A 56395-nucleotide genomic window follows, 5' to 3' on the forward strand; every position below is an offset into this window, starting at 1 on the left:
CGCTGGCCGAGGTGGCCGCGGACCTCGGCGACGCGGCGGCCGTGGCCTGCGCGGACATGTCCGACACCGTCCAGGCGCGGGCGGCGGTCGAGGCGTGCCTGGGCCGCTTCGGCGGGCTCGACGTGGTGGTGGCCAACGCGGGCGGCCACGGGGGCGGGCCGGTCGGCGAGACCGACGACGCGTCCTGGCGGCTCAGCCTCGACGCCAACCTCAACACCTGCTTCGTGACCTGCCGGGAGGCGCTGCCGGCGCTGGTGCGGTCGAAGGGGGCGATCGTGGTCGTTTCGTCGATCGCGGGCCTGGCCGCCGGCCCAGCCGTATCCGGATATGTCACTACGAAACACGCGCTCATCGGCCTGACCCGCTCGATCGCCCGCGACTACGGGCCCCAGGGCGTCCGGGCCAACTGCCTGTGTCCCGGCTGGGTGCGCACGCCGATGGCCGACGAGGAGATGGACGTGCTGGTCGGCCGGGACGGCATCACCCGCGACGCGGCGTACGAGCTGGTCACCAAGGACGTGCCGCTGCGCCGCCCGGCCACCGCCGACGAGATCGCCGCGATCTGCCTGTTCCTCGCCTCACCGGACAGCGCCGTCATGACCGGCAGCGTGGTCGTGGCCGACGGCGGCGCCACCGCCGTTGACCTGCCCACCCTCGCCTTCGACTGATCGGCGACGCCTAGGACCCCGTTTCCCGGGCAAAGGGGAGTTCTTCCGCAAACCCCCAGGAGGAACGGTGAGCACCGCACAGAGCGCGGGCCGCGAAGCCATGGACGCGGGCCGCGAGGCCAAGAACGCGGCCCGCAGAGCAGCGGACAGCCCGGCGATGACCACGCTGGCCCGCATCGGACTGGCCTGCCGCGGCGTGCTGTACGCGCTGATCGGAGTGCTGGCGTTGCAGATCGCCTTCGGCGACGGCTCCCGCCAGGCCGACAAGTCGGGAGCCATCACCACCATCGCCGGACTGCCCTTCGGCCAGGTGCTGCTGTGGATCATGACGGTCGGCTTCGCCGGGCTGGCGCTGTGGCAGGCGTCGGAGGCGCTGTTCAGCCACCGCAAGGCGAGTGACCGCGTGCAGTCGGCCTTCCGCACCGGCGTGTACGTCCTGATCTGCGTGACCCTGCTGAGCGTGCTGCTGGCCGGTCAGGCCAAGTCCGACGACAAGCAGTCGCAGAACCTGACGAGCAAGCTGCTCGACCTGCCCGGCGGCCAGGTCATCGTCGGCCTGATCGGGCTCGGCATCGTCGCCCTCGGCATCTACTGGATCCGCGAGGGCATCACCAAGAAGTTCGAGCGCGAGCTCGACCTCGGCCGCATGTCGCCCAAGGCCCGCAAGGTGATGGAACGGCTCGGCCAGGCCGGCTACATCGCCCGCGGCGTGATCACCGGCGGCGCCGGCGTCTTCGTCGGCTACGCGGCGGTCACCTTCGACCCCGACAAGGCGGGCGGTATCGACGCCACCCTGCGGCGCTTCGCCGACACGCCGGTGGGGCCGTGGCTGCTCGCGCTGGTGGCCCTCGGGCTGCTGCTGTTCGCGGGCTACTGCTTCGGCGAGTCCCGCTGGCGCCGTACCTGAGGCGTCCCGAGCGGCGCACACGCGGCGGGTCCCCGGCACGGGGGCCCGCCGTTTCGTGTGCGCGCCCCGGTCAGGAGGGGCGCCCGGTGACCACCGCGCGGCCCATCGCCGGGTCGTCGCAGAACGCGCCGTCGATGCCCAGCTCGACCAGCCTGCTCAGCCAGCCGGCCACGTCGCCGGTGGCCCGCCCGTAGGCCGGGCTGGACGGGTTGCCCCTGCGGTGGTCGGCGGGCAGCTGGGAGTTCTCGTTGCGGATCGTCCACACGTGCACCTCCAGCCGCCTGCGGTGGGCGTCCTGGACCAGGGTGGTCGGGGGCAGTGTCGCGCCCGAGGCGTCCACCGGGACCACGCGGCGGGTGTCCACGCCGATCCCGGCGGCGTACCGGGCCACCTCGCGCAGCCCGTCGGGGGTCACCATGTCGTCGTAGGTGCGCGTGCTGCCGGAGGCGACCCAGTCGTAGGGCGCGCCGCCCGAGGTGATGAGCTGGATGAGCGGCAGCCGCGTCCGTCCGCGCAGCTCGCGCAGGTTCGCCGTCTCGAAGGACTGGATGTACGCCTTGCGCACGTGGTACCGGTTCAGCACCTCCAGCAGCGGCTCCTCCAGCGACAGGCCGATCGAGTCGAAGTACGTCGGGTGCTTGGTCTCGGGATAGACCCCGACGCCGTGCCGCTGCGCGAGCCGGACGACCTCCTCGAACGTGGGGATCTCGGCCAGCCCGTCGAAGGCGGTGTTGTCCGGCCGCAGGTCGGGCACGCGTTCCTTGGCCCGCAGCGTCTTGAGCTCGGCCAGCGTGAAGTCCTCGGTGAACCAGCCGGTGACCGGCCGGCCGTCCACGGTCCTGGTGGCGCGCCGATCGGCGAACTCGGGGTGGGCGGCCACGTCGGTCGTGCCGGAGATCTCGTTCTCGTGCCGGGCGACCAGCACGTGGTCCTTGGTGGAGACGAGGTCGGGCTCGATGTAGTCGGCGCCCATGGCGATGGCCGCCTCGTAGGACAGCAGCGTGTGCTCGGGCCGGTGGGCGCCGGCGCCCCGGTGACCGATCACGACGGGTGCCTGGCCGCGGCGCTCGGCCGTGGCGGGTGGCGTCTGGGTCAGCACGACAGCGACCGTACCGCCGGCCAGGAGGGCGGCCAGCACGCTCGCGAACAACCTGCGCGTCGTCATGCGGGCACGGTAGACCGCCGAGGTGGCCCGGACGTTACGCCTGGGCGCACAGTGCAGGACGCGGCGGAACGGGTTCAGCCGAGGCCGAAGCGGGGGATCGGCAGGTCCTCGGTGGCGACGTGCACGATATGCGCCTCGGTGTAGACGTCGATGCTGTACCGGCCGCCCTCCCTGCCCAGGCCGCTGGCCTTCACGCCGCCGAAGGGCGTGCGCAGGTCGCGGATGTTCTGGGAGTTGATCCAGAGCATGCCGGCCTCGACGGACTGGGCCAGGCGGTGGGCGCGGCGCAGGTCGCTGGTCCACACGTAGGCGGCCAGGCCGTACCGGGTGGCGTTGGCCAGCTCCAGGGCCTCCTTCTCGGTGGCGAAGGGGGTGACGCAGACGACCGGGCCGAAGATCTCCTCCTGGAAGATGCGCATCGCGGGCGTCACGTCGGCGAAGACCGTGGCGGCCAGGAAGTTGCCCTCGGGCAGGCCGTCCGGGCGGCCGCCGCCGGCCACCAGGCGGGCGCCCTCCGCGACGCCGGCCCGCACGTACGACAGGACCCGCTCGTAGTGCTCGGGGTGGATGAGCGCGCCCAGCTCGGTCGCCAGGTCGTGCGGCGGCCCGACGCGCACCCGCGCGGCGCGCTCGGCGAGCCGGGCCACGAACTCCTCGTAGACGGTGTCCTGGACGAGCACCCGCGAGCTGGCCGTGCAGCGCTCGCCGTTGAGCGAGAAGACGCCGAACACGGCCGCGTCGAGCGCCCGGTCCAGGTCGGCGTCGTCGAAGACGAGCAGCGGGGACTTGCCGCCCAGCTCCATCGACAACGTCTTGAGACCGGTGGCGGCGTCGCGCATGATCGTCTGGCCGGTGGTGGTCTCGCCGGTGAAGGAGATCACCGGCACGTCGGGGTGGGCCACCAGCGCCGCCCCGGCCCGCTCGCCGATGCCGTGGACGAGGTTGAACACGCCGGTCGGCAGCCCGCCCTCCTCCATGATCTCCGGCAGCAGGCTGGCCGAGAGCGGTGACCACTCGGCCGGCTTGAGCACCACCGGGCAGCCGGCCGCCAGGGCGGGCGCGAGCTTCCAGGTCTCCAGCATGAACGGCGTGTTCCACGGCGTGATCAGCCCGGCCACGCCGACCGGCTTGCGTACGACGTAGTTGAGCTGGGCCGAGCCGACGCGGTAGACGTCCTCGCCCAGGCTGCTGATGACGTCGGCGAAGAAGCGGAAGTTGTGCGCCGCCCGCCGGGCCTGGCCCTTGGCCTGGGTGATCGGCAGCCCGGTGTCGCCGCACTCCAGCTCGGCGATGCGCTCGTCGCGCGCCTCGATGGCCGCCGCGATCCCGCGCAGCACCGCCGCCCGCTCCTCGCCCGGCATCCGCGGCCACGGCCCGTCGGTGAACGCCCTGTGCGCGGCGCGCACGGCCAGGTCGACGTCCTCGGCGTCCCCGGAGGCGACGGTCAGCGCTTGGCGGTTGGTCGCGGGTTCCAGCGAGGTGAACGTCTGGCCGGACACGCTGGGCACGTGGGCCCCGTCGATGTAGTGCTCCAGGTTCAACGGGCGATCTCCTTGCACTGGGACGGCGGCCCCCCGGCCACGGGCGCGATCGATCCCCTGTCGGACGTGCGGCCGGACCGCCATCTCATGGCACTCCTCCTCCGCCCCGCCACGATGATTTCCCAGGTGGAAGGCCCAGCGGCAGGCCCCTCGCAACCCCGTCAAATCGTATAGGACATCGTCGATGATACATGGGGAACCTATGGACAGAAATATCTGATGTCGTACATGATTTGTCCATCGGGGCAGGACGCACGGCGCTTCGAGGAGGATGCGTATGCGATGTCCACGACGCCTGGTGTGGTGGGCCGCGATCGCGCTGCTGGTCTCCGCCTGCGGGACGGGCCAGGACGGCGGCGCGGCCAGGACGGCCTGCGGCACGGGGAAGCCCGCCACCGGGACCCCGATCACCGTGGGCGCGATCGTCACCGCGAGCGGCGGCATCGACTTCAGCTCGGCCACCAAGGCGGCCAAGGCGTACTTCGACTGCGTCAACGCCGGCGGCGGCATCGGCGGCCGTCCGGTCGAGTACCTGGTCGAGGACGACGGACTCAACCCGCAGAAGGCCTCGGCCCTGGCCACCAAGCTGGCCGGCAACCGGGACCTGGTCGCCCTGGTCGGCGGCTCCAGCTTCGTCGCCTGCGGCGTCTCCGGCCCGATCTGGGAGCAGAACGGGCTGTTCGACGTGCTCGCGGTCGGCGTGCCCAGGGCGTGCTTCGAGTCGCCGCGCATCGCCCCGGTCAACGCCGGCCCCAGGGTCAGCGCCGTGGCCGCCGCCCAGTACGCCGTCGAGGTCAAGGGCGCCAGAAGGGTCGCCCAGATCAGCAACCGGGTGCCCGGCGTCGGCGACTGGACCCAGGACGGCGTGCGCGCCTACCTCAGGACCAAGGGCCTGACCTCGGCCGGCGACGTGCTGCACGACCCCGGCGTCAAGGACGCCACCGCCGTGCTGCTCGAGGCCATGCGGGGCCGCCCGGACGCGATCATCCTCCAGGACCCCGCCCCCGACGACGCCGCCATCCTCAAGGCCGCCCAGGCCCAGGGCCTCAAGGACAAGGTCACCTTCGTCTGCCTGACGCCCTGCTACGACACCACCTTCCCCGGCCAGGTCGGCAGCTACTGGGAGGGCTTCGTGTCCAACTCCGAGTTCACCATGCTCGACGCCGGCACCCCGGACAACAAGCTCTGGCGCCGCGTCATGGACGAGTACGCCGACGACAAGGCCCCCCGCGACTCCTTCTCCCAGGGCGGCTTCCTGGCCGCCAAGATCTTCGTCGACACCCTGACCAGGACCGGCGGGACGATCGACCGCGCCTCGGTGAGCCGGGCCCTGTCGCAGATCAAGGGCTTCCGCAGCGACCTGCTCTGCGCCCCCTGGTACTTCGGCCGCGCCGCCCGCCACAACGCCAACCACGACACCCGCTACGTCACGATGAAGGGCGGCGGCTGGACGAAGATCAAGGACTGCACGCCCACCCAGGACCCCGACCTCGCGCCGATACTGCGGGAGGAGAAGCAGTTGGGGCTGACCGGCTGATGCTGCCGTTCGTCATCAGCGGGCTCGCCCTCGGCGCCGTCTACGCGCTGTCGGGCGTGGGCATCGTCGTGCTCTACCGCGCCACGGGCGTGCTCAACCTGGCCTACGGCGCGATCGGCGCGATCGGCGCGCTGCTGTCCTGGCAGCTCCTGCAGGACGGCTGGCCGGTCGCGCCCGCGCTGGCGGCCGCGCCGCTGCTGTCGGCGCTGCTGTCCGGCCTGTACGGCGGCCTGGTCGGCCCGCTCGTCGCCGCCCGCGACCCGCTGGTCAAGGCGGTGTGCACGCTCGGCCTCGCGCTCGTGCTGCTCGGACTGTGCTACTGGACGTGGAGCGACGACCCGCGCACGCTCACCCTGCCGACCGACACGGCCGGGTTCGACGTGGGCGGCGCGCGGGTCACGCTCACCCAGGCGATCGCGCTGGCGCTGGCCGTGGCGCTGACCGCCGGCACCGCCGTGCTGCTGCGCCGGACCGGCTTCGGCACCGCCATGCGCGCGCTGGCCGACGACCGCGAGATCAGCGCGCTGCTCGGCGTGCCCATCCGGCGGGTCGAGACCGTCACCTGGGCCGCGGGCGGCGCGGTGGCCGGGCTGACCGGGCTGGTGCTCGGCTCGCTGACCCGGCTGGAGGCGGGCACCCTGACCTTCCTGGTGATCGCCTCGCTGGCGGCGGGCGTGGTCGGCCGCTTCCGGTCGCTGCCGGTCACGCTGGCGGCCGGGCTGGCGATCGGGCTGGCCGAGGCCCTGGGCGGGGCGTGGGAGCAGACCGCGCCGTACCGGTCGGTGGCGCCGTTCGCGGTGGCCGTCGCGGCGATCCTGTGGCTGCAGCGCACAGGGGCGCGGGCCAGGCGCGGCGGCACGGTCGAGGTGCGCCCCGCCGAGCCCGCGCTGTCGGCGCGGACCCGGCCGCTGCCGCCCGGCGACGCCCGCTCGGTCCTGCGCGTGGTGCTCGGGCTGGCCGCCGGGGCGGCGGCGCTGGCGGTGCTCGTGCCCCTGGCCGTGGACGGCTACTGGGTGCGGGTGCTCACCTCCGCGGTCATCTTCGTCATCCCCGCCGCGGGCATCGCCCTGCTGTACGCCCGGCTCGGGCTGGTCTCGCTCGGCCAGGTGGCGCTGCTCGGCGTCGGCGGCTGGGTGGCGCTGCGGCTGGCGTTCGCCACCGGGTGGCCGTTCCCGCTGGTCGTGCTGGCGGCCGGGGCGGTCACCTGCCTGGTCGGCATCGTGTACGGGCTGCCCGCGCTGCGCCTGTCCGGCGTGGACCTGGCCCTGGTGACGCTCATGGCCGGCGGGGCGTTCCAGGTGGCGTTCTCGGCGACCGGGTTCCCCGACGGCGGGCCCGGGTTCCTCGGCCGGGTGGCGGGCAGCGGGACGCAGCAGGCCATGCCGCGCCCCTCGATGGCGTCCTCCGACGCCGGGTTCTTCCGGTTCGCCGTCCTGTGCGCGGTGCTCGCGCTCGTCCTCGTCGTGCTGCACCAGCGCGGCCGGCCGGGCCGGGCGTGGGCGGCGATCAGGAGCGGCGAGGCCGGCGCGCTGGCCGTCGGCGTGGCCCTGACCAGGTACAAGGTGTGGGCGTTCGCGCTGGCGGCGTTCGTCACCGGGACCGCCGGGGCGCTGCTGGCCGCCAACACCGGGCGGCTGGACCCGATCTCGTTCCGGGCCTCGGACTCGGTGCTGCTGTTCGCCGTCGTCCTGGTCGGCGGCGCGTACGGGCTGACCGGCGTGGTGCTGTCCGGCGTGGTCGGCCAGGTCGTGCCGGCCGCCCTCGACGCCGCCGGGCTCGACGGCAACCTCATGCTCGTCGTCTTCGGCGCGGGCACCGTGCACGCCCTGGTCACCGCGCCCCGCGGCATCGGCGGGCAGCTAGAGGACCTGCGGCGGCCCGCATGAGGCTGGAGATCGAGGACCTGCGGGTGCGCTTCGGCGGCGTGCGCCCGCTGGACGGCGTCGCCCTGACCTTCGACGCCGGCCTGTGCGGGCTCATCGGGCCCAACGGCGCGGGCAAGACCACCCTGTTCAACGTGCTGTCCGGCTTCGTGCGGCCGGTCTCCGGGCGGGTCACGGCCGGGGGCGCCGACCTGCTGGCGCTCGCGCCGCACCGGCGGGCCAGGTGGGGGCTGCGCCGCACGTTCCAGCAGGAGCAGGTGGTCGCCGAGCTGAGCGCGGCCGGCAACCTGCGCCTGGCCGCCGACCACCTGGGCGGCCCGGACGAGGGCCTGCTCGCCTTCTGCGGCCTGAGCGACCCCGGACGCCCGGCGGGCGAGCTGACGCTGCCGGAACGGCGGCGGCTCGAACTGGCCCGCGCCCTGGTCGGCACGCCCAGGATCGTGCTGCTCGACGAGCCGGCCGCCGGGCTGTCGGAGGCGGAGTCGCGGTCGCTGGCCGAGGTGGTGACGGCCGTGCCGGACAAGTTCGGAGCGCTCGTGGTGCTCATCGAGCACGACGTGGCCCTGGTCGGCGCGGTCTGCGCGACCACGGCCGTGCTGGACTTCGGCCGCCTGGTCGCCGCCGGCCCGACCGCGGCGGTGCTGGCCGACGAGCGGGTGCGCGCCGCCTACCTGGGGGAGGCGCCGTGAGCCTGGAGGTGCGCGACCTGCGCGTGCGCAGGGGCGGGCGCGAGGTGCTGCACGACGTGCCGCTCGACGTGCCGCCCGGCGAGATCACCGCGCTGCTCGGCGCGAACGGCGCGGGCAAGAGCACGCTCGTGCTCGCCGTGGCCGGGCTGCTGCCGGTCGAGGCGGGCGCGGTCACCGCCGACGGCGACGAGCTGACCGGGCTGCGCCCCGAACGCGTCCGGGCGCTGGGCGTGGCCGCCGTCCCCGAGGGCCACCGGGTGCTGCGCTCGCTGAGCGTGGCCGACAACCTGCGCGTGGCCGGGCCCGACCCCGGACCGGCCCTGGCCGCCTTCCCGGAGCTGGCCGGGCTGCTCGACCGGCGGGCCGGCACGCTGTCCGGCGGCCAGCAGCAGATGCTCGCCCTGGCCCAGGCCGTCACCGGCGGGCCGCGCTACCTGCTGGTGGACGAGCTGTCCTTCGGCCTGGCCCCCGCCGTGGTGTCCAGGCTCGTCCCCGCCCTGGCCGCGCTGGCCGAGGCCGGCGCCGGGGTGCTGCTCATCGAGCAGTACACCCGGCTCGCCCTGGAGCTGGCCACCCGCGTGCACGTGCTGGACCGGGGCCGGATCGTCCTGCGCGGCACGCCGGACGAGCTGCGCGGCCGGCTGCGTTCGGCCTATCTGGGAGCGGGCGATGGAGACCTTTGACGTCGTCGTGGTCGGCGCGGGCTCGGCGGGCGCCGCGGTAGCCCGCCGGCTGGCCGACGACCAGGCGCTGCGCGTGCTGCTGCTGGAGGCGGGCGGCCCCGACGTCAACCCCGACATCCACGACCCCGGCGGGGTGTTCCGGCTGTGGGGCGGCCCCGAGGACTACGACTACCGGGTGGCGCCGCAGCGGCGGCTGGGCGGGCGGCGTCCGCACTGGCCGCGCGGGAAGGTGCTGGGCGGCTCGTCCTCGCTCAACGGCATGATCTTCGTCAGGGGCGCGCCGGCCGACTACGACGCCTGGGGGCCCGGCTGGTCGTACCCCGAGGTGTTGCCGTACTTCAAGCGGCTGGAGGACTTCGATCGCGGGCCCGGCGACTACCACGGCGTCGGCGGCCCCGTACGGGTGATCGCCGACTACGCGCCGCACCAGGTCAACGCGGCGATCGTGGCCGCCGCCGTGGAGCAGGGCCTGCCGTTCAACCCCGACTGCAACGGCGAGCGTCCCGACGGCGCCGGGTTCTGCCAGCTCACGATCCGGCACGGCCGCAGGCACAGCACGGCCGACGCCTACCTGCGCCCGCGCTGCGACCGGCCCGTCCTGGAGATCCGCACCGGGGCCCGCGCCCGCCGGCTGCTCCTGCGCGGGCGGCGGTGCGTGGGCGTGGAGTACCGCCAGGACGGCCGCCTGCACCGGGTCGGGGCCGCCCGCCAGGTCGTGGTCAGCGCCGGGACCGTCGAGTCGCCGCGCCTGCTCCTGCTGAGCGGCCTCGGCGACGCGGCCGAGCTGCGCCGGCACGGCATCAAAGCGGTGGAGGACCTGCCCGGTGTCGGACGCAACCTGCACGACCACGCGCTCGTCCCGGTGATCGTGGCCGCCCGCCGGCCCGTGCCGCCCGCGATGCCCGGCCTGCAGCCGATGCACAGCCAGCTCTTCTGGCGCAGCCGCCCCGGCCTGCCCGGCCCCGACGTGCAGCCGCTGTTCTTCCACGTCCCCCTGTACGACGAGGGCATGACCGGCCCGCCGGACGCCTTCACGCTCATGGCCGGGATCGTCCGGCCGGAGAGCAGGGGCCACCTGGCGCTGACCTCGGCCGACCCCGACGCCCCGCTGCACATCGACCCCGCCTACCTGGAGGCGGCCGCCGACCGCGCGTGCATGCGCGCGGCCGTCGAGCTGTGCCGGGAGCTGGCCCACGCCCCCGCCCTGCGGGAATGGGCGGGCGCGGAGCTCTACCCCGGCGACCGTGAACTGTCCGAGCACATAGAGAGGACCTTGGTGACCTACCACCATCAGGTCGGGACCTGCGCCATGGGAACCGTCGTGGACCAGCGGCTCAGAGTCCACGGCATCGACGGGCTGCGCGTCGCCGACGCCTCGGTGATGCCCGCCGTCACGTCAGGGAACACGAACGCGCCCGCCATCATGATCGGCGAGCGGTGCGCGGACATGGTGCGAGAGGAGATCGGCTCATGACCGGCCTGTACATCGGCGGCGCCTGGGGCCCGGCCGCGGACGGCGCGACGTTCGCCACGCTGGACCCGGCCGAGGCCACCGTGATCACCAAGTGCGCCGAGGCGGGCCCCGCCGACGTGGACCGGGCGGTGGCGGCGGCCCGGGCCGCGCTGGACGACCCGGCCTGGGCCGAGCTGCCCGCAGCCGCCCGCGCGAGGCTGCTGTGGAAGGTGGCCGACCTGGTGGAGGAGCACGCCGACGAGCTGGCCGAGCTGGAGACCAGGGACAACGGCCAGCCGCTGGCGGTGGCGCGGAACGTGACAGTCCCCGGCACCGCCGAGCATTTCCGATATTTCGCGGGATGGTGTACGAAAATCGAGGGCTCGGTGTTGCCCGTCTCGTACCCCGACACCCTGCACTACACCCGGCGCGAGCCGGTCGGCGTGTGCGCGCTCATCACCCCGTGGAACTTCCCGCTGATGATCGCCGCCTGGAAGCTCGCCCCCGCCCTGGCCTGCGGCAACACGGTGATCGTCAAGCCCGCCGAGCAGACCCCGCTGACCACGGCCCGGCTGGTGGAGCTGATGGCGCTGGCCGGTTTCCCGCCCGGCGTGGTGAACCTGCTGACCGGCGGCCCGGAGACCGGCGCGGCGCTGGCCGGGCACGCGGGCGTGGACAAGATCTCCTTCACCGGCTCGACGTCGGTCGGCCGCTCGCTCGTGCACGCCAGCGCGGGCAACCTCAAGCGCCTGACGCTGGAGCTCGGCGGCAAGACCCCGAGCATCATCGCGGCCGACGCCGACATCGACGCCGCGGTGGCGGGCAACGTCCAGGGCGCGCTGTTCAACAGCGGCCAGGTCTGCGCCGCGTACTCGCGCTTCTACGTCGACCGCAAGCGCGTCGACGAGTTCACCTCGAAGATGGCCGCCGCGGCCGACGCGCTCAAGGTCGGACCCGGCCTCGACCCGGCCACCGACCTCGGCCCGCTGATCAGCGAGGACCACCTGATGGCCGTGGACGCCCACGTCCGCAGCGCGCTGTACGATGGCGCCCAACTCGTCACCGGCGGCAGGCGCGCCGACGGCCCCGGCTTCTTCTACCGCCCGACCGTGTTCGCCGAGGTGACCGACACCATGGCCGTGGCCCGCGAGGAGGTGTTCGGGCCCGTCATCCCCGTGCTGGCCTACGACGACCCCGACGAGATCGTCGGCCGCGCCAACGGACTGGAGTACGGCCTGGCCGCCTCCATCTGGACCAACGACCTGTCGACCGCCCACCGCCTGGCCGCCCGGATCCGGGCGGGAGCCGTGTTCATCAACATGATCCATGTGCCCGACGCCGCCACCACGTGGGGCGGCTACAAGGCCAGCGGGTGGGGGAGGGAGATGGGCCCGTACGCCATCGACGCCTACACCGAGGTCAAGGGTGTCTGGACGCACCTGGGGAGGGTGTGATGGGAGAGCTCGTCCTGGCAGCCAAGATCACGCATGTGCCGTCGATCTGGCTGTCGATCCAGCCGGGCCGGCACTTCGGCATCCGCCGGCCCGCCGAGCTGGCCCTGACCGAGGTCGGCAGGCGGGCGCGGGAGCTGGGGGTGGACACGTACCTGATCGCCGACACCCACTGGATGAACAGCATCGGCTTCCACCTCAACGGCAAGGAGCGCCACCGCGACTCCTACGCCAGCCACGAGCTGCCGCACTTCATCCACGACCTGGACTACGACTACCCGGGCGACCCCGAGCTGGCCGAGCTGATCCGCGCCGAGATCGCCGCCGGCGGGCAGAAGGCGCTCGTGCACACCTACCGCGACCTGGGCCTGGAGTACGCGACGCTGGTGCCGATGCACTTCATGAACGAGGACTCCGCCGTGCGGGTGTTGCCGATCGGCTGCAACATCTACTCCTCGATCGACGAGAACCGGCGCATCGGCGAGGCGCTGCTGCGCGGCATCCAGCAGAGCGACCGCCGGGTCGCCTTCCTGGCCAGCGGCTCGCTCTCGCACGCCTTCCCCTCGAACGAGACCGCCGAGTCGCTGCTCAACGAGGTCAGCAGCCCGCTCAACCGGAAGATCGACATGGCCGTGCTGGACATGTGGGCCGAAGGGCGCATCGGCGAGTTCCTGGACATGTTGCCCGACTACAACGTGCGCTGCGCGGGGGAGGGCGCGATGGCGGACACGGCGATGTTGTTCGGGCTGCTGGGGTGGCGGTCGTACAAGGGGCGGGGTGAGCAGTTGTGCCCGTACTTCGGCTCGACGGGAACCGGGCAGGTGGTCGTGGACTTCCCCGTTCCCGCGTACGATAAGATCTGAAATCATATGTGAAATAGGACAGACGGAGGTTCTGGATGGCGGGGCTGTTCTCCCGGTGGCCCGGCCCTCGCCCCTCCGGAACCCCGCGCGGACCCGCCGTCCGCGCGGGGGACCAGGCGCCGCCCGTGCTCGTGGTCGGGCAAGATGAGGGGATGACAGCGGGCGTCCAGCGTATCGTCGAGGTGACTCCGGGGGCGGAGCCGGTGAGGGCTCCGGGCGGTCGCGTCGAAGCGCCGGCGGGCGCGGGCTTCCGCGACGCCATCATGAAGGTCCTGCAGAGGTGATGGTGAGCAGCACGAGAAAACCGGCCCAGGCCAAGCGGCCCAAGGGCTCCAAGGCCGAGATCAGCTACGACCTGCTGCGGGCCCGCATCCTCGACGGCACGTACGGCCCCGGCTACCGGCTGGTCATGGACCAGCTCGCCCGGGAGACCGGCGTCAGCACGATCCCGCTGCGCGAGGCCGTGCGCAGGCTGCAGTCCGACGGGCTGGTCGAGGTCGTGCGCAACATCGGCGCCCGGGTCGCCGTCTTCGACTCGGTGCAGGTCGAGCACACCCTCAACGTGCTGGCCCGGCTGGAGGGCTACGCCACGGCCATCTGCGCGCCGCACATGGACACGGCCAAGATCCAGGAGTCGCGCGAGATCAACGAGCGGATGAAGGAGGCGCTGGAGGAGTTCGACCCCACCTCCTTCACCGCGCTCAACCGCGAGTTCCACTTCTCGCTCTACCGCCACTGCCCTGACGAGCACCTCAACGCCCTGCTGGAGTCGGAGTGGGCGCGGCTCGACCACATGCGCCGCTCCAGCTTCACGTACGTGCCGGGGCGGGCGCGCAAGTCGGTGGAGGAGCACGACCACCTGCTGACCCTGATCGAGGGCGACGCCGAGGCCGAGGTGATCGAGCAGGCGGCCCGCAACCACAAGATCGCCACCGCGGACGCCCTGCACACCGCCCAGGTCTCCCGGCAGCACTGACCTCCGGGCAGCCCCGACGTCCTGCGGCGGGGCTCCTGGCCTCGGGACGGGGCAGGGCGGGGCGGGCAGGGCTTCGGGGCGGGGCTTCGGGTCAGGGCTTCGGGTCAGGGCTCCAGGCTGAAGAGCGTCCATTCCTCGCCCCGGGCCAGCCCCGCCAGCTCGCGCCCGCACTCCCGCAGCGCCTGCGGGCCCGAGGTGATGTGCTGGGCGCCGGCGTGCGCGTCCCGGAACAGGCGCTGGAGCACGCCGTCGCGCAGCGCCGTCGTGCCGCCCGAGGCGTAGGCGAACCCGGCCACCTCGGTGAGCGTCGAGGTGGCGTGGTTGAGCGCGAGCCGTACCATCGTCTCCTGGCGGGTGGACAGCGGGCCGCCCGCGTCCAGGGTGCGTTCGGCGTCCTCCCACGTCTCGCGGACCAGGGCGCGCGCCGCCCGCAGGGCCGCCTCGGCGCGGGCGAAGCCGGTGTGGAAGGCGTCGCTGACGGCGAGCTGACCCGGACGTCCGGCGCGGGCCGCGACGTGCCGGCCCAGCTCGTCCAGCAGGCGGCGGCCGAGGCCGAGCGCCCAGCCGGAGTGGCAGATCAGCGCCTGGTCCAGCAGGCCGAGCCGGTAGATCGCGCCCCCGCGCAGGGGCTCCCGCTGGGCGAACAGGTGCGTGCGCGACTCCGGCACGAAGGCGCCGTCGATGGCGTAGTCGACGCTGCCGGTGGCGCGCAGGCCCAGGACGTCCCAGTTGCCGAGCAGCTCGGCGTCCTCGACCGGGGTGATGAAGATGCGCTCCTCGCCGGTGCCCTCCACGACGCCCAGGCTGTGCACGTACTGGGCGTGCGGCATGGCCGAGGCGAAGCTCCATCGGCCGGTCAGCCGGAAGCCGCCGTCCTCGCGCACGGCGGTGCCCGGCCTGGTGCCCTGGCCCGCGAACAGCGGCGTGCGGGGGCCGCCGAAGATGTGCTCGACGGCGTCGTCGCCCAGGTAGGCGCCCGCCGTGCCGTTCTCCAGGGTGGTGGCCATGACCACCCAGCCGGTCGAGGCGTCGGCGTAGGTCAGCTCCTCGAAGAGGGCCAGCAGCTCCGACGGTGACAACTCCGAGCCGCCCAGCGCGGCGGGCAGCCAGATGCCGAACAGCCCGGCCTCGTGCAGGGCGGCCACGACGGGCTCGGTCAGCCTGCCCAGCGCCTCGGCCTCGGCCGCCTCGCCCTCGATCAGCGGGCGCAGGTCGCGGGCGCGGTCCAGGTGGGTGGGGCCGGCTGAGTGCAGTCGCGGCTTGTCGCTCATGTCCCGGTGCTCCTGTTCGTGATCGTCGGCGGTCCTTACTCCGTCAGATCACGTCCTCGCCCGGTTGTCCACCCTCCGCCGGGGATCCCGGCCCGCACCCGGATGAGGGGGTGGCTTTGCATGAACATGCGTTGCAATGCATAATCTTCTTCTATGTCCAAGGTTCTCACCTCCCTGCCCACCGGCGAGCGGGTCGGCATCGCCTTCTCCGGCGGTCTCGACACCTCGGTGGCCGTCGCGTGGATGCGCGACAAGGGCGCCGTCCCGTGCACCTACACCGCTGACATCGGCCAGTACGACGAGCCCGACATCGCCTCGGTGCCCAGCCGCGCGCTGGCCTACGGGGCCGAGCTCGCGCGCCTGGTCGACTGCCGCGCCGCGCTGGTCGAGGAGGGCCTGGCCGCGCTCACCTGCGGCGCGTTCCACATCCGCTCGGGCGGCCGGGCCTACTTCAACACCACGCCGCTCGGCCGCGCCGTCACCGGGACCCTGCTGGTGCGGGCCATGCTCGAGGACGAGGTGCAGATCTGGGGCGACGGCTCGACGTTCAAGGGCAACGACATCGAGCGGTTCTACCGTTACGGCCTGCTGGCCAACCCCCACCTGCGCATCTACAAGCCCTGGCTCGACGCCGACTTCGTCTCCGAGCTCGGCGGGCGCAAGGAGATGTCGGAGTGGCTGCTCGCCCACGGGCTGCCCTACCGCGACAGCACCGAGAAGGCGTACTCGACCGACGCCAACATCTGGGGCGCCACCCACGAGGCCAAGACCCTCGAACACCTCGACACCGGCATCGAGACCGTCGAGCCGATCATGGGCGTGCGCTTCTGGGACCCCGAGGTCGAGGTCCTGCCCGAGGACGTCGCCATCGGCTTCGACCAGGGCCGCCCGGTCACGATCAACGGCAAGGAGTTCGGCTCCCCGGTCGACCTGGTCATGGAGGCCAACGCGATCGGCGGCCGGCACGGCCTGGGCATGTCCGACCAGATCGAGAACCGCATCATCGAGGCCAAGAGCCGCGGCATCTACGAGGCCCCCGGCATGGCGCTGCTGCACGCCGCCTACGAGCGCCTGGTCAACGCCATCCACAACGAGGACACCCTGGCCACGTACCACAACGAGGGCCGGCGGCTCGGCCGGCTCATGTACGAGGGCCGCTGGCTCGACCCGCAGGCGCTCATGCTGCGCGAGTCGCTGCAGCGCTGGGTCGGCACGGCGATCACCGGCGAGGTCACCCTGAGGCTGCGTCGCGGCGAGGACTACTCGATCCTCGACACCACCGGCCCGGCCTTCAGCTACCACCCCGACAAGCTGTCGATGGAGCGCACGGAGGACTCCGCGTTCGGTCCGGTCGACCGCATCGGCCAGCTCACCATGCGCAACCTGGACATCGCCGACTCGCGCGCCAAGCTGGAGCAGTACGCCACGCTCGGCATGGTCGGCACCACCCACCCGGCGCTCATCGGCGCCGCCCAGGCGGCCTCGACCGGTCTCATCGGCGCGATGCCGCAGGGCGGCGCGGAGGCCATCGCCTCCCGCGGCGAGGTCGCCGAGGACGACGAGCTGCTCGACCGCGCCGCGATGGAGTTCGGCACCGACTGACCGCCCCCGGGACTCCCGGGGGCGCCCCCGGGCCGCCTCTGTGCGACCCGGGGCGTGGCGCGCGGACGCCACGGGTACGGACCGGAGATGATGATCGACGAGCGGGACGGCGCGGACGTCACGCCCGCCACCGACTGGCTGCTCGGCCCGGTGTCCCGCGAGGAGTTCCTGCGGGACCACCGGGGGCGGCGGCACCTCCTGCTGCGCAGGCGGTCGCCCGGCCACTACCGCGAGCTGTTCTCGCTGGCCCGCTTCGACGAGCTGCTGTCCGGCTCCGGCCTGCACGCCGGGGCCGTGCGCGTGGTCCGCGACGGCCACGCCGACGGCGGCGCGGCCGGGCTGGAGGACCTCTACGCCCGCTACCGCGACGGCTCGACCCTGATCATGCCCTCGGTCCACGAACGGTGGCCGCCGCTGCGGGAGCTGTGCCGGCGGCTGGCGGGCGAGTTCAGCGCGGAGTGCCGGGTCAACGCCTACCTCACACCGCCGCGGGCGCGCGGCTTCGGCGTCCACCGCGACTCCCACGACGTGTTCGTGCTGCAGGTGGCCGGGGCCAAAAGCTGGCGGATCCACCAGGACGCCTGCCACGAGTTCGACCTGTGCGAAGGGGACCTGCTCTACCTGCCGCGCGGCCTGCCGCACGAGGCCGCCTCGGCGCAGGACGCGTCCCTGCACCTGAGCGTCGGCGTCCATCCTGCGACCTGGGCCGACGTGCTGCTGGCCGGGTGTGAGGCGGCCGTCTCCGCCGACCCCGCCTTCCAGGAGCCGCTGCCCTTCGGCTTCGCCCGGACGACCGGCGGCCGGGCCGCCGCACGTGAGCGCATCCGGGAGCTGACCGCCCGCCTGGGAACCGCCCTCACCCCCGAGAGGCTGGCCGACGACGCGGTGGACATGGCGTTGCTCGCCGAGGGCGACCGGCTGGGCGGCCATCTGCTCGACCTCGCGGGCCTGGCCCGCCTCGACGCCGGCACCGCCGTCCGGCGCCGCCCCGGCCTGCGCTGGGAGAGCAGACGGGACGCCGGCACGCTGGTCCTCGCCTTCCACGGCAAACGGCTCAGCCTCCCGGCCCGGCACGAGGCGGCCTTCCTGAGCATGGCGGACGGCGAGCCCTTCACGGCGGCCGGTCTGCCTGGGGAGGACGGCCTCGCCCTGGTACGCCGCCTGGTCGAGGAGGGATTCCTGACCCTCGCGACGTCAGGCTGACCCGGCGGGCCGGCGGAAGACGCAGCGCACCACGTGCCAGTGTTTGGGCTCGTCCCTGGCGTCGATGCCGTCGTAGCGGTCCTCGCGCAGGACGACCGGCTCCAGGCGGGGGAACAGCGCGCCGGCCTCGGGAGCGCGCAGAAAGGTGCGCCCCGGCCGCCCCGCCCAGGCGTCCTCGGGACCGAAGAACGTGCAGCACAGCACGCCGCCCGCGGCCAGCCCGCCGGCCATCGCGGCCGCCACCCGGCGGACGTCGGCCCTGGGCAGGAAGGGCAGGACGTGGATCGCGACCATGAACGAGTAGGCCCCCGCCGCGACCGGCACGTCACGGACGTCGGCGTGCACGACCCGCAGCCGCGGGTGCCGCCATGCCGCCGCCAGCGCGAGGGTGCAGGGGTCGGTGTCCACGGCCTCGACCGAGAAGCCCAGCTCCAGCAGGAAGCGGGTGTCGTTGAGCGGGCCCGCGCCGACGTCCAGCGCACGCCCGCGCACGCCGCCGAGCACGCCCAGCGCCTCGACGACGAGCGCGTTGGGCCCCCGCCCCGCCCGCAGGGAGGCGTAGGTCACGCCGCCGTCAGCCGCTCACCTTGAGGATCCGCTGCTCGACCAGCGCCTCGGCCAGGGCGACACGTTCCTCCCCGGTCAGGCCGCCGGGCAGCTCCCGCACGTAGAAGGCGCCGGTGCGGGCCACGAACTCCAGCGCGGGCGAGGCGATCATGTCGGCGCCCACCAGCGGTTCGCCCGACGGGGACAGCAGCTCGACCTGGTTCCCGTCGCGGCGGGTGGTGAGCAGCCCGGCGCGCTCGTTCACCACGCGGCGGGCGAGCGTGACGGTGCGATGGTCGTACCAGACGTCGGGGAGCGGGCAGCCGAACAGCTCCTCGTAGCGGTCGCGGAACTCGGCGAACGTGGCCACCGGGGTCTCCGCGGCGGGCTCGTCCCGCACGCCGGGGTCGTTGCTCGGGCTGTGGTGGACGTACCGGCCGAAGTAGGTGCGGCAGAACTCGGTGTACAGGCCGGTGAAGAGGATGAAGTGATGCCAGGCGTCGTCGATGCGCGTCGAGTGCATCATCCAGATCCGCGACCGGTCGACCTGCGTGAGCACCAGGTACTTCTTCGCCTCGGCGAACAGCTCCCCGGCCTCCTCCTCCGTCGCGGCGACACGCTCCTTGACGAGCCGTTCGAGCAGGTAGGGCGCCTGGTGGTCGAGCGCGGCGAGCGGGGTGTCGGTGATCACGGCGGTTCCCCTACTCCGGCGCCGACTGCCTGCGGCAGGACGAGACGCACACGCTGCTGCAGTCCCGGCAGGTCATGCAGGGGCTGTGCGGGCCGGAGCGCTCGGCCTTGACCCGCAGGTGCAGCCGGCCCGTCCGGATCTCCCCGGCGTCCTCGGCGACCTCCGAGGTCAGCGACGCCTCCGCCGTGCCGGCCTGCCGGCGGACGACCTTGGCGTCCCGGCGTACCCACAACACCTTCGCGCCGAAGAGCAGGATGCTCTCGGGCACGTTCTCGATGTGCAGGACGTCGCCCAGCGGGATGTCGAGGGCCGAGCTCAGATCCTCCAGGCTGGGATACAGCGTGACGAATCCGTCCTGGTACGGCGGGCCCACGTAGCCCCAGAACGTCATGGTGTCCGGGTGACCCTCCTGGAGCAGCTTGACCAGGAGAGGATGCGCCTCGGGCCCTTGTACGGCTTTGCTCATGGCGGTACTCCTCGTTTCCGGTGAGCGTGACATCCCGCACCCGGGAGCGGCGGCGCGACGCGCCGCCGCTTTGCCGAACCCGGGGGCCGCGCCGGGCGGGGTCAGCCGAGGTCCGCCTGCGCCGCGCCCGGGGCGTTCGCCTCGGCGAAGACGCCCACCTGCTCGGACGCCGGTGACGGCGGCTGCTCCATGAGCGCCTGGATCGCGGACCTGCGCTTCTCCAGGCCCGCTTCGTCGATGCTGATCCGCCGCCGGTTCCGGCTCTTGTCTTCGGTCATGCTCGGCAACCGTAGTGAGCCGCACGTCAACGCGGGGCAACGGCACCGTCTTGTTTGGGCGCGGCCGCCCCGCCCGGCCGGCGCCGCGACCTGTCTGTTCCGGTTTTCCGCCATCGAGGTCGGCGGCCGGGCCCCATGGTGGCCCGCCCCCTGGCTGCCTAGCGTTGACCCTCGTGATCAGTCTGAAGGGTTTGACCAAGCGGTACGGCGACCGGACGGCGGTGGACGACCTGTCGCTGGAGCTGAGACCCGGCGCGGTGACCGGGTTCCTCGGGCCCAACGGCGCCGGGAAGTCCACCACGATGCGGCTCGTCCTCGGGCTCGACCGGCCCTCGGCGGGCACGGCGCTCGTCGGCGGCGTGCCGTACCACCGGATCAGGAACCCGCTGCGGACGGTCGGCGCGCTGCTCGACGCGCGGGCGCTGCACCCCGGGCGCAGCGGGCGGGCGCACCTGACCGCGCTGGCCCGCAGCAACGGCATCCCCGTGCGGCGGGTGGCCGAGGTGCTGGAGAGCGTCGGCATGGCCGGCGCGGCGAACCGCCGGGCCGGGGCGCTCTCGCTCGGCATGAGCCAGCGGCTCGGCATCGCCGCCGCGCTGCTCGGCGACCCGCAGGTGCTGCTGTTCGACGAGCCCGTCAACGGACTCGACCCCGACGGCGTGCGGTGGGTGCGCCGGCTCATGCGGGCGCTGGCCGCCGAGGGCCGCACGGTGTTCGTCTCCAGCCATCTGATGAGCGAGATGCAGCTCACGGCCGACCACCTGGTGGTGATCGGCAAGGGCCGGCTGATCGCCGACGCGCCCCTGGCCGAGGTCATCGGGCGCAGCTCGCTGACGGCCGTGCTGGCCCGCACGCCGCATGCCGGGGAGCTGGCCGGACGCCTGCGCGCCGCCGGGATCGCCGCCGAGCGCGTCGCCGAGAACGAGGTCGTCGCCACCGGCGCGCCCGTCGAGCGGGTGGGCGACCTGGCCTACGAGGCCGGGATCAGGCTGCACGGGCTGCGCACCCGGGAGGCGTCCCTGGAGCAGGCATATCAGGAGCTGACGGAGAGCAGCGTGGAGTACGGGACGACGGAGGCGGGAGCGTGACGGCGGCGTTGTGGCAGGCGGCACGGGCCGAGTGGGGGAAGTTGTGGTCGGTCCGGTCGACGTGGTGGTGCCTGGCCGGCGCGGCGGCGCTCATGGTGCTGACCGCCGTGGCCCTGGCCGCGGCGCAGGCCACCGACGCGGTCCGCGAGCAGGTGCCCGGCGCGCGGGTGACGGCGAGCGAGTCCGTGGTGTCGGCCACGTCGTTCGTGCAGTTCGCGCTCGTCGCCCTGGCCATGCTGGCGATCACGTCGGAGTACTCCTCGGGCGGCATCAGGGTCACGCTGCAGGCCACGCCGGTGCGCGGGCTCGTGCTGGCCGCCAAGGCGCTGGTGCTGGCGCCGGTGATGTTCGCCGCCGGGATGCTGTCGGGGGCGCTGGCGACGGCGGCGGTCCACGTGGTGCTGCAGGCCGACGCGTTCGGGGGGCTCGTCGTGCTGCCCTTCGGGGCGGCCGTGCGGGACGTGGCGGGCGCGGGCGCGTTCTTCGCCCTGGTGGCGGTGATGACGCTGGGTGCCGGGGCCGCGATGCGCAGCGCGGCGGGCACGCTGACCGTGGTGTTCATGCTGCTCCTTGGCCTGCCGCTGGTGCTGCTGATGACCGGGAGCCAGGCGGCGCTGGACGCCTCGCTGCGCATGCCGACGTTCGCCGGGCTGGCGTTCATGGGCAGCGTGGACAACCTGACCGGCGGGCCCATCCCGTACTCGGCGGGGGAGGGCCTGGCCTGGCTGCTGGCCTGGGCGGCGGCGGCGCTGGCGGCGGGCTACGCCGTGCTGCGCCGCCGCGACGCCTAGACTTCGGGCCCGTGTCGGACAACTTCGGGCCCAGGCCGGACAACCGGGAGAACACCGGCAGGCGGGCGGTCAAGGCGCTGGCCGGGGTGCTGGCGGGCATGGCGCTCGGCGCGGTCGAGCTGGCCTTCCTCTGCGTGGCCTGGCCCGCCGCCCTGGTCCCGGCCGCGCGCCCCCTGGCCCGGCGCGGCGCGGCGCGGCTCATGGCCCTCGAACGCGCCCGGCTGACCCGGTGGTTCGGCCACCCCGCCCCCACCCGCGACGGCGGCTACGCCTACCTCGCCGCCCGCGCCGCCCTGGGCGTGCTCGGCGGGTACGCCTGCGCCACCGCCCTGTTCGTCGGCGGCCTGCTGCTGGGCGGCGGGGCGTGGGACCTGATCACCGGCGGCTCGGACCCCGTCCCCGTCGAGCTGCCTGGCGTCAGGCTCGTCACCACCGGCGGCATGCTCGGCCTGACCGGCGGGGTGGCCCTGCTGACGGTGACCGCGCTGCTCGCCCTGGCCGCCGGCGTGCTCGAACGCCGCCTGGCCGTCCACTTCCTCGGCCCCGGCGGCCGGGAGCTCATGCGCCGCCGCATCGCCGAGCTGACCGCGAGCCGCTCGGGCATCGTCCGGGCCGTGGACGACGAGCGCCGCCGGATCGAACGCGACCTGCACGACGGCGTCCAGCAGCGCGGCGTGGCCCTGGCCATGCTGCTCGGCCGGGCCCGGCACGGCCACGACCACGAACGGACCGCCGAGCTGGTCGACCAGGCCTACGCCGAGTCCCGCCGCCTCCTGGACGAGCTGCGCAGCGTCGCCTGGCGCATCTACCCCACCGCCCTGGACGAGCTGGGGCTCAAGGTCGCGCTGGCCGGCGTCGCCGACCGCGCCGCCGTGCCGGTCACCGTCCACTACGGGCTGTCGGCCCGGCCCGCCACGGAGATCGAGACCGCCCTGTACTTCGTGACCAGGGAGGCGATCACCAACGCGGTCAAGCACGCCCGCGCCCATGACATCCTGGTCGTGGTGGGCGAGGACGAACGGACGGTGAGCGTGGCGATCTCCGACGACGGCGGGGGCGGCGCCGACCCCGCGGGCGGCGGCCTGTCCGGGCTGGCCCGCCGGGTCCTGGCGCTCGACGGCACGTTCACCGTGGACAGCCCGCGCGGCGGGCCCACGAAGATCGCCGCCACGCTGCCCAAGGAGCCGCCGTGCGGCTGATCCTGGCCGACGACTCGGTGCTGCTGCGCGAGGGGCTGACCCGGCTGCTCGCCGAGGCCGGGCACGAGGTCGTCGCGGCCGTGGGCGACGCGCCCGCGCTGCTGGCCGCCGTCGCCGATGACCGGCCCGACGTGGCGGTGATCGACGTGCGCATGCCGCCCGGCCACAAGGACGAGGGGCTGCGGGCGGCCCTGGAGATCCGCGCGCGGTGGCCCGAGGTGGGCGTGCTCGTCCTGTCCCAGTACGTCGAGCCCCACTACGCCGCCACCCTGCTGGCCGGGCCCGCCGAGGGGCTCGGCTACCTGCTGAAGGACCGGGTCTCGGAGGTGGCCGACTTCCTCGACTCGCTCGACCGCGTACGCGCCGGCGGCACGGCCTTCGACCCCGAGGTCGTGCGGCGGCTGCTGGCCCGCACCAGCCACGCCGACCCGCTGAGCCGGCTCAGCCCGCGCGAGTCCGAGGTGCTGGCGCACCTGGCCCAGGGGCTGGTCAACGCGGCCATCGCCGAGCGCCTGCACGTCTCGGCGTCCACCGTGGAGAAGCACGTCAACGCCATCATGGACAAGCTCGACCTGCCGCGCGACACCGGCTACAGCAGGCGGGTGCTGGCGATCCTGCGCTACCTGGAGGGCTGACCCGGAGACCGGGCCGGCCGTCACACGTCGATCACGCGGGGCAGCGCCGGCGGGTTCGGCCGCGGCCGCCACTCGCGGGGATAGCCGAGCGAGACCTCCATGAACGGCACGCCGTCGTGGTGGGTCAGGCGCGGGATGTGCAGGTGGCCGTACACGACGACGGCGGCGTCGTAGTCGAGGTGCCAGCGGGCGGTGCGCTCGGTGCCGCACCACTGCGCGAACTCCGGATGGGTGAGCACCCGCGTCGGCTCGCGGACCAGCGGATAGTGGTTCACCAGCACGGTCGGCAGCCCCGGCGGCCGGGCGGCCAGCCGCGCCTCGGTGAACTCGACCCTCGCCGCGCACCAGGCGTCCCTGCCGGGGTGGGGGTCGGGGTGGAGCATGACCTCGTCGGTGCAGACGATCCCCGCGTCGTAGGCCGTGCGCAGGGCCTCCTCCTTGGTCGTCGCGCCCTCCGGCCGCCAGGTGTAGTCGTACAGGACGAACAGCGGCGCCACCGTGACCGGGCCGCGCGCCCCCTCCCACACCGGGTACGGGTCCTCCGGCGTGAGCACGCCGAGATCGCGGCAGAGCTCCACCAGGTACCGGTAGCGCTCCTCGCCGCGCAGCCGCACCGGGTCGCGGGCCGGCGTCCACAGCTCGTGGTTGCCGGGCGCCCAGACCACCCTCGCGAACCGGTCGGCCAGCAGCCGCAGCGCCCAGGCGATGTCCGTGGTCAGCTCGCCGACGTCGCCCGCGACGAGCAGCCAGTCGCCGTCCGACCCGGGGCGCAGCTCCTCCACGAGCTTGCGGTTGTCGGGATGGTGCACGTGCAGGTCGCTGACGGCGAGCAGGCGGGGAGCGGTGATCACGTCTCGGATCGTACGCCGCCCGCGCCGCGACGTGGTGCGGGGCCGGCCGCCGGGCCGGCCGCCGGGCCGGCCGCCGGGTTGTTCATCACGGCGGCGGGTAGGTACGTCACCTGCCCGCACCCGGAAGAGGACCGCCATGACGACCGCGCCGACCCTCGTGCTCTCCGACGGCCGCTCCATGCCGCGCCTGGGCCTCGGCACCTGGCCGATGGACGACCGCCAGGCCCGCCAGGCCGTCGGCCACGCGCTCTCGCTCGGCTACCGGCTGATCGACACCGCCGCCAGCTACGGCAACGAGCGCGGCGTGGGCGCGGCGGTCGCCGAGTCGGGCGTGCCGCGCGCGGAGCTGTTCGTCACCACGAAGCTGCGCGGCGCCCAGCACGGCTACGACCTGGCGCTGCGCGGGTTCGAGGAGAGCCGGTCCCGCCTCGGCCTCGACTACGTCGACCTCTACCTCATCCACTGGCCGCTGCCCGGCCACGGCCTGTTCGTCGACACCTGGAAGGCGTTCGTCCGGCTGCGCGAGGAGGGGCTGGCCCGCTCGATCGGCGTCTCCAACTTCACCCCGGAGCAGATCGAGCGGGTGGTCGACGCGAGCGGCGTGTGGCCCGCGGTCAACCAGGTCGAGCTGCACCCCGGCTTCCCCCAGCCCGGCCTGCTCGCCTGGCTCACCGGGCACGGCGTGGTGACCGAGTCGTGGAGCCCGCTCGGCGCCGGCGGCAAGCTGCTCCACGACCCGGCCGTCACCGAGGTCGCCGCCGCGCACGACCGCACCCCCGCGCAGGTCGTGCTCCGCTGGCACGTGCAGCTCGGCGCCGTGCCGATCCCCAAGTCGGCCGACCCCGGGCGGATGCGCCACAACCTGGAGGTCTTCGACTTCGAGCTGTCGCCCGAGGAGATGGCGCGCATCTCGGCCCCGGGCGGCGGCGGCAGCCGCCTCGGCGGCGACCCCGACCACCACGTGGAGCTGTAGCCCCCACGGGCGGCCCCCGTCAGCGTTCGTAGACGATCCTGCCGTCCACCATCGTCATCGCGACCGGCACCTCGGGCAGGTCGGCCGGGTGCGCGTCCAGCAGGCTGTCGTCGAGCACGCACAGGTCGGCGACCTTGCCCGGCTCCAGCGAGCCCTTCCACGACTCCGCGCCCTCCTGCCAGGCCGGGGTGCTGGTGTAGGCGCGCAGCGCCTGGTCCAGCGCGAGCCGCTGGTCGCGCGCGCCCTCCACGGCCCACCGGGTGGCGGCCGCGGCCACGCCGTGCCGCCAGTCGGGGGTGAGCATGGGGGCGTCGGAGCTGAGGCTGAGCCGTACGCCGGCGGCCAGCGCGTCCCGCACCGGCCAGGCGTGCCCGAGCGCGGCCTGGCCCAGGGCGTCGCGCAGCAGGGGGGAGGCGGCGGCGGCGATGCCCGGCTGGGTGGTCAGGCCGATGCCGGCCGCGGCCATCGTCTTGAGGGTGTCCGGATGCAGGACGTCGCCGTGGACGAGGTAGTGGCGCCGCCCCGGGGCCCCGGCCAGGGCGCGGGTGACCGTCCTGGTCGCGCGGCTGCCGGTGGCGTGCACCGCGACCTGGTGCCCGGCCGCGGCGGCGGTCTCGATCATGGTCGTCAGCGCGGTCTCGCGTTCGTCCTCGGAGCCGCCCTCGACCAGCGGGGCGCCGTGCGAGCCGTCCTCGTACGGCTCGTCGCTCCAGGCCGTGCGCATCGGCGGGATGCCGTCGGCGAAGATCTTCACCCCGGCCACCTTGAACCAGCCCGGCACCTCGGCGGGCGGCGTCAGGTCGCGCAGCCCGGCGACCAGGTCGGGCAGTGAGCTGCGCCCGTCCACCTCGGCGAACAGCAGCAACGCGCTCACCCGCGCCTTCAGCTCGCCCCGCGCGGCCATCCCGGCGTACTCGCGCAGGACCTCGACGCCGAAGCGCCCGCCGCCGTCGTGCTCGCAGGGGCCGAGACCGGGCTCGGTGTAGCTCGTGATGCCCAGGGAGGCCAGCAGGTCGCCGGCGCGCAGGATCGCCGCCCGCCGCTCCGCCTGCTTGCCCAGCCGGGAGTCGGGGACGAGGTCGCCGGTGCCGGTCAGGCGGTCCAGCAGGAGGTCGGGCCAGCGCAGGCCGAGCCAGGCGCCGTGCAGGTGGCTGTCGTTGATGCCGGGCAGCACCGATCTGCCGCGCAGGCGCACGACCCGCGTACCCGGGCCGACCATGGCCTGGACCTGCAGTGGAGTGCCGACCCTGACGATGCGTCCGTCCTTGATCGCGATGCCGGACGCGAGATGGCCGGCCGCGTTCATCGTGTGGACGACGCCGCCGGTCATGACCAGATCCGCCGACCTGTTGTCAGCCGCAGATTTCATATCCGCTCCGCTCTGGACACTCTCATTTCCATCCGCATAACGTACATGGAATCAGATACGATTTCGTGCCGGGAGGTGACGATGCCTCTACCTTTCGAGGCACGGCGCATCATCGATCGGGCCCCTCGCGGACCGGCGCACGCGCCGCCGGCCGCCGCGGCCGACGACCGCTGCCGGAGCCGCTGATGGGCGCTCCCGCGGACGACGTCCTCGACGTACGGGGCCTCAGCGTCTCCAGGGGAGAGGTGCCCGTCGTGCACGAGGTGAGCCTCGGCGTCGCGCCCGGCACGGTCACCGTGCTGCTCGGCGCGAACGGCGCGGGCAAGACCACCCTGCTCGACGGCATCGCGGGCCTGGCCCCCGCCGCCGCCGGTACGGTCACCCTGGCCGGCGCGCCGCTGACCGGCCTGCCCACCTACCGCCGCGCCCAGGCCGGACTCGGGTACGCCGAGCAGGCCCGCACGGTGTTCCGCACGCTCACGCTGGAGCAGAACCTGCTGGTCTCCGGCGACGGCGACCCGGCCATGGTCTACGACATCTTCCCCGAGCTGGACCGCAGGCGCACCCTGCCGGCCGCCAACCTGTCCGGCGGCGAGCAGCAGATGCTCGTCATCGGCCGGGCGCTGATCGCCGGGCCCAAGGTCGTCCTCATCGACGAGATGTCGCTCGGTCTCGCGCCGGTCGTGGTCCGCCGCCTGATGGGCTCGGTGCGGGAGCTGGCCGAGCGGGGCATCGGGGTGCTGCTCGTCGAGCAGTTCGCCAACCTGGCGCTGGAGATCGGCGCCCGCGCGTACGTGCTGCGCAAGGGCCGGGTGGTCTTCGAGGGCCCGTGCGAGGAGCTGCGCGGGGCGCAGGACCGGCTGCACGAGTTCTACTTCGGCGCCGTCACCGACGACGGCCTCGCCCGGGCGGCCGGCACGGAAGGCGGGAGCTGATGAACGCGCTGCTGAAATCCTGGGGCCCCGGGCTGGGGCTGGCCGTCGCGGCGTGCGCGGTGCTGCCCTGGGTGCTGCCGCCGTACTGGATCTACCTGGCGATCGCGGCCGTGGTCAGCGGGGTGCTCATGCAGAGCTACGGCGTGATCGTCGGGCGGGCCGGGGTCATGTCGTTGTGCCAGATGTCGTTCGCGGCGATCGGGGCCTGGGTGGTGCTGCGGCTGAACCTGGCCGACGCGCCCGGCGGCTTCCTGCTGTGGCTGGTGCTCGGCGGCCTGGCGGCCGTGCCGGTGGGCGTCGCGATCGGGCTGCCCGCGCTGCGCATCCGGGGCGTCAACCTCGCCGTCGTCACGCTCGGCTTCGCCGTCTCCACCGACATCGTGCTGAACGCCAACCAGTTCCCCGGCACGACCGAGCTGAAGACCCTCGTCCGGCCGGAGCCCTTCTCCTCCGACGCGGCGTACTTCGTGCTGGCCATGGCCGTGTTCGTGCTGATCGCGATCGGCCTGGCGCTGGCCAACCGGACCAGGATCGGGCGGTCCTGGCTGGAGCTGCGGCACTCCGAGCGGGCGGCGGCGGCGCACGGCATCTCCGTGGCGCGCAGCAAGCTCACGGCCTTCGCCATCAGCGCGTTCATCGCCGGCATCGGGGGCGGGCTGATGGCGGGGCAGCTCGGCCTCGTCGTATCCGGAAATTTCGCGATGATGCAGTCGCTGGCGCTGTTCGCGGTCGCCGTGCTCATCGGGCCGCACAACACCGAGGGCGCCGTCCTGGGCGGCATCTTCGGCGCGGTCATGGCCACGGTGCTGGAGAAGCTGCGCCTGCCGCAGGACCTCGGTGGCATCCTGTTCGGCGTCATGGCGATCTTCGCCCTGCGCAGCGGGGTCAGCCAGACCGACTTCACCCGCGCCCGCCGGCGCGAACGGGCCGCGCGCCCCCTGCTGGAGGCCGCGCCCGCCGAGGAGCCCGCCCCGGTCCCTCCGGCGGCGGGCGAGGGCGACGTGCTGGAGATCCGCGGGCTGAGCGTGCGGTTCGGCCAGGTCGTCGCCCTGGACGGCGTGGACCTGACCGTGCCCGCCCTCGGCGTCTCCGGCCTGATCGGCCCGAACGGCGCCGGCAAGTCCACGCTGATCTCGGCGGTCACCGGCTTCGCCGCCCGCTACGAGGGTTCGGTCGTGCTCGCCGGGCAGCCCCTCGACCGGCTCAGCCCGAGCGTCAGGGCCAGGCGCGGGCTGCGCCGCACGTTCCAGACCACCGCCATCGCCCCGGAGCTGACGCAGGAGGAGTACCTGGCGATCGTCGCCGGGCGGCGCCTGCCCGGGCAGGAGGCGGAGGAGGTGCTGCGCTTCTTCGGCTGCCCGCCCGGCGAGGTGCCGGTGTCGATCCTGGACGCGGGCACCAGGAGGCTGCTCGACGTCGCCGCCGCGATCGCCGCCAGGCCGAAGGTCGCGCTGCTCGACGAGCCGGCCGCCGGCCAGTCCGCCGCCGAGTCGCTGCGGCTCGGCCGCCGGCTGGCCCAGGTCCCGGCCCGCTTCGGCGTGTCGATCCTGCTGGTGGAGCACGACATGGATCTCGTACGAGCCGCCTGCGGCCAGGTCACGGTGCTGGACTTCGGGCACGTGATCGCCTCGGGGCCGACGCTCGACGTGTTGGACGCACCGGCCGTCAGGGCCGCCTACCTCGGCACCGTCTTGGAGGAGACATCGTGAAACGCGTACTCATGGCCCTGCCCGTCCTCGGCCTGCTGACCGCTCTGACGGCCTGCTCCGGCGGCTCGGGCACCGACGGGCCCATCAAGGTCGGCGCCGTCAACGGCGTCACCGGCCTGTTCCAGACCCCCGAGGTGCCGCAGGCGGTCAAGGCCGTCTTCGAGGAGGTCAACAAGGCCGGCGGGATCAACGGCCGCAAGATCGAGCTGATCAGCAAGGACGACGCGATGAACCCGCAGCGCTCCACGGAGGCGGCGCGCGAGCTGATCGACTCCGAGGAGGTCGTCGCGTTCGTCGGCTCCTCCAGCGCCGTGGACTGCGGGCTCAACCGGGCCACCTACAGCAAGGCGCAGATCGTCTCGATCCCGGCCGTGGGCGTGGACCCGGCCTGCTTCACCAGCCCGAACATCGCCCCGGTCAACCCCGGCCCGTTCAAGCTGCTGACCGCGATGCTCTACTACGCCTCCGAGACGCTCAAGCACGACAAGGTGTGCCTGGCCTTCACCGTGCTGCCGGGCAGCGGCGGCGGCATCGACGCGGCCATCAAGGAGTGGAGCGACATCACCGGCAAGACGCTGGCGGTCAAGGACACCTCGGTCGGGCAGGGCGACCCGACGCCGTACCTGGTCAAGCTCAAGAGCGGCGGCTGCCGGGCGGTCGTCTACAACGCCCAGGTCGGGCCGTGGTTCGCCCAGGCCAAGACCCAGGGCATGCAGGACGTCGACTTCATCCTCATGGCCAACGCCTACACCGACGCCAACGCCGCCCTCATCCCGGCCGGCATGAAGGCCCAGGCGGGCACCGAGTGGCAGCCGTACACCGACGAGACGCTGCCGGGCAACGAGCGGTGGGCGAAGATCGTCAACGACAACAAGATCCAGAAGACCGCGTTCAGCCAGGGCGGGGTGATGGCGGCCGACGTGTTCGTCCAGGTCCTCAAGACGATCAAGGGGGACATCACCCGGGAGTCGGTGACCAAGGCGTTCAAGTCGATGCAGCCCATCACCTACCCCATGGTCGGCACGCCCTGGGTGTTCGGCCCCGGCCAGACGCACAACCCCATCGAGGGCAGCCGGTTCGTCAAGGCCGAGAACGGCAAGTGGACGGTGCTGCCCGAGGGCTTCATCGTCCCGAAGCGGAACGGCTGATGCTCGACTCCGTGGTCGCGGGCCTGACCAGCGGCGGCGTGTACGCGCTGCTCGGGCTCTGCGTCGTCCTGACCTACCGGCTCGTCGCGGTGGTGAACTTCGCGATGGCGGCCGTGGGCGCGATGGGCGCCTTCGTCATGGTCACCCTCACCGACGCCGGCCTGAACGTCTGGCTCGCGCTCCCGCTCGGGGCGCTGGCCGGCGGGCTGGTCTCGGCGCTGCTCGGCCTCGGCCTGGTGCGCTGGTTCGGCGAGCACGACCTGCGCACGAAGGCGGCCGTCACCGTGGCGGTGTTCGTCGCGCTGATGTCGGTCGGGCTGCGGCTGTTCGGCAACAACACCAGCGGCGCGCGGCGCTTCCCGCAGCCGTTCGACGCGCCCGCCTTCACCGTGGGCGAGGTGGTCGTGCCGCAGGCGGTGCTGGTGTCGCTGTCGTTCGCGGTGCTCATCACGGTCGGCGTGGGGCTGCTGCTCGGGCGCACCCGGGTGGGGCTGCGGCTCCAGGCGCTGTCGGAACGACCGGCCACCGCGCAGGTCGTCGGCATCCCCGCGCCCCGGCTCGCGCTGGCCGTCTGGGTGGCGATCGGCGCGGTCAGCACGCTCGTCGTCGTCCTGGTCGCGCCCCGGCTCGGCGGCGACTTCTCCACGCTGGGCAACCTGGTCACGACCGCGCTGGCGGTGGCCATGGTGGGGGCGTTCAGCAGCCTGTGGCTGACGCTGGCGGGCGGGCTGCTGCTGGGCTGCCTGGAAGGGGTGACGGCCTCGCTGGAGGCGGTCCAGCAGTACCGCGGGGTGCTGCCGTTCCTGGTGATGGTGGCGTTGTTGTGGTGGCGCAGCCGCCACCAGGTCTGGGACTCGGAGGCGAACGTATGACGGTCAAGGTCCCCCAGCGCCAGATCGGCGCGCACGGCCCCGAGGCGTCGGTGCTGTCGCTGGGGTCCTGGCACACCTACGACCGGATGGACTTCGGCGCGGCCGTCGCGCTGCTGCGGCACGCCGTGGAGATCGGCGTCAACCTGTTCGACGTGGGCGTCTACGGCCTGCCCGGCCGGCGGCCGGTCTTCACCGACGTGCTCTTCTCGGCCATGGTCAGGGCCGCCGGCCTGGCCCGCGAGGACTACCTGCTCTCGGTCAAGCTCTGGCTCGACGACCACCCCGGGCGCCCGCTGCGCGACCAGCTCGAACGCGCGCTGCTGCGGGCCGGCACCGACCACGCCGACCTGGCCGTGGTCGGCGACGTCCACCGGGACGACCTCGACCTGCGCCGCCTGGCCCGCGAGCTGGCCGCGCTGGAGGCGGAGGGGCTGCTCGGCTGCTGGGGCGTCAACAACTGGTCGGCCACCTCCATCCTGACCATCCGCAACCACGCCCGCGACCTCGGCTCGCCGGGACCGCAACTGGCCCAGCTCAAGTACAACCCGTGCCGCCGCTCGATCCCGGAAGGGGTGCCGTTCTCCGAGGTGTTCGACGCCGGCGTGTCGCTGCAGGCCAGCGACGTGCTCGAAGGCGGGCTGCTGGCCGGCAAGGAGAGGCCCGCCCGGCCGGTCTTCCCCGACCCCGGCGGCGTGCGCGAGCGGGCCGCGACGGCCGCCGCCGGGCTGGCCGAGGTGGCGGCCGGGCTGGAGGCGACGCCCGCGCAGGTGTGCGTGGCGTTCTGCCTCACCCATCCTGCGGTGGCCAGCGTGCTGTTCGGCGTCACGAGCACGGCCCAGCTCGCCGACAACGCGGGCGCGCTCGCCCTGCTCGACCGGGTCGGCGCGGCCCGGCTGCGCGAGCTGGCCGCGCCGTTCTGGGCCGACGCCGACACGGTGGACCCCGAAGGTCCCTGACGGTCTCCCGGCCACCCCGGCCGGGAGACCGTGCCCGCTCAGCGGGGCGCCTGGACCAGCCCCGCCCCCAGGTCCTCGACGTCGGCGTCCGGGACGAACACGTCCGTCGCGGCGGTCAGCAGCAACCGGCCGGTGACCGCCGCGGCCCGCGCGCCGTCGCTGCCGGCCCGCAGCTCCTGCCACCACAGCGCAGCAGCCCCGGCCACGTGCGGCGCGGCCATGCTGGTGCCGCTCTTGCTGGTCAGCCCGCCTCCGGTACGGGCCGAGACCACCTCCACGCCCGGCGCGCACACCTGCGGGAAGGTGTTGGAGAACCGTGCGACCGCCAGCCGCCCGGACGGCAGCCGCTGCACCGCGCCCACGGCCATCATGCCCTCGGCGGCCGACGGCAGCTCCGGCCCGACCTCGAAGTCCGGCCGCAGCTCCCGGTGGCTGGCGTTCCCCGTGGCCGCGACGACGATCGTGCCGGCGCCGAACGCCGCCCTGGCCGCGATCATCCGCATCAGCGAGTCGTAGAGCCGCAACGTGGCCCGGTACGACTCCAGCGCGATCGACGTGGCCAGGAACTGCGGCAGACCGCGCTCCTCGAGCTGGCGCATGGCGGCCGGGAAGTCGATGCCGAGCGACATGGTGATGACGTCGGCGTCGTTCCCGAGCGCCCAGAGCAGGCCCTTGACCGTCTCGGCGGTCGAGCCCTTGCCGTCGTCGCCGAGCACCTTGCCGATCAGCGCCCGTTCGACGCCGGGCGCGACGCCGATGCGCATGCCGTCGACCGGGCGGCCGAAGACGGTGCCGGCGCAGTGGGTGCCGTGGCCGACCTTGTCGCCGCGGCCCGACCCGGTGAAGTCCTCCTCCACCAGCGTCATCCCGGTGAAGGCGGGGTGCGTGGCGTCGATGCCGGTGTCGAGGACGGCGACCACCGTCCCCGCCCCCGTACGGGTGGAGGCGTCGGCGCCCAGCGCCCGCACCCCCCACGTGACCTGCGCGCCCGCCTCCGCCTCCGGCGGCGGCGCCTCGACGTCCTCGGGGGCGCCCGGGACGGTGGTCGGCATCGGCCGGGCGACCGCGGCCACCGACGGGTCCCGCGCGAGGTCGGCCACCTCGCGCTTGCCGAGCCCGGTGATCTCGACGTGCGGCTCGCTCGGCGTCTCGGCCGCGGCGGCGCCCCGCTCGAACGGCGCGGCCATGCGGGTCCTGCTCAGATCGCGCAACACGATGAACTGGTCGGCCATCGTCTTCCCCTCCTGGAAGTAGCCCACCCCTGTGATGTCAGGCGTACTCCTGCCGGGGCCGCCTGGCAACACCCCGCGATGGCCGGCCCGCGACGAGCACGGCCACGATCGCCAGCAGCAGCCAGGCCGAGGTCAGCACGATCAGCCAGGTCCATCCGGCGTGGCCGTAGACGGCGCTGCCGGCCGTGCCGCCGGCGCCGCTGCCCAGGTAGTAGCACAGGGTGTAGATCCCGGCGGCGCGCCCGCGGGCGGCCGGCGGGGCCTGCGCGGCGACCCACGCGTTGGCCACGGCGTGCGCGGCGAAGAACCCGGCGGTCAGCACGGCGAACCCGGTCACGACCGCGGCCGGCGGGCCGAGCGCGGTCAGCGCCGAGCCGGCGGCCGTCACGGCCAGGGCGGCGACCAGGGCCGCCCGGCGCCCCAGGCGGTCCGCCAGCCGGCCGGCGGCGGCCGAGGAGGCGGTGCCGAGGGCGTAGGAGAGGAAGACCAGGGAGGCCACGGCGGGGGAGAGCGACAGCGGTGGCGCGGCCAGGCGGAAGGAGGCGGCGTTGTACAGGGCGACGAACGCGCCGACGCCCAGCGCCCCCACCGTGTACGGCGCCAGCAGGGCCGTCCCGATCCGTCCGCCGCCCCTGGTGGGTGCGGCACGGACGACGGGCGGCGGGGCGGGCAGCGTGCGGGCCGCGTACGCCGAGCAGAGCAGAGAGACGCCGGCCACCACCAGCATCGCGCCGCGCCACCCCCACGGCCCGGCGGCGAACCCGGCGCCCAGCCGGCCCAGCATCCCGCCCACCGAGTTCCCGGCGATCATCACGCCCACCGCCCCGGCCAGCCTCGTCGCCCCCACCAGATCGGCCAGGTACGCCGCCCCGACCCCGGCGAACCCGGCGACCGCCACCCCCTGCGCCGCCCGCATCGCCACCAGCACGGGGAACGTCGGCGCCAGCGGCAGCGCCAGCCCGATCAGCGCCGAGGCCAGCACGGACCACACGATCATCCGCCGCCGCCCGACGACCTCCGCCAGCGCGGCCAGCGGCAGCACCGCCACCGCCAGCGCCGCCGTGGCCACGCCGACGGCCAGCGACGCGCCGCCGGGGTCGAGCCGGAAGTCGGCGGCGAGCTGCGGCAGGACGGGCTGCGGCGCGTACAGCAGGGCGAAGGAGGAGACGCCGGCCGCCGCCACGGCCGGGCCGGCCCGCCGGGTGCCGACTTGTCGAGCTTCGATGACCGCCATGCCTGGAAACGCTAAGCAAGGCTAATAAATACGTCCAATGCGGAGATAGGCGATAATTCATGCTGTGGTGGATGAATGCGATCTCGTGGACGAGCGGCTGGCCGCCGGGCTGGCTCCCACGCTCGCCCTGCTGGCCGCCGTGGGGGAGACCGGGCACGTCACGCGGGCGGCCGAGCTGCTCGGCATGCCGCAGCCCACCGCCAGCCGCCGCCTGGCCGCGCTGGCCGACCTGGTCGGAGCGCCCCTCGTCGTCCCGTACGGGCGGGGCATCCGCCTGACCAGGGCCGGGCGCGTCCTGGCCGCCGCCTCCGGCCGGGCGCTGGCCACCATGGAGTCGGCCGCCCGCGAGGTGCGCGAGGAGATCGACCCCGGCAGCGGCCGGATCGTGCTCGGGTTCCTGCACCTGCTGGGCCGCACGCTCGTCCCCTCGCTCATCCGGGGCTTCCGCGAGCGCCACCCGGGCGTGCGGTTCAGCCTGGCGCAGGGCTCGCGCCAGGACATGCTGCGCGCGCTCGCCGAGGGCGAGATCGACCTGGTGTTCGTCGCGCCCCTGCCCGACGGCGACCCGGGCCTGGCCGGGCACCCGCTCGCCGACCAGGAGCTGGTGCTGTCCGTGCCGCCCGGCCACCGTCTCGCCGGACGCGCCCGGGTGCGCCCCGCCGAACTGGCCGGGGAGGAGCTGGTGACGCTCGAACACGGCTACGGCGTCCGCCAGATCACCGACGACCTGTGCGCGGCGGCCGGGTTCGCGCCCAGGATCGCCTTCGAGGGGCAGGAGTCGGAGACCGTGCGCGGCCTGGTGGCGGCCGGGCTCGGCGTGGCCGTGCTGCCCCGTCTGGCGCCCGCAGAGGGCGTCGTGCAGATCCCGCTGTCGCCCCCGGTGTTCCGCACGATCGGGGCGTGCTGGCCCGCCGGGGCCCGGCTCACGCCAGCCGTGCGCGCCTTCCTGGACCACGTGCGCTCCGGCGCCGCCGACGTCGGCCCGGGGTTGCGGCCCCGCCGACACCCGTCCTCGCAGAAGTAGTTGACGGCTCATCGATTCTGTATGGAGGATTCAGCTGCACACGCCCTTCTGCGGATGGGGACGACCATGCCTGCCGAGTCGTTCAACGCCGGCGTCCATCTCACCGACCGCCTGGTCGAGGCCGGGCACGGCGACCGCGTCGCCGTCACCGGGCCGATGGGCGCCATGACGTACGCCGAGCTCGCCACGCACGTCGCCGAGCTGGCCGGCGGGCTGCGGGTGATGGGCGTACGGCCGGAGGAGCGGGTGCTGCTCGTCCTGCCCGACCGGCCCGAGACGCTGATCACGATCCTGGCCGTGCTGCGGATGGGCGCGGTCGCCGTCCCGGTGCCGGCCCTGTACGACGGGGCCGAGCTGGGCGCGCTGATCCGGGACTCCAGGGCGCGGGTGGTGGTCTCCGCGCCCGAGTTCGAGCCGGCCGTGCAGGAGGCGCTGCTGTCGGCGCCCGAGGTCGTGGCGCTCGTGCTCACCGACGCGAGCCGCCAGGCCCCCGGCCACGTCTCGCGCATCGCCACCGCGACCGGAGCGGGCCCGCCGGCGGCGGTCGAGCCCGGCGTGCCGGTCTGCCAGTGGTCGGACGTGCTGGAGGCCGGCCGGGGCGCGACCGGCTCGTACGACACCTGGCCCGACTCGCCCGCGCTGTGGCTCTACACCGCCGGCACCACCGGCGCGCCCAAGGCGGCCATGCACCGCCACGGCGCGCTGCGCGACGTCCACGAGGCGTACGGGCGGCAGGTGCTCGGCGTGCGCCCCGAGGACCGGTGCTTCTCGGCGGCCCGGCTGTTCTCCGCCTACGGGCTCGGCAACTCCCTGATCTTCCCGCTCGCCGCGGGCGCGACCACGATCCTCGACCCCGCCGGGCCCACCCCGGGCGGCGTCGTCGAGCGCCTGCTGGCCGAGCGCCCCACCCTGTTCTTCGCCGGTCCTTCGTTCTACGCCGCGCTGCTGGCCGCCGGGGCCCCCGAGGACGCCTTCGCCTCGGTACGCCTGGCCGTCTCGGCGGGCGAGGCGCTGCCCGCCGAGCTCCACCGCCGCTTCACCGGCCGCTTCGGCGTGGACGTCATCGACGGCCTGGGCTCCGCCGAGGCGCTGCACATCTTCCTCTCCGGCCGTCCGGGCCAGGCGCGCCCCGCCGGCTCCGGCACCGTGGTGCCCGGCTACGAGGTGCGCCTGCTGGACGACTCCGGCGCGCCCGTCCCCGACGGGCAGCCCGGCCACCTGTACGTGCGCGGCGACTCGATCGCCACCGGCTACTGGTGCCGCACCGCCGGCACCCGCCAGGCGTTCCAGGGCGAGTGGCTGCGCACCGGCGACACCTGCGCCCGCGCCGCCGACGGCTCCTACCGTTTCCTGGGCCGCTCCGACGACCTGATCAGGGCGGGCGGCGCCTGGGTGTCGCCCATGGAGGTCGAGGCCCGGCTGCTGGAGCACCCCTCGGTCGCCGAGTGCGCGGTGGTCGCCCACGCCGGCGCCGACGGGATGGACCGGCCGGTCGCCTGCGTGGTGCCCAGGCCGGGCCGCCCGATCGACGCCGCCGAGCTCATCGCGTTCTGCCGCGAGGGTCTGGCCGCCGGCCGGCGCCCGCGCGAGGTGCTGGTCCTGGACGAGCTGCCGAGGACGGCGACGGGGACGACCCAGCGCGTGGTGCTCCGGCAACTGGCCGCCGACCTGCTCGGCAAGTGACGGCGCCGGGGTTCAGAAGGCGTCGCGCAGTTCGCGTTTGAGCACCTTGCCGGAGGCGTTCTTCGGCAGCGCGTCCACGAACACCACGTTCTTGGGCGTCTTGAAGGCGGCCAGCCGCTCGCGCAGGAACGCGTTCAGCTCGGCGGCGGTCAGTCCCGCGCCCTCGCGCAGTACCACGGCGGCCGTCACCGCCTCGATCCACCGCTCGTCCGGGACGCCGAACACGGCCGCCTCGGCGACCGCCGGATGCTGGTAGATGACCTCCTCCACCTCGCGGCTGGCCACGTTCTCGCCGCCGGACTTGATCATGTCCTTCTTCCGGTCGACCACCGACAGGTAGCCGTCGGCGTCCATGACGCCGAGGTCGCCGCTGTGGAACCAGCCGCCGCGGAACGCCTCGGCGGTCTTGTCGGGGTCGTTCCAGTAGCCGAGCATGGCGTGCGGGCTGCGGTGGACGATCTCGCCGACCACGCCCGGCGCCACGGGCCGGTCCTCGTCGTCGACGATCCTGGTCTCGACGTTGAGCGCGGGCCGCCCGGCCGAGCCCAGCCGGGTCAGCTGCTCCTCGGGCCGCAGGATGGTGGCCAGCGGCGCCATCTCGGTCTGGCCGTAGAAGTTGAACAGGCGCACGTCCGGCAGCCGGGCCGAGATCTCCTTCAGCACCTCGACCGGCATGATCGAGGCGCCGTAGTAGCCCTTGCGCAGCGAGGACAGGTCACGGCGGTCGAAGTCGGGGTGGCGCAGCAGGGCGATCCACACGGTGGGCGGGCAGAACAGCTTGGTCGCGCGCTCGCCCTCGATGGTGGCCAGGATCGAGGCCGGGTCGGCGCCCGGCAGGACGAGGTTGGTGGCGCCCAGGTAGATGCCGGGCGTCAGGAAGCAGTGGAGCTGGGCGCAGTGGTAGAGGGGCAGCGCGTGCACCTCGACGTCGTCGGAACTCATCTCGCCGTCGACGACGCAGCTCACGTACTGGGCCAGCAGGCTCCCGCTGGACAGCGTGGCGCCCTTGGGCCGGGACTCGGTGCCGCTGGTGTACATGAGCTGGATCGGGTCGTCGGCGGCGATCTCCACCTGCGGCTCGGCGTCGTCGCCGCGCCAGGTGGAGAAGGACTCCCAGCCCTCGGCCGCGCCGATCACGCCGCGCACCCGCACGGCCGGCCCGGCCGCGGCCTCGGCCACCGGCAGCAGCGCCTGCTCCGCCAGCATCCCCGTCGCGCCGGAGTGCTCCAGGATGTAGGCCACCTCGCGCGGCCCGAGCATGAAGTTGATCGGCACGGAGATCGCGCCCAGCCGGGCCAGCGCGAAGTAGGCCACCACGAACGCGTGGTTGTTATGGCTGAACAGGGCGAACCGGTCGCCCTTGGCCACGCCCCGCGCCGCCAGCGCGTTGGCCGTGCGGTTGACCTCCAGGTCGAGATCGGCGTAGCTCTGCCGGACGTTGCCGTAGATCACGGCGGTCTTGGCGGGGAACCTGGCGGCCGAGCGCCGCAGGAGGTCGCCGATCGTGTGCTGGCGCGTGGTCATGCTGGGCACCCCCATGCCGAATGATGTTCGGCGATCGTACCCGACGAAGGAGGCGCCCGCCGACCCCCGGCGGACGCCTCCTCGGGCTCACCCTGGCTGGGTGACGCCGTTGACCTTCAGCGTGTACGGCGCGTACTGCTGCACCTGCTCGGTCGGCTCGTCATAGGCCACGATCGCGACCACCGACGGGAAGACCGCGAACGGCGCGAGCTGCAGCCGGTTGAGGCTGATCGAGCCCTTGCCGTCGAACTGGGCCTGCAGCACCACCGAGTGCCGCTCGTCCAGGCCGACCAGACGCACGTTCCAGTTGCTGACCGGCGTCGGGGAGACCTCGGTCGGGGAGTCGAACGGCTCCAGGCTGGCCCCGTCGCTCACCGCCGTCGCGCCCACCGTGACGTCGTCGATCTTCCAGCCGCCCTCGTTGACCCCGCCGTCGCTGACGTACTGGAAGCCGACGAGGATCTCCTTGCCCGCGTAGGCGGACAGGCTGTAGGTGTGCGGCTGGAACCCGGTGGTGGTGCCGTTGACCGCCGGGCCGAGCGGACCGGCCACCGTCCTGTCACCGGGGATCGCGGTGTAGGTCTTGCCGCCGTCCGCGGAGACGATCACGTAGCCGTAGTCGAAGCCGGACTCCGCGCCGTACTTGGCGAGGAAGCGCAGCGTCGGGTCGGCGGCCGGGACCGTCACCTTGGTCACCGCGGCGACGTTGAGGTTGCTGGCGTTGCCCGACCACAGCACCGGGTTGCCCGCGCGGTCGGGGTCGTCGGAGACGACGGTCCAGGCCAGCGGGATCGGCGGCAGCGTCTTGGCGCCCTGGAAGGACAGCGAGGTCGGCGCCGCCCCGCCCGGCTTGCGGATCTGCACGTAGTCGGCGCCGTTCGGGGCCGCCCCCGGAGTGTTGTACGCGGCCGGGTTGGCGAGGTTGACCGTGGAGTTCAGGCTCGCGGTCGTCACCCGCTTCTTCGGCACGCCCAGCACCACGCCGCGGCTGCCCACGACCTTGTCCACCAGCACCATCGTCTGGTAGTCGTGCAGCACCTGGTACAGGTTCGTGCTGCCGAGCGCCGCCTTGACGCTGGCCAGGCCCTGGAGGGCGCCGTCACGGTGCAGCTTGGACAGGAAGTCCGCGCCGTACCGGTCGTACAGGAACAACATGAACGCGTACGCGTTGCCGTAGTCGGCCAGCACCGCGTCCGGGTTGCCGCCGTCGCCCCACAGGTTGAGCGAGTTCTGCGGGCCGCCGCAGTTGCGCGGGTTCGGGTTGTACGGCGTCTGGACGATGCCGAAGCCCTGGAAGCAGTTGATGTGGTTGTCGAAGCCCTTCTCGAACACCGTCGCCTTGGGGTTGCCGTAACCCGTCACCGAGATGGCGAAGTCCGACAGGCCCTCGTTGACCCAGGTGGTCTCCAGCGGGTCGGTGTAGTAGTGCAGCAGGTGCTGCCACTCGTGGGCGAAGACGCCCTCGTACTGGAAGGGCCGGGCCGAGCGCGAGGTGCACACGTCGGAGGTCGGGTTGTCCGGCGGGTTCGCGCCGGTCCTGTGCAGCCAGTCGAACGCGTCGATCGTCATCACGTTGCGGTCGAGCAGCTCGTTGTACTGGGAGGAGAAGAAGCCCGCGATGTACGTGGTCGCGGCCGGGAAGGTGTAGTAGTTGTCGTCCCGGACGTTGTCGATCAGCGTCACCGTGCGGTCGCCGGCGCCGGTGTAGACGCCGCCGTTGCCGTTGGCGTCGGGGCCGAGCACGGCGTTCGTGCCGTCCCGGTCCGGCGGCGTGCTGAAGGTCGCGGTCTCCTTCGGGAACATGTTCGTGTCGAACTGCTGCACCAGGTTCGTGACCTGGGCGTCGGTGATCTCCGTGGTCCCGGGCACCTGCATGCGGCAGTCGCCGGCCGGGAAGGCCAGGTCGTTGGCGACCCAGACCTCGATCTTGTCGCCGACGCCGCGCAGCGTGTAGTCCTTGCGGTACAGGCGGCCGTTGTAGTCGTCCGTGGCCAGCCACTGCCGTACGGTGCCGACCGGCGGCGTCTCGGCGGCGGCCTTGGCCGTGGCGCGGGCCTCGTACTTCGCGGGGACCTTGACGGGCTTGCCGTCGAGGGTGAAGTCCTTGCGGGTGAGCTCCTTCACGTCGCTCGGCGGCGCGGCCGTGGCGGCCGCCTGCGGGGACTCGGCCGACGCGGGTATCGCGGTCAGCGTGGGCAGTAAGAGAAGTGCGGCAGCGATTCCGATGATTCGGGTGCGCGCCATTGAACCCCCTAGGTATGGGTGTTGCCCGGATGGAACAGGGGTGACATCCGGTAATTACCGGAGCCCGATTGGCGCGCGCAATAGGGGCATTTGCCAACAAAAGGCGACTGAATTGGCGATCACCTCAGAACGGCCAGCCGCCGGTACGACTCCAGCCGCCGCTCCAGGTCGTAGGTGTTCATCGTGACCAGCACCTCGTCGGCGCCGGTGGCCTCCACCAACGAGCCCAGCGCGACCGCCACCTCCGGCGCGGTCCCGTGGATCTGGCCCTTCAGCGCCTCCTCCAGCAGCGCCCGTTCCCGACCGGCCATCTCCAGCCGGGTGATCTCCTCGGCCGGCACCAGCGGGGGGAACGCGCCGCCGGTGCGCGAGCGCGCCGTGGACCACGCCTCGGGCAGCTGGAGCAGCGCCGCCTCCTCGCTGGTCGCCCCCACCGCGACGCTGACCGCCGCCATCACGTACGGCCGCGCCGCCCACTCCGAGGGCCGGAACCCGGCCCGGTAGCGCGCCGCCGCCTCCACCGCCCGCGGCCCGGCCCCGATCACCATGGGCAGCCCGAGCTCCGCCGCGAGATCCGCCCCCGACCCCATGGCCAGCACGAACACCTGCGGACGCAGCCCCTCGGCCGGGACGGCGTGCACACCCGGATGCGTCCGCTGCCCGCCGGTGAAGTACCCCAGCAGCTCGCCGATCTGGTCGCCGAACCCGTCCGCGGCCTCCTTGCCGTGCCCGAGCGCCCGCCGGACGCCGCCGGTGAACCCCACCGAACGCCCGAGCCCCATGTCGATCCGCCCGGGGTGGAGCGACTCCAGCACCCCGAACTGCTCGGCCACCACCAGCGGCCGGTGGTTGGGCAGCATCACGCCGCCGGTGCCCACCCGGATGCGCCCGGTCGCCGCCGCGACGGCCGCGGCCAGCACGGTCGGCGCCGCCCCGGCCACGCCGGGCACGCTGTGGTGCTCGGCCACCCAGAACCGGTGGTAGCCCAGCTCCTCGGCCTGCCGGGCGAACGCGACGGTGTCCCGCAGCGCGGTGGCCGCGTCGGAGCCCCGGCGCAGGAGCGAACGGTCGAGAATCGAGTACAGGGTCACGCCCGCGTGCAACGCCGCACGGCCCGGGATCAATCCAGCGGGTCCCACGGGACGGCGTCGTAGCTGGAGAGGAGCCGGGCCAGCGTCGCGCCGTCCTGGCGCAGCGGCACGCCGTCGACCTCGCCGACCGGGACCACGCCGTGGGAGTTGCACAGGAACACCAGGTCGAAGCCCGGCAGGTCGGCGACCTTCAGGGGGCGGCGCTCCTGGGGCACGTCGATGCCCGCCAGCATGCCCTCCAGCAGGCCCATGGCCGTGCCGTGCAGCATGGGCGCGTCCGGCCACAGCAGGCGCCCGCCGGACCAGCAGCCGACGTTCGTGATCGCGCCCTCGCTGATCAGGCCGTCGGCGGTGGTCAGCAGCGCCTCGTCGAAGCCCAGGGGCGTGACGGTCCGCCGCAGGTGCGCCTGGGCGAACCCGGCCGCCTTCTTGATGTGCGGCAGGTAACGCTGGAAGACGACCGCCGTGACGCGCTGCGGGCGGGTGGAGACCTCGGTGGGCGGGGCGGCGGTGGCCACGACGCGCGGGCGGCCGTCGTGCTCGACGACGTAGACCCGCACGCCCGCGTCGCGCAGGTCGTCGCCGAGCACGGCCCTGATCGAGCCGAGCACCGCCGCCGGGTCGAGCCGGGCGCCGAACAGCTCCAGGCTGGCCGCCGCCAGCCGCTCCAGGTGCAGGGCCAGGCCGCGGGTGCGCCGGTCTCTGACCTGCATGGCGGTGAAGTGCCCGTAGCGGGCCTCCAGCGCGAAGCGCGCGTCGGCGTCCACCGGCCTGCCCTCGACCACCGCTCGTACGATCATGCGTCCAGCATGTCCCGTCCGCCCGCTCCCGCGCGCATGATCGTGAAGGGCGCCAGCTCGCCCAGCCCGCGCACCGACAGCCGGTCGACCGCGCGCAGCAGGAACGCCCGGTCGCCCTCCAGCTCCTCGGCCATCTCGGGGTCGGCCAGGATCGTTCCAGGCAGGGAGAGCGCGGTGAGCCGGCTGGCCAGGTTGACGGTGGTGCCGAACACGTCGCCCATGCGCCAGATCACCGGCCCGGCGGCCAGGCCCACCCGCAGCTCGGGCATGTCCCTGCCGCGGTGGGTCTCCACCAGGCGCAGCGCGATCTCGGCCGCCACGTGCGACTTGTCGGCCACGAACAGCACCGAGTCGCCGAGCGTCTTGACCACCCGCCCGCCCGAGGACGTCACGACGTCGGCCGACCGCCCCTCGAACCTGTCGACCAGCCGGGCCAGCTCGGTCGCCGTGATCTGCCGGCTGAGCCGGGTGAAGGCCACCAGGTCGGCGAACCCCACCGCCATCCGCACGGCGCTCATGTCCTGGTCGGCCAGCCGGCCGGCGGCGGCGGCGAGCTGGCGCTGCCAGGCGTAGACCAGCAGCCGCGCCAGGTCGGGCACCACCCGCTCGGCCCGCCGCCGCCAGGCCCGCGGGCGTTCGGCCAGCGGCACGCCCGCCTGGTCGAGCGCCTCGGCGCCCAGCTCGGCCTGCGACTCGGCGAGCCGGGCCGTCGCCCGCCCGATCGAGCGGGCCATCAGCAGCATGTGCTCCTCGTCGTAGGCGCCGGAGCTGACCATCGCGAGCATGGTGCGCAGCGCCTCGACGTCGGCGTCGGTGAACTCGACCGCGTCGTCGGCCACGTTGGCGAACCCCAGCGCCCGCCACAACCGGCGCGCCCGGTAGACCGGGACCCCGGCCATGTGGGCCACCTGGTGGCTGGTGTAGCGGCGCGGCGTGCGCAGGAACGCCTCCGCCACCCCGTCCCCGTCCTCGCGTGACACGCGTGCAACATAACACCCCTGTGGCGGGCGTCACTCCAGGAGGGCGCGCAGGACGGGCCGCTCGGCGTCGGGCAGGTGGACGGCGTAGTAGTCGTACATGGACCGGCGCAGCAGGCGCGCGGCCGCGGCCCCGTCGCCGGCGCGCACGGCGGCCAGCACCTCCTCGTGGTGCCGGATGCTGCGCCGCATCAGCGCCCCGCGGTCGGGCGCGTCGGCGATCTTCCCGGCGATCAGCCCCAGCACGACCGAGCGGACCACGTCGGTGCAGACCTGGATGAGCGTGTTGCCGCTGGCCGCCACGACGACGTCGTGGAAGGCCACGTCGGCGGCGCTGAAGGCGTCATGGCCGGAGGCCGTGGCGTCGCGCATGGCGGCGCGCATGCCGGCGATGGCCGCCTCCATCTCGGCGAGCTGCTCCTCGGTACGCAGCCGCGCGGCCAGCAGCACGGCCGAGGAGTCGAGCACCATCCTGAACTGCACCAGCTCGGCCAGCGACAGCTCGGCCACCCGCGCCAGCGTGGTCATCGACTTGTGCAAGGCGGCGGGGGAGAACGGCAGCACCTCCGCGCCGTTGGGATCGCCCGGCCGGGACCGCACCAGGCCGCGCGCCTGGAGCACGCGCAGCGCCTCCCGCACCGTGGAGCGCCCCACCGAGAACTGCACCATCAGCTCGCGCTCGCTGGGCAGCCGCGCCCCCGGGCCCAGGGCCCCGCTCTCGATGGCCTCCTCGACCTGTTCCACGACCCGCTCGTAGGCGCGTACGGCCCGCACCGGCTCGAACCGTGCACCCATGGGAAAGCCCCCTTGACCCGAGCCGTCACGGACTGGCAATGTGCGTAGCCTACTGGTCAGACCAGTGCACTAGCCAGGAGGCTGTAAGACATGAGGCGAATCGGAATCTGGATCGCCGTGGGCGGTCTCCTGCTGGTCACAGCCGCCTGTGGCGGCGGCTCCGGCTCGGGCGGTTCCGGCACCGGAGGCACCCCCAAGGCCCAGTCCCTGTCCGTCGGGTTCGTGGCCGAGCCGGCCAACCTCGACTTCACCGCCACCGAGGGCGCGGCCATCCCGCAGGCGTTGCTGGTCAACGTCTACGAGGGTCTGGTCAAGCTCGACCAGGACGGCTCGATCAAGCCGCTGCTGGCCGAGAGGTGGTCGGTCTCCGACGACCGGAAGACCTACACCTTCACCCTGCGCAAGGGCGTCACGTTCAGCAGCGGGGCGCCGTTCACGGCCGACGACGTGGTGTTCTCGCTGGACCGGGTCAGGAGCGACTGGAAGCTCAAGATCAAGGCCCAGCTCGACGTCATCGACAAGGTGGCCAAGACCGACGACGCCACCGCGGTCGTCACCCTCAAGCGGCCGAGCAACGGCTTCCTCTACGCCCTGGCCACCCGGCTCGGCGCCATGTTCAGCCGCACCGGCGTGGCCGACCTGGCCAACAAGCCCGTCGGCACCGGGCCGTACACGCTGGGGGCGTGGAAGCGCGGCGAGTCGATCCAGCTCGCCGCCAACCCCTCCTACTGGGGCGCCAGGCCGGCGCTGTCGGCGATCACGCTGAAGTACTTCAAGGACGCCACGGCGATGAACAACGCGCTGCTGACCGGCGGCATCGACGTCATCTCCGCCGTGCAGGCGCCCGAGTCGCTGCAGCAGTTCGCCGATCCGGGCCGGTTCCAGACGGTCGAGGGCACCACCAACGGCGAGGTCGTGTTGTCGATGAACAACGCCCGGCCGCCGTTCGACGACGTCAAGGCCCGCCAGGCCGTCCGGTACGCGATCGACCACAAGGCGCTGCTGGACACCGCGTGGGCCGGGCGCGGCCAGCTCATCGGCTCGATGGTGCCGCCCACCGACCCCTGGTACGAGGACCGCACCGGCGACTACCCCTACGACCCGGCCAAGGCCAAGGAGTTGCTGGGCGGCAGGACGCTGACGGTCAAGATGCGCATCCCCAACCTGCCGTACGCGGTGGCGAGCGCGCAGGTCGTGAAGTCGCAGCTGGCCCAGGTGGGCATCACGGCCGACATCGAGCCGCTGGAGTTCCCGGCCCGCTGGCTGGACGTGGTGTTCAAGCAGGGCGACTACGACCTGTCCATCATCAACCACGTCGAGCCCCGCGACATGGGGATCTTTGCCGATAAATCGTATTACTTCCACAATGACAATCCCGAGTTCGGCAAACTCCTCGCCTCCGCCGACGCCGGCACCGAGCAGCAGCAGACCGACGACCTGAAGAAGGCCGCCAAGCTGCTCTCGGCCGACGCCGCCGCCGACTGGCTGTTCCTGTTCCCCAACCTGATCGTGGCGAAGAAGGGCGTCACCGGGCTGCCGAAGAACGCCATCGCGGAGTCCTTCGACTTCACCGGTCTCGCCAAGCAGTGACGCTCTACCTGCTCAAACGGCTGGCGGTGCTGATCGTGAGCGCCGCCGTCGCCGCCGTCGCGGTGTTCGCTTTCATGGCGCTGCTGCCCGGCGACCCGGCCGAGATCGCGCTCGGCGTCAACGCCACCCCCGACGCGGTCGCGGCGCTGCGCCGCCAGTTCGGCACCGACCGCCCACCGGCCGTGCAGTTCCTCGACTGGATCGGCGGGCTGGCCCACGGCGACTTCGGCCTCTCCTACGTCACCAGCTCGCCCATCGGCCCGCAGATCGGCGAGCGGCTCGGCGTGACGGCCGTGCTGGTGCTGGGCGGCATGGTGCTGGCGCTGGCCGTCGCGGTGCCGCTCGGCACGTTCGCCGCCGTGCACCACCGCGACCCGCTCGGCGCGGCGATCAGCGCGGCCAGTCAGCTCGGCATCGCCGTCCCCGCCTTCCTCGCGGGCATCCTGCTGGTGTTCGTGTTCGCGGTGAAGGCGCAGGCGCTGCCCTCCGGCGGGTACGTCCCGATCGCCGACAGCCCGCAGGAGTGGCTGCGCTCGCTGCTGCTGCCGTGGTTGTCGCTCGGGCTCGTCCAGGGCGCCGTGCTCACCCGCTACGTGCGCAGCGCCGTCCTCGACGTCATGCGCGAGGACTACCTGCGCACCGCCCGCGCCAAGGGCCGCGGCAGCACCGGCGCCCTGTGGCGGCACGGCCTGCGCAACGCCTCGATCCCCGTGGTCACCGTGCTCGGCCTGCAACTGGCCACCCTGCTGGTCGGGGCGGTCGTGGTCGAGCGTGTCTTCGTCCTGCCCGGGCTCGGCGACCTGCTGCTCAACGGGGTCGCCGGGCGCGACCTGCTGCTCGTCCAGGGTGTGGTGATGGTGCTGGTGGCCGCGGTCCTGCTGATCAACTTCGTGGTGGACGTCGCCTACCGCCTGCTCGACCCGAGGCTGCGATGAGGGGCCGGGCGAACGCCACGCTGCTGACCGGCGGCGCGCTGGTCGGGCTGGTGACGCTGGCCGCGCTGGTCTCGTTCGTCTGGACGCCGCACGACCCCACCCTCGTCGACGCCGCCCGCAAGCTGCGCGCCCCCGGCGGCGGCTACCTGCTGGGGGCCGACAAGTTCGGCCGCGACACCCTCAGCCAGCTCATGGTCGGCGCGCGCACCACCCTCTACGTCGGCGTGGTGGCCGTCGGCATCGCCGCCGTCCTGGGCGTGCCGCTCGGCGTGGTCGCCGGGATGACGCCGCGCGGCTGGCTGTCGGAGCTGATCATGCGGGTCAACGACCTGGTGTTCGCCTTCCCCGCGCTGCTGCTGGCCGTCATGCTGGGCGCGGTCTACGGGGCCGGCACGCTCACCGCGATGATCGCGATCGGGGTGGCGACCGTGCCCGCGTTCGCGCGGGTGGCCCGCGCCGCCACGCTCCAGGTCATGGTGACCGACTACATCCTGGCCGCGCGCGCCGCGGGCCGCCGCCGGGGCGCGATCGCCGTGCGGCACGTGCTGCCGAACATCGGGTCCGTGCTGATCGTGCAGGCGTCGGTGTCGTTCGCGATCGCGATCCTGGCCGAGGCGGCGCTGTCGTTCCTCGGGTTCGGCACCCGGCCGCCGACCCCGTCCTGGGGGCGGATGTTGCAGGAGTCGCAGGAGCTGCTGTTCTCCACCCCGCGTCTGGCGTTGTGGCCGGGCCTGGCGATCGCGCTCGCCGTCCTCGGGTTCAACCTGCTCGGCGACGGCCTGCGCGACCACCTCGATCCGAAGCTCAGGAGGGTCCGTGCTGACGGTTGAGGGGCTTTCCGTACGGGCCGGCGAGGTGGGGCTCGTGCACGACGTGTCGTTCGCGATCGGGCCCGGCGAGCGGGTCGGGCTGATCGGCGAGTCCGGGTCCGGCAAGTCGCTGACCGCGCTGTCGCTCATGGGCCTGCTGCCCGAGGGCGTCACCGCCGCCGGCACGGCCAGGCTCGGGGAGCGCGACCTGGTCGGCGTGCCCGAGAAGCGGCTGAAGGACCTGCGCGGACGCGAGTTGTCGATGGTCTTCCAGGAGCCGATGACCGCGCTCAACCCGCTCATGCGCCTCGGCGCGCAGGTCGCCGAGGCCATGACCCTGCACGGCGTCCCCCGCGCCGAGGCCGGGCGGCGCGCGCTCGCCCTGCTGGACCGCGTCCGGCTCCCCGAACCAGGGCAGATCGCCCGCGCCTACCCCCACCAGCTCTCCGGCGGCCAGCGGCAGCGCGTCATGCTCGCCATCGCCCTGGCCAACGAGCCGGGGCTGCTGGTCTGCGACGAGCCGACCACCGCGCTCGACGTCACCGTGCAGAAGCAGATGCTGGAGCTGATCGCCGAGGTCGCCCCCGCGCTGCTGTTCATCACCCACGACCTGGCGGTGGTGGCCTCCGTCTGCGAGCGGGTGATCGTCATGTACGGCGGCCGCGTCGTCGAGACCGGGCCCATCCGCGAGGTCTTCACCCGCCCCCTCCACCGTTACACCGAGGGCCTGCTGGCCGCCTCCCGGCTCACGCCGCGCGGCACCAGGCTCCCGACCATCAAGGGCAGCGTGCCGCCCGCGGGCGCCTTCCCCGAGGGCTGCGTGTTCCGCAACCGCTGCCCGCACGCCACCCCGCGGTGCGAGACCCTCCCGGCGCTGACAGGAGACGGCCATGCCTACGCATGCTGGCACCCCGCGGAATGAGCCCACGGGCGACGTGCTGATCGAGGCCCGTCGTCTCAGCCGCGTCCACCACCGCCCGCGCACCTCGCTCACCAGGCCGGGCGCGCCCGTCCACGCCCTGCGGGAGGTGTCGCTGACCGTCCGCCGCGGGGAGCGGTTCGGCATCGTCGGCGAGTCCGGCTCCGGCAAGTCCACGCTGCTGCGCCTGCTGTGCGGCCTCGACCGGCCCACCGGCGGGTCCGTCGTCTTCGACGGGCGGGAGATCACCGGCCTGCCGGAGCGGCGGCTGCGCTTCCTGCGGGAGAACCTGCAGATCGTCTTCCAGGACCCGATGAGCTCGCTCGACCCGCGCATGCGCGTGCGCGACCTGGTGGCCGAGCCGCTGGTCGCGCTCGGCCTGCCGGTCGGCGGGCGGGTGCCCGAGCTGCTGGAGGAGGTCGGCCTGCCCGCCTCGGCCGCCGACCGCTACCCCCACCAGTTCTCCGGCGGACAGCGGCAGCGCATCGCCATCGCCCGCGCGCTCGCGCCCCGGCCGAAGGTGCTGGTCGCCGACGAGCCCGTCAGCGCCCTCGACGTGTCCGTCCGCGGCCAGATCCTCAACCTGCTCGCCGACCTGGTGGACGAGCTGGGCCTCACACTCGTGTTCGTCTCGCACGACCTGTCGGTGGTCCGGCACGTGTGCGAGACCGTGGCCGTCATGAGCGGCGGCGAGATCGTCGAGACCGGCCCGGTGGACGACGTCTGGGCAGCGCCGCGCCACCCCTACACGCGTGACCTGCTGCAGGCCGTACCGACCCTGGAGGGATTGTTGTGATCGAGGTCGACGAGCGGGGCGTCGTGGAGTTCACGCAGGCCCTGGTGCGCATCCCCAGCACCAACGACCCCGCGCGCGGGCGCACCGAGCGGCCGGCCGCCGAGCTGGTCGAGGCCAGGATGCGCGAGTGGGGCTGGGACCCGGTCGTGAGCGAGGCCGCCGCCGGGCGGCCCAACGTCGTCGCGGTGGTCGAGGGCGGCGGCGGCGACGGGCCGACGCTGATGTTCGAGGGCCACACCGACGTCGTGACCGAGGGCGACCTGTCCACCTGGACCGTCGACCCGTTCGGCGGCGAGATCCGCGACGGGCGGTTGTGGGGCCGGGGCAGCGCCGACATGAAGTCCGGCCTGGCCGCCACCCTCTACGCCACCCGCGCACTCCAGCTCGCCGGCCCGTTCCCCGGCCGGATCAAGGTGTGCGCGCTGGCCGACGAGGAGGGCCTGATGATCGGCGCCCACCACTTCGTCGCCTCCGGGCTGGCCGACGGCGTGGACGGCGCGATCGTCGCCGAGCCCGAGGCCGGGGAGATCTGCGCGGTGGCCAAGGGCGCGCTGCGGCTGCGCGTCGACCTCACCGGCAAGATGGCCCACGGCGCGATGCCGCAGCACGGCCGCAACCCCGTCCAGGCGGTCGGCACGCTGCTGGTCGCCCTGCGCTCCCTCCAGCGGGAGCTCCAGGAACGGCATCCGGTCCACGAGCACCTCGGCGAGGTGTACGTCACCCCGACCGTGGTCCGGGCGGGCAGCGAGGAGCAGGTCAACGTCATCCCCGCCACCGCGTCCCTCTTCGTCGACGTGCGCACGGTCCCCGGGCTGGAGCACAAGGTCGTGGCCGACCGGGTGGCCGCCCTCGCCGCCGCCGAGGACGGGATCGAGGCGTCGGTGTCGGTCCTGGTGGACCGGCCGCCGGTGGACGTGCCGGTGACCGACCCGGTGGTGGCCGCGCTGGCGGCGGCCCACCGTACGGTGACGGGGGAGGAGCCGGTCTACGGCGGCGTGCCGGGCTCGACGGACGGGACCGTGCTCACCCACTGGGGCGGCGTCCCCTCGGTCGTGTACGGCCCCGGCGGCAAGTGGATCGCCCACCAGGCGGACGAGTACGTCGAGGTCGCCGAGATCGTCCGGTGCACCCGGGTGTTCGCCGAGGCGGCGCGGCGCTTCCTGCACCGGGACTTCTGATGCTCGCCGAACCCGGGCCCGGGATGCGTCCCGGGCCGACGAACTCGCTGGTGGACGTCGCCGGGCTGCGCGTCGGGCACGCGCACCGCGTGGGCGGCGGCTACCGCACGGGCACGACCGTGGTGCTGGCTCCGGCGGAGGGCGTGGTGGCCGGCGTCGACGTGCGCGGCGCCGCTCCCGGCACCCGCGAGACCGAGTTGCTGGACCCGCGCAACCTGGTCGAGCGCGTGCACGCCGTCGTGCTGTCGGGCGGCAGCGCGTACGGGCTGAGCGCGGCGTGCGGGGTGATGGACGGGCTGGCCGACGCGGGCATCGGCTTCCCGGTGGCGGGCGGCGTGGTGCCCATCGTCCCGGCGGCCGTCATCTACGACCTCGGGCGCGGCGGCGACTTCCGCGCCACCCCCGACGCCGGCCTCGGCGCCGCCGCCTACACCGCCGCCCGCACTGCGGCGCACGTACTGCCCTTCCCCGCGCCCCTGCCCCGCCCCGGAGACAGCGCTGGGGCCGCTCTCGCCCCCTCCTCCCCGCGGCCGGCGGCCCGGTACGCGACCGCACCTCCCACGGCCAGCGGGTCCATCGGGGCCGGCGCCGGGGCGATGGCGGGCGGCCTGGCCGGCGGCGTCGGGACGGCCAGCGCCGTCCTGCCCGGCGGCGTCACCGTGGCCGCCCTGGCCGTCGTCAACGCCGCCGGATCCGTCCTCGACCCCGCGGGCGCCACCCTCGCCGGCGTGCGCTACGGCCTGCCGGGCGAGTTCGGCCACCTGCGCCGCCCGGACCCCGCCGAGGCCGGGGCGTGGCAGCCGGACAAGGTCACCTCGTTCAACACCACCATCGGCGTGGTGGCCACCGACCTCACCCTCACCAAGGCCCAGTGCGGCAAGCTGGCCGGTGTGGCCCACGACGGCCTGGCCAGAGCCATCCGGCCGGCCCACACCATGGTCGACGGCGACACCGTCTTCGGCCTGGCCGCCTGCGCCCGCCCGGCCCCCGGCCCCGACGGGCTCCAGGACGTCCTGGCCGCCGCGGCCGACGTGTTCAGCCGGGCGGTGGCCCACGCCATGCTCGCCGCCACCGGCCGCGAGGGCGCGCCCGCGTACCTCGACGTGTTCCCGAGCGTCCTAGGGGGAGACAGATGACCTGGCCGGACGGCCTGCCCATAGGAGCCGGATGGGCAGCCACCGAGGACACCACCGAGGTGATCTTCCCCTACGACGGCTCGGTGGTGGCCCGCGCCCCGCTGGGCACCCCCGCCCACGCCGCCCGCGCCCTGGAGGAGGCGCTGGCCGTCGCGCCCGCCATGGCCGCGCTGCCCTCGCACGCCCGCCGCGCCGCGCTCATGGCCGCGCACGACGCGCTCGCCGCCCGCCGCGAGGAGTTCGAGCGGCTGCTCGTCCTGGAGACCGGCAAGCCGCTGGTCGACTGCCGGGTCGAGGTGGCCAGGACGCTGCTCACCCTCGCCACGGCGGCCGAGGAGGTCGCCCGGCTGCACGGCGAGACCGTACCGCTGGACCTGCTGCCGTCGGGGGAGGGGTTGATCGGGTTCTGGACGCGGCGGCCGATCGGCGTCGTCGTCGGGATCACCGGCTACAACTACCCGCTGCTCCTGGCCGCCCACAAGATCGCCCCGGCGGTCGCGGCCGGCTGCCCGGTGATCGTCAAGCCCGCCCCGGCGACGCCCCTGGCCACGCTCCGGCTGGTGCACCTGCTCCGCGCGGGCGGCCTGCCGCCCGCCGGGGTCCAGCTCGTCACCGGGGACGTCGAGGTCGGCCGCACGCTGGTCGAGGACCGGCGGATCGGCGCGGTCTCCTTCACCGGCTCGGCCGCCGCCGGGCACGCCATCGCCCGCGCCGCCGCCCCCACGAAGGTGCTGCTCGAACTCGGCTCCAACGCCGCCCTCGTGGTCGCCGCCGACGCCGACCTGGCGGCCGCCGCCGACGCCGTCGTGCGCGGCGGTTACTACGCCTCCGGGCAGGCGTGCATCGCGGTGCAGCGGGTGCTGGTGGAGGAGCCCGTACGGGAGGAGTTCCTGGCGCTGCTGGCCGCCCGCGTCAAGGACGTCGCCGTCGGCGACCCGCGCCTGCCCGGGACCCGCGTGGCCCCGCTGATCGACCCCGCCGCCACGGACCGCGTCCTTTCGTGGATCGGCGACTCGGGCGCCGAGGTGGTCGCCGGCGGGGTGCGCGAGGGCCGGGCGATCGCGCCGACCGTGCTGTCCGGCGTGCCCGACGGCGCCGCCGCGTGGGACGAGGAGATCTTCGGCCCGGTGGTGTGCGTACGCGGGGTGCCCGACCTCGACGCCGCCTTCGAGGCCGTCAACCGCTCTCGGTACGGCCTGCACGCCTCCGTCTACACCCGCTCGCTGGCCACCGCCTTCACCGCGATCGAACGCATCCAGACCGGCGGCGTGGTGGTGAACGAGGTGCCCGGCTTCCGCGCCGACAACATGCCGTACGGCGGCGTCAAGGACTCGGGCAGCGGCCGCGAGGGCCCGAGGTTCGCCATGGAGGAGATGACGGTGACCAGAATGGCGATCATCCGCCCCTGACGGCTGTTGTAGGGTGGCGCCGAAACGGCGAGGAGGCGCGTGCCTTGGCCATTCAGACGGACGAGCCGGCGGTTGTCCCGCGAGCGCGCGGCGGCAGGGCCCTGCCCGTGCTCGCCGTCCTCCTGGCCGTCGCCCTGGCGTGCGCCGGCACGGCCTGGTGGCGGGAGCACGGGCAGGCGCGGGCCCGGGAGCGCGTCGCGCTGGCCCACGGGCTCGCGCTGCACGCCGCCGAGCTGCGGGGGGACGATCCGGTCAAGGCTCGCGACCTCGGCCTGGCCGCTGTGGGCGTGCACGCCGACGACCAGACCCGCGCCGGGCTGACCGACACCCTCCTGCTGTGGCGTAGGGACGACCTCCAGCCCCGTGACTCCGGCGGCGTCCGGCACGCCGAGCTGAGCGGCGACGGGCGCGTCGGCCTGGTCGCCGGGAACGGCAAGGCCGAGGTCTGGGAGCTCGGCTCCGGGAGAGCGGTCACGCTGGACGGGCCCGAGGGCGCGGTCGAGGCGCCGGCACTCTCCCACGACGGCCGCACCGCTCTGACCGGCGGCGACGACGGCGCCACGACCGTGTGGGACCTCACCGATCCCGCTCACCCGGCCCGGCGGGCGACGTTGCCGGGCGTGGCGGCGAAGGGGCCGCTCGACGACGTCCAGGCCGTGGCGGTGAGCCGGGACGGCCGGGTCGCCGCGGTCGCCGACTTCGCCGGGAACCTGCTGGTGTGGGACCTGACCGTACGCGACCACCCGGCCCGGCGCTCGGTCACCGCCGTCCACGACTCCCCGACGGAGGACCTCGACCTCAGCGGCGACGGCAGGACGGCGGTCACCACGACCGACGGGGGCCCGGTGACGATCTGGAACCTGGCGGACCCGGCGCACCCGGTGAAGGCGGCCGAGCTGACCCCGGCCATCCACACCGGCACGGCCGCCGCCCTGAGCGGCGACGGACGCGTCCTCGTCGTCGCGCGGCGCGACCCGGGGGCCGACTGGCGGAGCCAGGCGGAGGTCTGGACGCTCGGCGACCCGGCCCGTCCGGCCCGCCCGGTCCGGACCGCCGTCATCGGGATGCCTCCGGCGGACATGCTCGACGTGGCCCTCACACCCGACGGCGGGACCGCTCTCCTGGCGGGCTCCAACGGCAACGGATCGCTCTGGGACCTGTCCGTCCCTGCCCGCCCCGTCCGGCTGGCCGGGCTGCGCGGGTACCCGTCGGAGGTGCGGGGGGTGGCGTTGAGCGACGGCGCCCGCAGCGCCCTGCTGGCCGCCCCCGACAGCACCACGTTCTCCCTGTGGGACCTCCACGACCTGCGGCGGGTGGTCGCCGACCCCGAGCAGGGCCTGTGCGACGGCGGCTCCCGGATGTTGAGCAGGGCGGACTGGGACCGCTACACCGGCGGCGCGGACCCTTCGGACTACGGCGGCGGCGACGGGGACGTGAGCCTCTGCTCGCTCCGATGAGGGTAACGGTTTGACCAGATGTCTTTACCTTGCCGCAGCGGTCGCGTTGGATGGCGCGCATGGTGGAGATCACGCGCAGAACGGTGTTCAAGGCAGGTGCGGCAAGCGCTTTCCTCGCCGGCGGCGCCCCGGGGACGGCGGCACTGGCGGCGGGCGGACCGGCGGGCGGACCGGCGGCCGGAGGACTTGCCGCCGAGGGGCTGGAACAGCGGGCCATGGCGATGGACCCGCCGGTGTTCCTGCTGGAGAGCGCGGTCCCGCCGCACTTCGCGGCCGGACCGGGCTCCACGTTGTCGATCAGCGACCGGGTCGCCGTGTGCGGGACGAGGTCGCTGCGCTGGGAGCACGCGAGCCGCGACGTGATCACCGTGCGGGCGCCGCTGCGGTGGGCGCCCGACCCCTACCGGCTCGGCGACGACCAGGCGTGGCAGGGGCTGGTGGACGCGTTCTGCGTGTGGGTGCACAACGCCGAGCCGGTGGACGACGTGCTCAGGTTCGAGTTCGGCCGGGGTGAACGCACCGACCTGTGGTTCGAGTTCCGGCTCGGGTTCAGCGGGTGGCGTACGGCGTGGCTGCGGTACGCCTACGACATGCACGGCAGGCCCCACCCCGACATGGACACCCTGCGCATCGTCGCCCCGCGCAGGGCCGGGACCCTGCACCTCGACCAGCTCATGCTCAACGTGCCGCTGCGCCCCGACGCCCCCTGCCGCGACCACCAGCTCCCCGACATCGCCCCCGAGGGCGACGAGTACGACAACCAGCACTGGCAGGCCCTCCACCGCTTCGACCGGTTGCTGGCCACCGTCGAGCCCGACCTGTCGCCGCCGTCCGCCGGCGAGCTGGCCTCGCTGCGCGCCCTGCACACCCGCTACCACGACGAGTACCTGACCGCCCAGGTCAAGCCGGACGTGCCGGGGCTGGCGGCGCAGGTCGCCGCCCTGGAGGGCCGTCCCACGCACGCCTACCAGTCGCAGATCTACCCGGCCGGGATCGCCGCCGAGCTCAAGGCGTTCGTGAACCCGGTCACGCTGCGCGCCTGCACCGACCTGATGAAGACGATCGCCCAGGCACACCAGGCCGCCCCCGCCGAACGTCCCGCGCTGGCCGCGCTCTACCTGCGCATGGTCGCCCACCTGCGGGAACAGGGCTGGACGAAGGGC

General features: G+C 73.9%; 51 protein-coding genes (2 of these 51 running past the window's edge). 34 read left to right on the forward strand and 17 right to left on the reverse strand.

What is annotated here, in order from left to right; genetic code table 11:
- Together ABZ444_RS25480 and ABZ444_RS25485 are read left to right on the forward strand one after the other, a co-directional pair.
- A protein-coding gene (locus ABZ444_RS25480) for an SDR family NAD(P)-dependent oxidoreductase (protein WP_357976965.1) crosses the window boundary here: on the forward strand, nucleotides 1-668 show its 3' portion. Its footprint begins 121 nt before the window's first position; the window shows 668 of its 789 coding nt (coding positions 122-789); the start codon falls outside the window, past its left edge; the stop codon is at nucleotides 666-668.
- Between the two features lie 67 nt (nucleotides 669-735).
- Complete coding sequence (locus tag ABZ444_RS25485; protein WP_358001532.1) at nucleotides 736-1575, forward strand: DUF1206 domain-containing protein; 840 nt, start codon at nucleotides 736-738, stop codon at nucleotides 1573-1575.
- 70 nt (nucleotides 1576-1645) lie between these two features.
- On the opposite strand, the gene ABZ444_RS25490 is transcribed toward ABZ444_RS25485, so the two are convergent.
- Nucleotides 1646-2740 carry a glycerophosphodiester phosphodiesterase gene (locus ABZ444_RS25490; RefSeq protein WP_358001535.1) on the reverse strand — a complete coding sequence of 365 codons (1095 nt, stop codon included), beginning with the start codon at nucleotides 2738-2740 and terminating at the stop codon, nucleotides 1646-1648.
- A gap of 74 nt (nucleotides 2741-2814) precedes the next feature.
- Entirely contained in the window at nucleotides 2815-4281 is a 1467-nt protein-coding gene (gene hpaE / locus ABZ444_RS25495) for a 5-carboxymethyl-2-hydroxymuconate semialdehyde dehydrogenase (protein ID WP_358001538.1), read from the reverse strand.
- A gap of 277 nt (nucleotides 4282-4558) precedes the next feature.
- On the opposite strand from hpaE, the gene ABZ444_RS25500 reads away from it, so the two are divergent.
- From ABZ444_RS25500 to ABZ444_RS25535, 8 genes are all read left to right on the forward strand, one after another.
- A complete protein-coding gene (locus tag ABZ444_RS25500) occupies nucleotides 4559-5818 on the forward strand; it encodes an ABC transporter substrate-binding protein (RefSeq protein ID WP_358001541.1) in 1260 nt (419 codons plus the stop codon).
- A complete protein-coding gene (locus tag ABZ444_RS25505; RefSeq protein ID WP_358001544.1) occupies nucleotides 5818-7704 on the forward strand; it encodes an ABC transporter permease in 1887 nt (628 codons plus the stop codon). The genes ABZ444_RS25500 and ABZ444_RS25505 overlap by 1 nt, the downstream gene beginning before the upstream one ends.
- Entirely contained in the window at nucleotides 7701-8390 is a 690-nt protein-coding gene (locus tag ABZ444_RS25510; protein WP_358001547.1) for an ATP-binding cassette domain-containing protein, read from the forward strand. Before ABZ444_RS25505 ends, ABZ444_RS25510 begins: the two co-directional genes overlap by 4 nt.
- Entirely contained in the window at nucleotides 8387-9073 is a 687-nt protein-coding gene (locus ABZ444_RS25515; RefSeq protein WP_358001550.1) for an ATP-binding cassette domain-containing protein, read from the forward strand. Before ABZ444_RS25510 ends, ABZ444_RS25515 begins: the two co-directional genes overlap by 4 nt.
- Complete coding sequence (locus ABZ444_RS25520; RefSeq protein WP_358001553.1) at nucleotides 9060-10547, forward strand: GMC family oxidoreductase N-terminal domain-containing protein; 1488 nt, start codon at nucleotides 9060-9062, stop codon at nucleotides 10545-10547. The genes ABZ444_RS25515 and ABZ444_RS25520 overlap by 14 nt, the downstream gene beginning before the upstream one ends.
- The gene (locus tag ABZ444_RS25525; RefSeq protein ID WP_358001556.1) at nucleotides 10544-11980 is read left to right on the forward strand and encodes an aldehyde dehydrogenase family protein; all 1437 of its coding nucleotides are present in this window, start codon (nucleotides 10544-10546) and stop codon (nucleotides 11978-11980) included. Before ABZ444_RS25520 ends, ABZ444_RS25525 begins: the two co-directional genes overlap by 4 nt.
- A complete protein-coding gene (gene hpaD, locus ABZ444_RS25530) occupies nucleotides 11980-12840 on the forward strand; it encodes a 3,4-dihydroxyphenylacetate 2,3-dioxygenase (protein WP_357976934.1) in 861 nt (286 codons plus the stop codon). The genes ABZ444_RS25525 and hpaD overlap by 1 nt, the downstream gene beginning before the upstream one ends.
- 283 nt (nucleotides 12841-13123) lie before the next feature.
- The gene (locus ABZ444_RS25535) at nucleotides 13124-13816 is read left to right on the forward strand and encodes a GntR family transcriptional regulator (RefSeq protein WP_358001559.1); all 693 of its coding nucleotides are present in this window, start codon (nucleotides 13124-13126) and stop codon (nucleotides 13814-13816) included.
- 104 nt (nucleotides 13817-13920) lie between these two features.
- Here ABZ444_RS25535 and ABZ444_RS25540 read toward each other — a convergent pair whose 3' ends face one another.
- Nucleotides 13921-15087, reverse strand: a complete 1167-nt coding sequence (locus tag ABZ444_RS25540) for an acyl-CoA dehydrogenase family protein (protein WP_358001562.1) — start codon at nucleotides 15085-15087, stop codon at nucleotides 13921-13923.
- Nucleotides 15088-15240: 153 nt separating this feature from the next.
- Here ABZ444_RS25540 and argG point away from each other — a divergent pair, with 153 nt between their 5' ends.
- The gene (gene argG, locus ABZ444_RS25545; protein ID WP_358001565.1) at nucleotides 15241-16689 is read left to right on the forward strand and encodes an argininosuccinate synthase; all 1449 of its coding nucleotides are present in this window, start codon (nucleotides 15241-15243) and stop codon (nucleotides 16687-16689) included.
- Nucleotides 16690-16776: 87 nt separating this feature from the next.
- Entirely contained in the window at nucleotides 16777-17892 is a 1116-nt protein-coding gene (locus ABZ444_RS25550) for a cupin domain-containing protein (RefSeq protein ID WP_358001569.1), read from the forward strand.
- Here ABZ444_RS25550 and ABZ444_RS25555 read toward each other — a convergent pair.
- The 4 genes from ABZ444_RS25555 to ABZ444_RS25570 form a co-directional block, all read right to left on the reverse strand.
- Nucleotides 17884-18459 (reverse strand): class I SAM-dependent methyltransferase, encoded by a 576-nt coding sequence (locus ABZ444_RS25555; protein WP_358001572.1) that lies wholly within the window; start codon nucleotides 18457-18459, stop codon nucleotides 17884-17886. The genes ABZ444_RS25550 and ABZ444_RS25555 overlap by 9 nt on opposite strands.
- Before the next feature lie 7 nt (nucleotides 18460-18466).
- The gene (locus tag ABZ444_RS25560; RefSeq protein ID WP_358001575.1) at nucleotides 18467-19129 is read right to left on the reverse strand and encodes a hypothetical protein; all 663 of its coding nucleotides are present in this window, start codon (nucleotides 19127-19129) and stop codon (nucleotides 18467-18469) included.
- 10 nt (nucleotides 19130-19139) lie between these two features.
- The gene (locus ABZ444_RS25565; protein WP_358001578.1) at nucleotides 19140-19595 is read right to left on the reverse strand and encodes a hypothetical protein; all 456 of its coding nucleotides are present in this window, start codon (nucleotides 19593-19595) and stop codon (nucleotides 19140-19142) included.
- A gap of 101 nt (nucleotides 19596-19696) precedes the next feature.
- The gene (locus tag ABZ444_RS25570) at nucleotides 19697-19873 is read right to left on the reverse strand and encodes a hypothetical protein (protein ID WP_358001580.1); all 177 of its coding nucleotides are present in this window, start codon (nucleotides 19871-19873) and stop codon (nucleotides 19697-19699) included.
- A 173-nt stretch (nucleotides 19874-20046) separates the two neighbouring features.
- On the opposite strand from ABZ444_RS25570, the gene ABZ444_RS25575 reads away from it, so the two are divergent.
- From ABZ444_RS25575 to ABZ444_RS25590, 4 genes are read left to right on the forward strand one after another with little or no spacing between them, the layout of a single operon-like run.
- On the forward strand, nucleotides 20047-20961 hold the full coding sequence (locus tag ABZ444_RS25575) for an ATP-binding cassette domain-containing protein (RefSeq protein WP_358001583.1): 915 nt from the start codon (nucleotides 20047-20049) through the stop codon (nucleotides 20959-20961).
- The gene (locus tag ABZ444_RS25580; protein WP_358001586.1) at nucleotides 20958-21752 is read left to right on the forward strand and encodes an ABC transporter permease; all 795 of its coding nucleotides are present in this window, start codon (nucleotides 20958-20960) and stop codon (nucleotides 21750-21752) included. The genes ABZ444_RS25575 and ABZ444_RS25580 overlap by 4 nt, the downstream gene beginning before the upstream one ends.
- Before the next feature lie 11 nt (nucleotides 21753-21763).
- Complete coding sequence (locus ABZ444_RS25585; protein WP_358001589.1) at nucleotides 21764-22951, forward strand: histidine kinase; 1188 nt, start codon at nucleotides 21764-21766, stop codon at nucleotides 22949-22951.
- Complete coding sequence (locus ABZ444_RS25590) at nucleotides 22942-23586, forward strand: response regulator transcription factor (protein WP_358001592.1); 645 nt, start codon at nucleotides 22942-22944, stop codon at nucleotides 23584-23586. The genes ABZ444_RS25585 and ABZ444_RS25590 overlap by 10 nt, the downstream gene beginning before the upstream one ends.
- A 20-nt stretch (nucleotides 23587-23606) precedes the next feature.
- Here ABZ444_RS25590 and ABZ444_RS25595 read toward each other — a convergent pair whose 3' ends face one another.
- Nucleotides 23607-24434, reverse strand: coding sequence for a metallophosphoesterase (locus ABZ444_RS25595; protein WP_358001687.1), 828 nt, complete (start codon nucleotides 24432-24434; stop codon nucleotides 23607-23609).
- 139 nt (nucleotides 24435-24573) lie between these two features.
- Between ABZ444_RS25595 and ABZ444_RS25600 the strand changes: the two genes are divergently transcribed.
- On the forward strand, nucleotides 24574-25410 hold the full coding sequence (locus ABZ444_RS25600) for an aldo/keto reductase (protein WP_358001595.1): 837 nt from the start codon (nucleotides 24574-24576) through the stop codon (nucleotides 25408-25410).
- Between the two features lie 19 nt (nucleotides 25411-25429).
- Here the strand turns inward: ABZ444_RS25600 and ABZ444_RS25605 are convergent, their stop codons facing one another.
- Complete coding sequence (locus ABZ444_RS25605; RefSeq protein WP_358001598.1) at nucleotides 25430-26779, reverse strand: amidohydrolase family protein; 1350 nt, start codon at nucleotides 26777-26779, stop codon at nucleotides 25430-25432.
- Between the two features lie 185 nt (nucleotides 26780-26964).
- Here ABZ444_RS25605 and ABZ444_RS25610 point away from each other — a divergent pair, with 185 nt between their 5' ends.
- From ABZ444_RS25610 to ABZ444_RS25630, 5 genes are read left to right on the forward strand one after another with little or no spacing between them, the layout of a single operon-like run.
- Complete coding sequence (locus tag ABZ444_RS25610; RefSeq protein WP_357976893.1) at nucleotides 26965-27714, forward strand: ABC transporter ATP-binding protein; 750 nt, start codon at nucleotides 26965-26967, stop codon at nucleotides 27712-27714.
- Entirely contained in the window at nucleotides 27714-29423 is a 1710-nt protein-coding gene (locus ABZ444_RS25615; RefSeq protein ID WP_358001601.1) for an ATP-binding cassette domain-containing protein, read from the forward strand. Before ABZ444_RS25610 ends, ABZ444_RS25615 begins: the two co-directional genes overlap by 1 nt.
- On the forward strand, nucleotides 29420-30571 hold the full coding sequence (locus ABZ444_RS25620; protein WP_358001604.1) for an ABC transporter substrate-binding protein: 1152 nt from the start codon (nucleotides 29420-29422) through the stop codon (nucleotides 30569-30571). Before ABZ444_RS25615 ends, ABZ444_RS25620 begins: the two co-directional genes overlap by 4 nt.
- Entirely contained in the window at nucleotides 30571-31443 is an 873-nt protein-coding gene (locus tag ABZ444_RS25625; RefSeq protein WP_358001607.1) for a branched-chain amino acid ABC transporter permease, read from the forward strand. The genes ABZ444_RS25620 and ABZ444_RS25625 overlap by 1 nt, the downstream gene beginning before the upstream one ends.
- The gene (locus tag ABZ444_RS25630; RefSeq protein ID WP_358001610.1) at nucleotides 31440-32399 is read left to right on the forward strand and encodes an aldo/keto reductase; all 960 of its coding nucleotides are present in this window, start codon (nucleotides 31440-31442) and stop codon (nucleotides 32397-32399) included. Before ABZ444_RS25625 ends, ABZ444_RS25630 begins: the two co-directional genes overlap by 4 nt.
- Before the next feature lie 38 nt (nucleotides 32400-32437).
- Here ABZ444_RS25630 and ABZ444_RS25635 read toward each other — a convergent pair whose 3' ends face one another.
- Nucleotides 32438-33631, reverse strand: coding sequence for a S8 family serine peptidase (locus ABZ444_RS25635; protein ID WP_358001613.1), 1194 nt, complete (start codon nucleotides 33629-33631; stop codon nucleotides 32438-32440).
- 37 nt (nucleotides 33632-33668) lie between these two features.
- On the reverse strand, nucleotides 33669-34865 hold the full coding sequence (locus ABZ444_RS25640; protein ID WP_358001616.1) for an MFS transporter: 1197 nt from the start codon (nucleotides 34863-34865) through the stop codon (nucleotides 33669-33671).
- 67 nt (nucleotides 34866-34932) lie between these two features.
- Here ABZ444_RS25640 and ABZ444_RS25645 point away from each other — a divergent pair, with 67 nt between their 5' ends.
- Together ABZ444_RS25645 and ABZ444_RS25650 are read left to right on the forward strand one after the other, a co-directional pair.
- A complete protein-coding gene (locus ABZ444_RS25645) occupies nucleotides 34933-35889 on the forward strand; it encodes a LysR substrate-binding domain-containing protein (RefSeq protein WP_358001619.1) in 957 nt (318 codons plus the stop codon).
- Nucleotides 35890-35955: 66 nt separating this feature from the next.
- Nucleotides 35956-37572 carry a benzoate-CoA ligase family protein gene (locus ABZ444_RS25650; protein ID WP_358001622.1) on the forward strand — a complete coding sequence of 539 codons (1617 nt, stop codon included), beginning with the start codon at nucleotides 35956-35958 and terminating at the stop codon, nucleotides 37570-37572.
- 12 nt (nucleotides 37573-37584) lie between these two features.
- Here the strand turns inward: ABZ444_RS25650 and ABZ444_RS25655 are convergent, their stop codons facing one another.
- The 6 genes from ABZ444_RS25655 to ABZ444_RS25680 form a co-directional block, all read right to left on the reverse strand.
- Entirely contained in the window at nucleotides 37585-39096 is a 1512-nt protein-coding gene (locus tag ABZ444_RS25655) for an acyl-CoA synthetase (RefSeq protein WP_358001624.1), read from the reverse strand.
- Between the two features lie 87 nt (nucleotides 39097-39183).
- Nucleotides 39184-41340, reverse strand: a complete 2157-nt coding sequence (locus ABZ444_RS25660; protein ID WP_358001627.1) for a choice-of-anchor J domain-containing protein — start codon at nucleotides 41338-41340, stop codon at nucleotides 39184-39186.
- Nucleotides 41341-41459: 119 nt separating this feature from the next.
- Nucleotides 41460-42464 carry an LLM class flavin-dependent oxidoreductase gene (locus ABZ444_RS25665; protein WP_358001629.1) on the reverse strand — a complete coding sequence of 335 codons (1005 nt, stop codon included), beginning with the start codon at nucleotides 42462-42464 and terminating at the stop codon, nucleotides 41460-41462.
- Nucleotides 42461-43231, reverse strand: a complete 771-nt coding sequence (locus tag ABZ444_RS25670) for an aminotransferase class IV (protein ID WP_358001631.1) — start codon at nucleotides 43229-43231, stop codon at nucleotides 42461-42463. Before ABZ444_RS25670 ends, ABZ444_RS25665 begins: the two co-directional genes overlap by 4 nt.
- Nucleotides 43228-44211 (reverse strand): adenylate/guanylate cyclase domain-containing protein, encoded by a 984-nt coding sequence (locus tag ABZ444_RS25675; RefSeq protein ID WP_357976858.1) that lies wholly within the window; start codon nucleotides 44209-44211, stop codon nucleotides 43228-43230. The genes ABZ444_RS25670 and ABZ444_RS25675 overlap by 4 nt, the downstream gene beginning before the upstream one ends.
- Nucleotides 44212-44241: 30 nt before the next feature.
- Nucleotides 44242-45003, reverse strand: coding sequence for an FCD domain-containing protein (locus tag ABZ444_RS25680; protein WP_358001634.1), 762 nt, complete (start codon nucleotides 45001-45003; stop codon nucleotides 44242-44244).
- A 90-nt stretch (nucleotides 45004-45093) separates the two neighbouring features.
- On the opposite strand from ABZ444_RS25680, the gene ABZ444_RS25685 reads away from it, so the two are divergent.
- The 10 genes in view from ABZ444_RS25685 to ABZ444_RS25730 are tightly spaced (at most 59 nt apart) and all read left to right on the forward strand, a layout consistent with a single transcriptional unit that may run on beyond the window.
- On the forward strand, nucleotides 45094-46593 hold the full coding sequence (locus ABZ444_RS25685) for an ABC transporter substrate-binding protein (protein ID WP_358001637.1): 1500 nt from the start codon (nucleotides 45094-45096) through the stop codon (nucleotides 46591-46593).
- Nucleotides 46590-47528, forward strand: coding sequence for an ABC transporter permease (locus ABZ444_RS25690; protein WP_358001640.1), 939 nt, complete (start codon nucleotides 46590-46592; stop codon nucleotides 47526-47528). The genes ABZ444_RS25685 and ABZ444_RS25690 overlap by 4 nt, the downstream gene beginning before the upstream one ends.
- Nucleotides 47525-48358, forward strand: coding sequence for an ABC transporter permease (locus ABZ444_RS25695; RefSeq protein WP_358001643.1), 834 nt, complete (start codon nucleotides 47525-47527; stop codon nucleotides 48356-48358). The genes ABZ444_RS25690 and ABZ444_RS25695 overlap by 4 nt, the downstream gene beginning before the upstream one ends.
- Nucleotides 48345-49259 carry an ABC transporter ATP-binding protein gene (locus ABZ444_RS25700; RefSeq protein WP_358001646.1) on the forward strand — a complete coding sequence of 305 codons (915 nt, stop codon included), beginning with the start codon at nucleotides 48345-48347 and terminating at the stop codon, nucleotides 49257-49259. Before ABZ444_RS25695 ends, ABZ444_RS25700 begins: the two co-directional genes overlap by 14 nt.
- Entirely contained in the window at nucleotides 49228-50052 is an 825-nt protein-coding gene (locus tag ABZ444_RS25705; RefSeq protein ID WP_358001649.1) for an ATP-binding cassette domain-containing protein, read from the forward strand. The genes ABZ444_RS25700 and ABZ444_RS25705 overlap by 32 nt, the downstream gene beginning before the upstream one ends.
- Nucleotides 50049-51230 carry a M20 family metallopeptidase gene (locus ABZ444_RS25710; RefSeq protein WP_358001652.1) on the forward strand — a complete coding sequence of 394 codons (1182 nt, stop codon included), beginning with the start codon at nucleotides 50049-50051 and terminating at the stop codon, nucleotides 51228-51230. Before ABZ444_RS25705 ends, ABZ444_RS25710 begins: the two co-directional genes overlap by 4 nt.
- A complete protein-coding gene (locus tag ABZ444_RS25715; RefSeq protein WP_358001655.1) occupies nucleotides 51230-52366 on the forward strand; it encodes a P1 family peptidase in 1137 nt (378 codons plus the stop codon). Before ABZ444_RS25710 ends, ABZ444_RS25715 begins: the two co-directional genes overlap by 1 nt.
- Nucleotides 52363-53775 carry an aldehyde dehydrogenase family protein gene (locus ABZ444_RS25720; protein ID WP_358001658.1) on the forward strand — a complete coding sequence of 471 codons (1413 nt, stop codon included), beginning with the start codon at nucleotides 52363-52365 and terminating at the stop codon, nucleotides 53773-53775. The genes ABZ444_RS25715 and ABZ444_RS25720 overlap by 4 nt, the downstream gene beginning before the upstream one ends.
- A 44-nt stretch (nucleotides 53776-53819) precedes the next feature.
- Nucleotides 53820-55232, forward strand: coding sequence for a WD40 repeat domain-containing protein (locus ABZ444_RS25725; RefSeq protein ID WP_358001661.1), 1413 nt, complete (start codon nucleotides 53820-53822; stop codon nucleotides 55230-55232).
- Between the two features lie 59 nt (nucleotides 55233-55291).
- Nucleotides 55292-56395, forward strand: the beginning of a protein-coding gene (locus ABZ444_RS25730; protein ID WP_358001664.1) for a chondroitinase family polysaccharide lyase. 1995 nt of this gene lie beyond the right edge of the window; the window shows 1104 of its 3099 coding nt (coding positions 1-1104); its start codon is at nucleotides 55292-55294; the stop codon falls past the right edge of the window.

The organism is Nonomuraea sp. NPDC005730, from assembly GCF_040630865.1.
Lineage (GTDB): Bacteria > Actinomycetota > Actinomycetes > Streptosporangiales > Streptosporangiaceae > Nonomuraea.

Excerpts from the sequence above, each read along its gene's own strand:
- ABZ444_RS25490 (WP_358001535.1), bottom strand. The coding sequence starts at position 2,740 with ATGACGACGCGCAGGTTGTTCGCGAGCGTGCTGGCCGCCCTCCTGGCC.
- ABZ444_RS25500 (WP_358001541.1), top strand. The coding sequence starts at position 4,559 with ATGCGATGTCCACGACGCCTGGTGTGGTGGGCCGCGATCGCGCTGCTG.
- ABZ444_RS25505 (WP_358001544.1), top strand. The coding sequence starts at position 5,818 with ATGCTGCCGTTCGTCATCAGCGGGCTCGCCCTCGGCGCCGTCTACGCG.
- ABZ444_RS25510 (WP_358001547.1), top strand. The coding sequence starts at position 7,701 with ATGAGGCTGGAGATCGAGGACCTGCGGGTGCGCTTCGGCGGCGTGCGC.
- ABZ444_RS25520 (WP_358001553.1), top strand. The coding sequence starts at position 9,060 with ATGGAGACCTTTGACGTCGTCGTGGTCGGCGCGGGCTCGGCGGGCGCC.
- ABZ444_RS25525 (WP_358001556.1), top strand. The coding sequence starts at position 10,544 with ATGACCGGCCTGTACATCGGCGGCGCCTGGGGCCCGGCCGCGGACGGC.
- hpaD (WP_357976934.1), top strand. The coding sequence starts at position 11,980 with ATGGGAGAGCTCGTCCTGGCAGCCAAGATCACGCATGTGCCGTCGATC.
- ABZ444_RS25535 (WP_358001559.1), top strand. The coding sequence starts at position 13,124 with ATGGTGAGCAGCACGAGAAAACCGGCCCAGGCCAAGCGGCCCAAGGGC.
- ABZ444_RS25540 (WP_358001562.1), bottom strand. The coding sequence starts at position 15,087 with ATGAGCGACAAGCCGCGACTGCACTCAGCCGGCCCCACCCACCTGGAC.
- argG (WP_358001565.1), top strand. The coding sequence starts at position 15,241 with ATGTCCAAGGTTCTCACCTCCCTGCCCACCGGCGAGCGGGTCGGCATC.
- ABZ444_RS25550 (WP_358001569.1), top strand. The coding sequence starts at position 16,777 with ATGATGATCGACGAGCGGGACGGCGCGGACGTCACGCCCGCCACCGAC.
- ABZ444_RS25565 (WP_358001578.1), bottom strand. The coding sequence starts at position 19,595 with ATGAGCAAAGCCGTACAAGGGCCCGAGGCGCATCCTCTCCTGGTCAAG.
- ABZ444_RS25570 (WP_358001580.1), bottom strand. The coding sequence starts at position 19,873 with ATGACCGAAGACAAGAGCCGGAACCGGCGGCGGATCAGCATCGACGAA.
- ABZ444_RS25600 (WP_358001595.1), top strand. The coding sequence starts at position 24,574 with ATGACGACCGCGCCGACCCTCGTGCTCTCCGACGGCCGCTCCATGCCG.
- ABZ444_RS25605 (WP_358001598.1), bottom strand. The coding sequence starts at position 26,779 with ATGAAATCTGCGGCTGACAACAGGTCGGCGGATCTGGTCATGACCGGC.
- ABZ444_RS25610 (WP_357976893.1), top strand. The coding sequence starts at position 26,965 with ATGGGCGCTCCCGCGGACGACGTCCTCGACGTACGGGGCCTCAGCGTC.
- ABZ444_RS25615 (WP_358001601.1), top strand. The coding sequence starts at position 27,714 with ATGAACGCGCTGCTGAAATCCTGGGGCCCCGGGCTGGGGCTGGCCGTC.
- ABZ444_RS25625 (WP_358001607.1), top strand. The coding sequence starts at position 30,571 with ATGCTCGACTCCGTGGTCGCGGGCCTGACCAGCGGCGGCGTGTACGCG.
- ABZ444_RS25630 (WP_358001610.1), top strand. The coding sequence starts at position 31,440 with ATGACGGTCAAGGTCCCCCAGCGCCAGATCGGCGCGCACGGCCCCGAG.
- ABZ444_RS25635 (WP_358001613.1), bottom strand. The coding sequence starts at position 33,631 with ATGGCCGACCAGTTCATCGTGTTGCGCGATCTGAGCAGGACCCGCATG.
- ABZ444_RS25640 (WP_358001616.1), bottom strand. The coding sequence starts at position 34,865 with ATGGCGGTCATCGAAGCTCGACAAGTCGGCACCCGGCGGGCCGGCCCG.
- ABZ444_RS25650 (WP_358001622.1), top strand. The coding sequence starts at position 35,956 with ATGCCTGCCGAGTCGTTCAACGCCGGCGTCCATCTCACCGACCGCCTG.
- ABZ444_RS25655 (WP_358001624.1), bottom strand. The coding sequence starts at position 39,096 with ATGACCACGCGCCAGCACACGATCGGCGACCTCCTGCGGCGCTCGGCC.
- ABZ444_RS25660 (WP_358001627.1), bottom strand. The coding sequence starts at position 41,340 with ATGGCGCGCACCCGAATCATCGGAATCGCTGCCGCACTTCTCTTACTG.
- ABZ444_RS25670 (WP_358001631.1), bottom strand. The coding sequence starts at position 43,231 with ATGATCGTACGAGCGGTGGTCGAGGGCAGGCCGGTGGACGCCGACGCG.
- ABZ444_RS25680 (WP_358001634.1), bottom strand. The coding sequence starts at position 45,003 with ATGGGTGCACGGTTCGAGCCGGTGCGGGCCGTACGCGCCTACGAGCGG.
- ABZ444_RS25685 (WP_358001637.1), top strand. The coding sequence starts at position 45,094 with ATGAGGCGAATCGGAATCTGGATCGCCGTGGGCGGTCTCCTGCTGGTC.
- ABZ444_RS25695 (WP_358001643.1), top strand. The coding sequence starts at position 47,525 with ATGAGGGGCCGGGCGAACGCCACGCTGCTGACCGGCGGCGCGCTGGTC.
- ABZ444_RS25705 (WP_358001649.1), top strand. The coding sequence starts at position 49,228 with ATGCCTACGCATGCTGGCACCCCGCGGAATGAGCCCACGGGCGACGTG.
- ABZ444_RS25715 (WP_358001655.1), top strand. The coding sequence starts at position 51,230 with ATGCTCGCCGAACCCGGGCCCGGGATGCGTCCCGGGCCGACGAACTCG.
- ABZ444_RS25720 (WP_358001658.1), top strand. The coding sequence starts at position 52,363 with ATGACCTGGCCGGACGGCCTGCCCATAGGAGCCGGATGGGCAGCCACC.